Source organism: Sulfobacillus sp. hq2 (assembly GCF_002903155.1).
Taxonomy (GTDB): Bacteria; Bacillota; Sulfobacillia; order Sulfobacillales; family Sulfobacillaceae; genus Sulfobacillus; species Sulfobacillus thermotolerans.
Window position 1 is genome coordinate 57,672 of the sequence record NZ_NWUL01000045.1, and the last position, 57,671, is coordinate 115,342.

The following is a 57,671-nucleotide window of genomic DNA, read 5'->3' on the forward strand; positions in this document are numbered from 1 at the left end:
CTTGGCGGTAAGTCATAAGGGTCCCCCCGCCGGCATGGCAACTCACGCAAGAAACACCCTGCACCGGATCCATAAATGCTGTCTCCCCGTAGCGAATATCTTGTCCTAAAGGGCCGGTGGGAAGAGACAATTGGGGCGGGTCACGCAAGGCCTCAGCGGTCATACGACTCACCGGAAACGCCAGCATTAATCCGTTTTCATCGGGTTGATACAGGGTCTGCCCGACGATAATAGGATAGTCGGCGGCAAAAGCCCCTCCCATATACCGTGACGCCTGTTCCTGGCCCGTTTTAGCATTTAAGGCATAAAACATCCCCGCCCTATCGCCGACATATAACGTGTGGCGTAGCAACGCCGCGGAAGCAGAGACCGGGCCATACGCTTGAAACGCCCACAATTTTTGACCGGATTGGGCGTTTAGCGCATATTCACAGTGGGAAATCGGCGATCCGACAAAAACCCTGCCATGATACAATACCGGAGCTGAGACCTCAATATCTTTCGGCAATTTCCCCGTACCCAACGGCGTTTGCCATGCCAATGCCCCGGAATGTCGAAAGGCAAACATCGTAGAGACCGGATGTTGCCACGAACCAGTTGTTCCCTCGACATAAATCAACGAGGGCGACACGGCAATCGAGCTATCATCCGATCCCCCAAACACCTTTGGTACCGGCCGTTTCCAGATCACCTTGTGTGTTTGCACATTAATCGCATACAACGCATAAGGATGGGCCCCCGAGACATAAAGGGTATGCCCGAATACTGCAGGCGACGACATGCTGACATACGACCCCAAAGTCAAACGCCACCCAAGCGCCCCCGTTTTCGCATCAAGAGCCGATAACACCCCACTACCGCCCACCGTATAAATGACGCCATGGTCGTAGACGAAGCTAGGCATGTCCTCACCGCGTGTTGGGTCTTTCCACCTTACACGTCCCGTCCGAGCATCTAGGGCATATATGGCGTTAGGGCCCGTTCCACGGCGGATATTGCGGCTTTGCAGCCGATTCACTCGGCGTTGCTGCGACGCGCTAAATGCTTGATTGCCCGTGCCGACAAACACTAAACCGTCTGCGACCACTGGCGTCGTCATCGACATGTTGTCTAAGCGCCTGGCCCATAGCTTCTGTCCCGTTTGGGCGTTAAGGGCGTAGAGCGCATTTTGGCCCGGCATTCCGTCACCCGACACATAGATAACACCTTGAGAAAAAGAGGCCTGTTGTAAGGGGGTGCTGGCTGAGTATGTCCATGCGACGTTCCAATGTTTGAGCGCAGCCGTTTCAATCACCGCATTGTTCGACGCATTCATCGCATACTTGGTAAAGCGGCTAGGCCCTCCATCTAAAACGCTCTTCCCTCGCGCGACACGGGAGTGCTGTGCGAAAAGCAAGGCCGCACTAATCGTCAGGACTGGAATCCCCCAGAGAAGCCGCGCCCGTGATACCATATTCGTCTCGTTCCTCCCTCGTCAGACAGTGTGTGCAGGTGTAATATGCGCGCATAAGGCGCTCACCAACCGCCGACCCAGGGAACTGTCATCTAAACTTCTTTAGGTTTTCTTCCGGTTAGACGCGCGAACAAGGTCCGTTTGGCAGAGGTTTTCTTGGACTCTTGACGGGAGCGTCCTTGTGTTTCTCGCACTAATTCAGAAGCCATACTGTAAATGGCCCGCGATAGGGCCGAATCGGGAAACTGTAGTAGCAAGGGATGCCCTTCGTTCGCCGCCCGCACCGGGAAAGCTCCGTCACTGGGCAATTGATATGCGATGGGAGACTGCAGCACTTGCGCGATATCCGCCGTCTCCACCCCCGTCCGCGACCCGCTGCGGTTCAGAACAATCCGCACCTTGTCTTTGGGATAATGAAAGCCGTCATAAAAGACTTGTAGCGCCTGGCCCACTGTCCGCAAGGTCACAACATCGGGCGTACACGCCGTTAAAATCGTGTCCGCAAAGTCAAACGCCGCCACATTAACGTCCGTATAACCAGGCGCCGTGTCGACCACCACATAGGCATGGGTTTCTCTCAGGAGTTGCAAAATTTGTACGATATGCTCCGCGCGCACGTCGTCGGCTTCTTCTGGATTTTCAGGAGCCGCCAGCATGTAGACGTTGTTCGCCACGCGTTTCAAAGCGCGTTTGAGCATCTCCGCGTCAACGGGCGCCCCACTTTTCACCAAATCGTAAAGGGTAACAAGCGGCGCATCGCCCACCATCGGCGCCACGTCACCAAACTGAATATCCAAATCCATAATCGCCACGGGTTGATGACTGGCCTTCGCCAGTCCAATAGCCAAGTTCACCGCGATGGTCGTCTTCCCGACCCCGCCCTTTGAGGAAAACACCACCAAGACCCGTCCATCTTCTCGAGTTTCCCCTTGAATGGGAACAGCAACGCGAGATAGGATGGGTCCCAAATCCTCTGCCCACCGATCCAGACTGATGAAATCCTTGGCACGAATAGTCAGTGCGCGCCGTGCAGCCTGGGCATCAGCTGGAGCCGCTAACACCACAACCGGATAGGGGACCTCCGCGACCTTCTCAAATAACCCAATATTTTGGGCAAGAAGCGCGTCATCAATTAAAAGAACACCAGGCACTTCGGCTGCGCATTCTTCCAAGGCCTGCCGCAGGTCAGACGAACTGCCATTGAGAATAGCCTCCGGTATATTTTTCACGGCAACCGTCAATGCGTTGCGCAATTCGTCCCGACTCGCCACATAGACCGTGAACATCGACATCCCCCTGGCTCGACAATAATCTTAGACTTTCTCTTGGAACCTACACAAAACGCCTCGCTACGTTCTTTTCCAAGGAAATTATTTACAGTCTTGGCGTTTATCCGTACACTTGAAGATAATCATATTACATCGCGTGCCATTACAGTAGAGAAATTGCAGACAAGGAGTCTGAACATTTATGCGCATTGCGCCGTGGCTAGGATCACGCTGGCAGGACCGTCAAGGTCAGGCTCTCGTTGAGTTTGCACTCGTTATTCCCTTGCTTTTACTCTTTTTGCTCGCCATCATCCAAATGGGTTTGCTCTTTAATGGCTTTATTACCATTCAACAAGCTGCGCGCATTGGCGTTCGCGACGCGTCGCTCGGGGAAAGCACCCAAAGCGTTGGTTGTGCGATTCATAACCAAATCGCTACGGACGGCTTATTCCCCTCTTCCGCCGTCGTCTATTGGAGCATTTCATCGTCCCCAACGACCTCCACGCCAAGTGCAGCCCCCAGTGGCTCACCGCCTTCGTCTACTAGCGCGTCCGCCACATCGTCCTCCAGCTCGTCACCAAGCCCGTCAGCCACCTCGTCGCCAAGCCCGGCTCCTAGTGCATCCGGTTCACTAAGTACTGTAAGCGTGAAGGTGTCGACCGACTATCCCCTCATTGTCCCCATCCCCGGGTTTAGCAACAAAATTCCCATGGGCCAAAGCTACACGATGGTTCAGGAAGATCCGAGTCAAGGGGACCAATCTACGACTAGTCAATATACCTGTCCTTAAGAATTACTCAATCGCTAGCCTATCATTTTCTTGGATATCAAACTTCCCCACGGGCAACTCGAGAACAAAGTGGGCCCGCCATACAATGGGTCCAATCGTCCACGGCTTAAGCGTCACATGGCGCAAGACCGTCATGTTTTTGGACAAATAAAGAACGGTGAGCGGATAACGCATAAAAAACATATGCACGGAATTAGTTTGTGGAAACAGCATCCCGTCGCCACATTTTAGCAGTTGAGTGCCCATCAGTCCTTTAAACTTTTGCCAAAAGGACTGCGCGACCACAATATTGTCCCCTACGACTTCGCCACTGCGCAAATTGCGCACACATACCCGCTTCAATGTGTTACCCATGGAAGACACGAATGAGGGACAACATCGCGGGTCCTAAGATGACGAGGAAAATCGCGGGAAAAATAAAAAGCACCATCGGGAAAATGATTTTGACGGGAATTAACGCCGCTTTTTCCCGCGCTTGCGCCGCCCGCGCTTCTTTAATATCCCGAGCTTGTACTTTCAGTGCTCCAGAAATACCCGAACCCGTGCGGTCTGATTGCGCCACTAAGCCGGCAAACCGCTTTAATTCACGGGACTTGGTGCGTTCGGCTAAGGCCGTCAATGCCTCCGAACGCGTCATGCCCAGCTGCATATCCGACATCACGCGCGTAAATTCGTCCTTAGCCGGTCCTGGGTCTAAATTGGTCACTAGCTTCCTTAAAGCCCCATCGAAAGCTAGCCCTGCCTCCACACTCACGCTAAGCAGGTCAAACACTTCTGGCAAAGAGCGCTCTAACATTTTGAGACGATTTTGCGCCTGCGTATTCACGCGCACACCCATAAAAATATACCCGATAGCGCCCATGCCCAATGGAATCGCAACACGCTGCCACTCCGGTAAGCTTTTCTCCACCATTGCCAACATCACACCTAATGCCAACAAGAGCACGGAGATGGCTAAGCGGTATAACACAAAGGCTTCTGGCCCTAACTTGCTGCCCGCCTGTTTTAGACGGCGCGCTAATTCCGCTCGCACCTTCGTAGGTGTCAAGACATGTGACAAACGCACGACAACTTTTTGCACAAAGGGTGTGATTACGCGCTGCATAAAGGGCAGCTCCAATTCATCCGCCAGTTCATCCCGACGCAAGTGATACGGTGACAATCGCTCACCCAACGCCCGCTGGCGATTGTACACTTTTAAATCTTTCACCCATAAAGCCATGAAGATCACCGCCAACGCCAGTAGCGCAGCAATTGTCAGATCCATCCAGCGCAACATCACGACGCCTCCTACATTTCCGGCGAGCGCACCAACCGATTAATAAGAAATCCCCCGATGGTTACGGACACAGCAGCCATGCCCAACATCATCCATCCAATAGTGGAATGAAACAGCGGGTCAATGTAACCGGGATTGATAAACCAAATGGCAAATCCCAAAAAGAAGGGCAACGCGGTCAAAATCCAGCCACTAAAGCGCCCTTGGGCCGTTAACGCGCGCACTTCTTGAGCCAGTCGCTGACGCGCGACGATCGTTGCCACAATATTATCGAGTATATCTGCCAAAGATCCCCCGATTTCTCTTTGGATATTAATAACCATGACCGCCAACGCCAAATCTTTAGAGGGAATCCGGTTCGTTAACTCTTCCAAGGTCTGTTCCAAACTGAATCCAAACGATTCCCGGCGCAATACGCGCGTAATTTCGGCACCAAGGGGATCAGGAGTCTCTTTGGCCACCAATGCCATGGCCTGCAAGAGGGACGTCCCCGCACGCAATGCCCCGGCAATGCCGCGTAGAAAGTCAGGCAAGCTCAATTCCGCTAAACGTAGATACCGTGCCTTCATATAACGAAAATAGATGAGAACCCCGCCGCCCCCAACAATGCCTAAAACCAATCCGCCGACAATGCCGCGAATGACAAAGCCGATAAGCCCGGGAATGACAAAGCCCAAAGCAATGAACAAGATGTATTCGCTCATGCGGAGCTTGAGTGCAGCAGCGTTCTGTCCTTGACTCCATGTTTTGCGCAAAGTGTCTAGCACACCCATTGATACCCTAGGTGCCTTACGCCCTTTGGGAACCACTGCGCCCATTGCAACAAGACGCCTTTGTGTCAATTGATAGGTGCGAGTCGCCCGAATCCCCACCACCACTAATAACAGCGCTAACGCCCATGTCAGGGCTAAAACAATGCTTAAATCTCGCATCTTGTCCTCACAATCCCAAACCGAAAATGCTTGGAGACAACTCGACTCCTTGGGCTCGAATCCGATCGAAGTTTTTGGGACGTATTCCGTTGCCGTGAAACACGCCGATGACCTTCCCTTCCTCATCCACCCCGGATTGATCAAATTGAAAGAGGTCTTGCGTGGTAATAATGCCGCTCTCCATGCCCACCACTTCCGTAATGCGAATAATCCGGCGCGATCCATCTAACAAGCGCGCTTGCTGGACGATAATGTCAATAGCGGACGCTATCTGCGAGCGAATAGCTGGCAACGGCAAGTCCGCCCCCGCCATTAACACCATCGTTTCAATACGCGACAAACAGTCCCTAGGACTATTTGCGTGCACGGTCGTTAAACTGCCCTCGTGCCCGGTGTTCATGGCTTGGAGCATATCGAGCGCCTCCCCCCCTCGCACCTCTCCGACAATGATGCGGTCGGGGCGCATACGCAAAGCGTTGCGAACCAAATCGCGAATGGCCACCCCACCCTTGCCTTCAATGTTGGGAGGCCTAGCCTCTAAAGTGACTTTATGGTCTTGCTGCAACTGAAGTTCCGCTGCGTCTTCAATGGTGACAATGCGTTCAGTGCCCGGAATAAAAGCAGAAAATGCGTTGAGCGTCGTTGTTTTCCCAGACCCCGTACCCCCTGAGACCACAATGTTGAGCTTCCCGCGCACCGCTGCCTCAATAAAGGTGGCCATTTCAGCAGATAATGTGCCCATCTGCACCAACTGTGAGAGAATAAACGGATCTTTGGAGAATTTGCGAATGGTGATCGAATCGCCTGCCACGGCTAAGGGACGCAAAATCGCATTCAAACGTGAGCCGTCTGGCAGTCTGGCATCTACCATCGGACTCGACTCGTCGACCCGCCGGCCTGAAAACGATAGCATTTTTTCTAAGGTGGCACGCAGGTGCGCTTCATCGCGAAACACGATGTTGGTCTTGACCAAACTCCCCTGACGCTCAATATAGATATTGTTGGCCCCATTAATCATGATTTCGGAAATCTCCGGATCATCGAGCAACACTTGAATGGGACCATACCCTAAAATTTCATCCACCAAAATACGGACTAATGCATCTTTTTCTAACGGCGCAATTTCCTTATCAGCTTCAACGATATTCCAAATCAAATTCCTGAGTTCATCACGCGACAAATTTTCCGGCGATGTCACTTGCGTCAATAACGCGTCTTGAATACGGCTTTTCAGTGCCATGAAATTGGCGCCCAAGTAGTCAAAGTCATTGGACTTGGACGTCTGCGACGTCTTAATGGACTTAAAGGCCTGAGAAGCCCCAGGAGACATGCCGTTAATCCGCGTGCGTAAAGACATCCGAACCCCTCTCTTCTACACCTGTTCTTTGCGTGCCGTTTTGCGACTTTGTCCTTCAAACTCCTCAATTAAGGCCTTCGCCACATTTTCGATGGCTTGGGCTAACACATTGCCGGGATCTACCACGACCAAGGGTTTTCCGGAATTTGCAGAACGTACCGGGGTAACCCCGCCACTCGGCATCCAATATGTGACGGGTAGGCCCAGGAATTCTTGAATCTGCTCCTTCGAGACCCCGGAATCCGCCCGATTTAATGCCAGCCGAATCTTCCCGTCAGCAGGATAAAGAGTCCCCAAAACTTTAAGTGAGCGCTGTACTGTTCGTAGCGTAATCATTTCCGGCGTGGCTAGGAGCAAAATAACATCGGCCATATCCATCGCACTAAGATTTTGCTCTGTTAATCCCGAAGACAAGTCGCACACCGTGTAGACATGTGACGCTTTTAAGTGCGTCACGATATCTCTGACGTGGTGAGACTCCACGGCATCAGCGTACTGTGGATTAATAGGCGCCAACAGCAGGTCAAGCGGCAGCCGATCCACCCCAATCAGCGAACGCGCCAATTTATCAGGCTCAATCGTCTTCGGTGACCCTTCGACCAATTCTTGGATTGTCACATCCGGATGATCGTGAACCATCGGTCCCACATCACCAAACTGCAAATCCAAGTCCACCAATGCTGTTGATTTGCCCGAGAGTTTGGCAAGGTTCCACGCTAAATTTACCGCCAAAGTGGTTTTACCCACACCACCTTTGGCCGAATACACGCCAATAATCCGGTGCACGATTTCTTGATTGGTGTCTTGCGGATGCAGGCGTTGCAATAAAGCGGGTAGCAACGTCGGCAAAGCGTCTGTGGTCATAACGTCAGCCGCATGCATGGCCAATGCTCGACGGGCCGACTCTGCGCTCGCCTTCTCAATAACCAATATCACCGGACAATCCGCCCGGGACAGGCGGTCGGTCAGGCCCCAGCTGTCAATCAGCAGCGTCTCATCCACAATAATCGCATCAAGACGCTCCTGGGAACAATAATCAATCGCTTCCCGCACGCTATCCGTCGTCCCGACCACTTGGGCTTGGGATACCGTCGCAACGGTACGTTCGATGGCGTCCATAACCGGAGAAATGGCCGCAATAAGAACCTTTGTCATGACACCCGCCCCTCTGACTTAAGGAATTGCGCTTTCTAAATTGGTCATGCCATATGGGGCAGGAGCTTTAGCCTTAGTATGCGGCGATTCCAGAGCGGCCGTAAACCCTCCATCATATTGTTCAGCATACAACAAGGACTCAATTTTGGCCGGTGACATCGCTACAATAAGATTGGGGCTAGAACCTACCGTTGGAGCCGCTGGTGCAGCCATCGACCCATTGACGGCAAGAACCTTCACATCGTTCATAAAGTCTGCCAGGACCTTTTGGCCATTTTTAGTCACCGTAATAAATAGCGCCACATTGTCACCTGGTACAATCAATCCGTCAATGGCCGCAGTGGACGACAAGGGCACATCAACCGCCATATCCTGCGGACTAATCCGAGCCGCAATGACATTAGCCGTTTTTGGAAAGAATACCTCGCTGGAAACGATGGGCATGCCGACAGACACATTTTGCGTTGTCCAAGCCCCACTTAATCCGTTAAGCGATGAATAGGCGCCGACAGGGACAGAAGCCGCAGGAAACGTCTTCACCGTGACCAAAGCCGGCGCAACAGGCGTATACGCCGAAATCGGCTGAGCGGCGACTAAGACCTGCACCGTGGGACTTTTCACTTTCGCATTCGCCTGCTGAATGGCAAGCTGCACGTACCTGGCTGACACATACGCTGCCACGCCTATGACCACCACGCCAGCCAATAGCCACCGGTTGACCCGGAAAAACGTGCCCATGCGTTTGGCAATGGCCATGTGCTACAACCCCTTCTAGTCGAGTAAGAAAGACAGCAGCAGGCACAGCTAAAGCTATGCCTGCAATTTGACTCCACGTCTAGCCTGCTGTGTTGTTCACTGCATTTGCAACATTATTCAACGTGTTGTGTACTGCTCCGCCTAAGAACGTCAAGGCCACGATCACGACAATGGCAATCAACGCTAAAATTAAGGCATACTCCACTAATGCTTGGCCCTCTTTGTCTTTTAAACGGGCCATAAACGCCACGAGAAATTGCTGAATGGTCGCCAAAGTAATCCTCCTACTTTCCGAAGTAGATGCCGAACCCAGTAGCAAGATACATTATTTTCCTGCTCACATGGTTATTCGACACAAGAAATCCTATTCCTTCTTTTTTTTCATCAACTCTCCGGTATATTTTTACTTTTTCTGAAGGAGATGGAACAAAACATCACGAATAGGAATTAAGATTGGAGGAACACATGAAACGCGACAGGTACAATTTCAGATTTTCCTCGTATTTCGATCAAACTCCCGCGTGGGCAAGACTTTTTCTGTTGCACGAAGCAGGGATATTTCTAAGCGTCTTTCTTCCCTATCCCCATCTGAATCCTCTCCTCCTAAAAATCACCGAGGCCTATTCAGATCACGCTGCCTTGTGGTTTCAGTACGATTCCCTATTCTATTTGCACATTGCCCACTATGGCTATGGATCACATCCCTCAGCTTTCTACCCGTTGTTACCCATCCTCATTTGGCTAGCGCATAGTCGATGGATCGCATTACTCATCATGCAAGGCGTTTTTGCCGCTGATTTATACTATCTCAACCGATTTTTAAACACTTTCAACTTGTCTTCTAGCCAAATCACTTTAGCCTTGGCACTGTTTGCATTTAATCCAGCGGCAGTTTTTTACAGTACCCTATACACTGAGCCTTTGATGCTCCTGCTGAGTCTATTGAGTACCCTCCAAGCACAAGAACATAAATACATCACAGCCGCGGTGACGGCAGGTCTTGCTGCCTTAAGCCACCCTACGGGCGCTTTATTAGGCATCATGCCACTCGTGTTATTAATACAAAGCTTCAAGTATCACAACCGGCAACAACTATGGGGAGCGGTCATATGGGGCAGTGGAATTGTCATAGCCCTTGCGTTATTTGTTGGATACTCACTCATCTTTTGGCATACGCCCTTTGGCCCGTGGCTAGGAGAAAGCGGTTGGCACTCGCGCTGGGTCTGGCCTTGGGTGCAATATCAGCAAGCCATCGTTATCCATTCGGCAGATCATGTCTACGAAATTATCTTGAGCGCCCTAAGCCTCCCATACCTATTGGGAGCTATACTCTTAGCATCAAAATGGTCCAAGAGTTCCCTGCCGGCACTCATTTATGCGTGGGCGGGAACTCTTGTCTCTCTAAGTTTCTATGCATTAAATACACCATTTCACAGCACGCTGCGTTTACTAAGCTCATATTTTCCCCTCTACGCGGGAATATCGTTGGCAAATAACAAAGTTCTTACCCGCATCGTTATAATTTTATGGGGCGCGGCCAGTTTGTATGGGGCGATACGGTTTACCCATCAGTGGTGGTGGCAGTGAATGCAGAATGCGCTCTACATCCCCCATACATGTATCTTTCCCTACGGTACGTTGTTATTTGATACTAACTGCGCTACGTAATTGGCGTCTAAATATGAAGATCCTATGCTAAAATTACTCGTGTCATTTAAGGCTAATTGGCTTATGACCTTAAATTCAAACCCCGCATTAGTACCCTGCGTGTTCGGTACATTGAGAATTTTAGCCGTAATAAAACCCACAATAGGAATAACAGCATTCTCTCCCTTATTGCTAGTGGGCGTTGGATTTGCCACAGGGAAATACACCGTGGCTCCATCAACAATTCCGTACTTAGAGAGGTCATTCCAATAAGAAGAACCCGTCGAACCAGCGACAATATAATTTTGAAACGCTAATTGTTGATATGAATTAAACATCTCAATCCATCCCATTCCTCCTGCCCCATAGATCTGATGAAAATTAATGGGAGTTCCGGTCGTAACCCACGAAGGAACTCCCCCATTGGCTGAACCCCGAAATGCATCATAAATTTTGCTTACCATTAAATATGAATCCCATCCGTCACTTCCATAGGGATTAGCAAGCGGTAAATTGGCACTCGCAGGCATTGCTAAAGGTACCATGCCTGCCGTATTGGCTTCGGCTTGGGGATCCACCACTGCTGTTGCCAAAGGCTTAACGTTAGCCATTGAGATTCCCAGTGCTGAAGCAAAATTTAACACTGTTGAGCCGCTAGCCTGGACCGTCACATAAATAGGTAGTTGTGACGCCGTAATGGTCGATGGCAATACGGTTATTGGGGTTTTACTAGTACCCAAGTAATAGTGGACCACCGGATTACTATCCAATCCATTGTTTGGTATAGCCGTCTTAATATTGGATTGATAAATCATGTCTGCTACCGCTGTGGGATTTGACGGATACTGGATACTATCTGAGTTGGCCGATGCGTTATATCCGCTTTGCAACTCACGGGCCAAAGTTTGCGCCGCCGCTAGAGCCGCCGCGCTCGTAGCTGTTTGGGCTTGATTACGCAAAGCCGAGACCTTGGCAACATCGATGGAGATGGCGGCCGCGCCAATGATTAGTCCCATAAAGAGGACGGTTATCGGTAGCACTTGTCCAGATTCATTGCGCCATCCCTGTCTCATCAAGCCCATGACCATTTCTCACTCCTTTGTCCAATTACTTCCACTATACGCATATCACCATACTCCTGTAAATATTTTCAAATCCCTTCTCGGCCGATCTGCCAAAAAAGTTTTCTTTGTCGTCATAGGTCGGGCGTTGTAGAATAACCGATAAGAGCACTTCTCAGAAAGGATAACGCCCGTGCGCATAATCCGAACCTTGTTTCTCGCTTTAGCCTCTGTATTAATTGTGTCTTCTTTCGCATGGGCTTCCTCTCGAACCGAATTGGTCGTCACCCCGACACCGGTGCAAGCACCCTCAGAAACAACATTTATTGTCGTCTCGCACTCGCTCGTCCCCACTGTCATCGACCTCAAAATTACGGGACAAAAAACCGTGCACGTCGCTTTAAAGAAGGCGGCTGCACACGAATACGCCGGCTCGTACCTACTACGAACAACCGGTGAGATGACCGCGACGGCCCTGACCCGTTCTGGGCAAGTACTCATTACTCGCCAATATCACGTCACGAAGGCCCCATCGCACCTCTTCAGCAAAATCGTGGTAGCCATTGTCTTCTTTGGCGTTTCCATCTATTACTGGCGTAAATCACAGCGTTATGCCCGACCGAACAAATGAAAAAAGGAGGACGGTGTCCTCCTTAAATCGTATCGGGGCTGGCATGCGCTTCAATCGTACTAGGAGATTCGGCCACATCTCTCATCCAGGCCCAAGCCAAATAGGCTGTTACTAAGGCTTTGCCGTTGTTGCGCCCCACTAGCCTGACGAGCCAAATCAATCGAGACTTCAGCTTGCGAGGCAACAGGGGGTAACGGATTAAGGACCGTGATGCTAAAGCGGCCCCTAACCACACCGCTCGAGTCACCCCACTGGTATCACCAGGAACGGCCTCCGGAACTAACCGCATCCACCGCGCCTCCAGCATCGCCCAGATGCGCCGTCTCGCCTTCCTACGCCCCTCTTTATTCTTCGACCATCCCAGCCGAAGACTCCACCACATCAGCCGTAATAAACTTGCATGAGATTCTTGGCCTTTCATGGTTCTTCCCCCATCTCCGTTATGTCTAGGCTAGGAAAGATGATGATACCCGCCACGGGATGGTGAATCATTTTTGGGATTACCTATTAGACATATTCGTAGTGTGACCAAAAGATGCTGGGGTATGCGCCCAATCCAAGAAAGTTTTTCCGCCTGATCGTGAAAAAAACAAAACGCGGTATAATACTGAGTGATATGCTCGGATATAGGGCATAGCTCCAATTCAAATTAAGGAGGCGACTCCTATGGCAGAAGCGCCCAGCAAAGAGCAAGTGTTGGAAGTTCTCAAGGAAGTCAGCGATCCGGAAATCGGTGTCAACATTGTCGATCTAGGACTGGTGTACAATGTGGACATCCAAGACGACGGAACGGTGACTGTGGACATGACTCTGACTGCACCCGGATGTCCCTTACATGACACCATTACGCGGACTGCAGAAATGGCCATTGAAACACTCGATGGGGTCAAAGAAGCCCGTGTCAACATTGTCTGGAGTCCCCCGTGGACCCCTGATATGCTGACAGATGAAGGCCGCCGTTTGCTTGGCTTCTAATTTGTCTGCGAGGTGGATATATGCTGGATCAAGCTCGTGTTTTAGAAGCTCTGGAAGAGGTCCAAGATCCAGAGTTGCGCCAGAGCATTGTCACGTTGAATATGGTCCGCACCATTGATATTAAGCCGAACGGTGTCGTGTCTTTAGACATTGCACTGACCGTCGACGGGTGCCCGCTGCATGAAAAAATTACTGCAGATGTCAAGCATTCTCTAGGACGTCTGCCGGAGGTGAAAGATATCTCTGTGACCCTATCCGTGATGAACGAACAAGAACGCCGCGTGGCCTTTCAAAAAGCATTTGAAGCCGCTCAACAAGCGCGTCAAGGAGAACCGGCACGTTCGGAAGGGGGGACGCGTATCAACGTCACCCCGCCCCCACCCAAATCTTCGGGCAAAGCTCCTCTCATTGGACCGTTGCCCGGCCAAGGTGCGGCATCGGGCATGATGTCCGATGCGGATAGCACCATCATTATTGGCGTGGCAAGTGGCAAAGGCGGCGTCGGAAAATCGACCGTGACCGCCAACTTGGCCGTGGCCCTGGCCCGCATGGGATCGCGGGTTGGCGTGATTGACATGGACATTTATGGCTTTAGCCAAGGCCGCATGTTTGGAGCAAAAGAAAAAGCCAAGGTGAACGAACAAGAAAAAATCATTCCGTGGTCCATGCACGGCGTGCATGTTGTTTCGATGGGAATGTTTGTGGAAGAGGGACAGGCCATCGTATGGCGTGGACCCATGTTAGGTAAAATGATGCAACAATTTTTCTCGGACGTCGCATGGCCTACTTTGGACTACTTGCTCATTGATCTTCCTCCAGGCACGGGGGATGTCGCGTTAGATATGGCGCAAAAAGTGCGCAAGGCCAAGCTTGTACTCGTTACAACGCCTCAACAAGTCGCAACCCAGGTTGCCCACCGGGCCGGCGACGTCGCACAAAAGGCGCATCAAGAAATTATCGGTGTGATTGAAAATATGTCATATGTTGTCTGCCCCCACGGAGAGCGCATGAATGTCTTTGGCGAAGGCGGCGGTCAGTCGCTAGCTGACCTGTTTCATGTCCCATTGCTGGGACAAATTCCCTTAGAGTCGACGGTGCGTGAGGGTGGAGACAAAGGGCGTCCCTTAGCGGCTAGTGAACCCACTTCGCCTGCAGGCGCGGTCTTTTTAAGCATCGCTGAACGGATTAAGCAAACGCTAAGTAATGAAGCCGCAGGTTAACCCTGCGGCTTCTTTTTTCACTTGACAACGGCGCCTTTTAAGGTGTGGACGTGCCCTCACGCCCATAGTTATCCTCCAAACGCACCACGTCATCAAGTTCTGGGGTGGACACTTCCATCACGTCCACATCTGTTACGGCTGTCAAGCGGTGTTTGGTCAACGGCACAATTTCTACGGCGTCGCCTGGATAAAGACGGCGCACTTCTTCGCCAATCAAAACATCGGCTTCTCCGGCGACCACGTACATACTCTCATGCTTCACCCGGTGATATTGTAAGCTTAAAGACTGGCCTTGATTGACATGAATAAGTTTGCCCACGTAGCGGTCCGTCACCGCCCACCATAACTCAAAACCCCAGGGTTTTTCAACGCGTTTCATCGATTTCCACCTTCCACGGTCCGGATACAGACCGTGTTAATAAGTCAGGGTTCAAGGGCCCGAACTGGTTTAGCGGATACACTATACAACATGGGTTTCTCAAACACATCCACCACGGAAAAGCCTGCTTGGCGCAAATGCCGCACCATTTTGGCTAGTGGTATATAATGAGGATCCGGCCAAAACTCCGTGATGACCAATAGTCCATCAGGCGTGAGAACCCGGCGTGCTTCTTCTAATGCTGTGACGCGCTGACTGGGTGCAACTTCCCCTAACATGGCGACCATGATAACTCGGTCCATGCTCTGGTCCGCCCATGGCATTTCAGTAGCACTCGCCGTCGCAAGACCCGTTCGTGATAAGACGCCTTCTGTGCTTAGACGATGCTCGGTGCGGCGCACGGCTTCACTTTGAATGTCGACCCCGTAAGCCTGCCCACCTTCTCCTACGCGGTGCGCAATTTCTGAGAGCACAACGCCTACGCCAATGCCCACTTCTAGAACCCGCAAACCACTCAAATCCCCCGCCAAGCGCAACGCATCACGAGGTCCAAAATAGGCAACCCGGACAGGATTGGTGAGGAAAAACTGTTCGAGTTTCATCGTCATGGGCCCCGGTCGCAATTTGCCATTAATGCGCACGGCAGCAAATCCAAGACCTAATGCCCCTAATATGCCTAGTCCCCACTTTCGCTTCACACGCATGCCTCCCCTGGCCAGTCCGCCATCGCTTCTCCCCACCGCTATTGTACAATTTTCCGCCAAAGGATGGGGATATTTCCCGCAGTGAATTGGTCTTTGTGTCCCTATTATACCCGCTGAATGCAAGGCCAGGAGTACGTTTCGCAGCCAGGAGAGAGCGCATTGAGGACATAAAACAACCGCTCTTACCCTAAAAAAGAGCAAAAGCGGTTGTACAAGACTTATTTTTCGTTGCTGTATAAGGGATTACGAGTCCGGCGCCAATTGACAGAAGTCCGGATCACATCCCAGTTAACACGCGACTGATATTTTTCGATGACGCCAAACATGGACTCGATCAAGGTGTCCGAAAGCAAATGCGGCACAAGACCCAGGTCCAACAAGTTGGTGTTGATGGCACGGTAATAATGGGTCAATTCCTCCGTACGGGGATCTTCAGACAACTCGACATGCGCTTCACCCGGATACGTCTTGGCTACGAGTTCGGCCAATTCCTTAATGGAAAACTCCTCGGTAAATTGGTTGAACACGCGGAACTCACCGGCTTGAGCAGGGTTCTCCGATGCAATTTCAATACACCGCACGGTATCGCGAATGTCCAAAATCCCTCGGCGCTGTTCTCCTAGACCATAGACCGTCAAGGGATGGCCTAGAACTGCTTCGATACAAAACCGGTTCAAGACGGTGCCAAAAATTCCGTCATAGTCAAACCGGGTTGCCAAGTCGGGGTGTAACACGGTTTCATCGGTTTGGACCCCGTACACAATGCCCTGGTTTAAGTCGGTAGCGCGAAGGCCAAAATTCTTGCACGCAAACAAAATGTTGTGGCTGTCATGCACCTTGGACAAATGATAGAACGATCCGGGTTGCTTAGGATAAGGCAGAATATCCTTACGCCCATTGTGTTCTATTTCCAAATATCCTTCTTCAATATCAATATTGGGTGTGCCATACTCCCCCATACTTCCCAATTTCACTAAGTGAATATTCGGGTTGAGTTCCGCAATGGCGTAAATCACATTAAGGGTCCCGACCACGTTATTGGTCTGGGTATAGACGGCATGCTCTTGGTCGATCATGGAATAAGGGGCCGAGCGCTGCTCTGCATAATGCACAATCGTGTCAGGCTTAAATTCCCCAACCATGCGGTGCACGAACCGGGCATCCGTCAAATCCCCAACATACAAATCCATGTGGAGGCCTGTGACATCTTTCCATGTTTTAATGCGCTGTTGTAATGAGGCAATCGGTACTAAACTCTCTGCGCCCAATTCGAAATCATATTGACGCCTGACAAAATTATCGGCCACTGCGACATCGTGGCCTTTTTTCGACAGATACATGGCGGTTGGCCAACCAAGATATCCATCTCCACCTAATACAAGTATTCTCACGAAGCAACCTCCCACATCGATGTACAAAACACACGAATTTCTGCCGTGAACATTATAATATGACAAGCTCTATTAGCCAAATGAAGATTTCCTGAATTTTATCCTTTTCCTCTAGACAAATCATACAATCGGTCTTTTTCCGGGAGCCACCGGACAGTTCCCGAAGGGGGGAGCATGCGATCGGGGTCTTTTGAGTGTAGAGGAAAAAGAATATCGGGTTGAATAACATCGAGGAGCGCCCGTATATCGTCTGGACTGGCATGTCCCCCCGTCCCAATCGCCCAAAAACTGGTGTGAACGGCCGCTAGCCAATCTTGTAGCAGAGTCCAATGCGGGTCAAACGTTCCTAAAGGTTCTCCATTGGCATGAATAAACGTGGCCGACGGTCCCATAGGTAAATCAAGCATCATAGGCCAATCTTGAGCCGTCAATTGGATTATGTAGCGTTCAGGATGTTTTTGTATGGGGTCCAAGTGGTCCGCGTCCCATGATTGGGCCGCCAGCCCCATGGCTTGAAAAAACTGGGTCATGCGTTCAGGCCATAAAAAAGTCCGCCCCATCTCCCGTGCCACTTGGATAAAAGCCGCCACCCGCTCAATATTGCGCGGGTAAACCGTCGCCAACACAAGTCCTGGCGTCTGGGCCAAAATTTTAGCAAAGGCCTGATCCACGTCTTCTTCGGTACGGGTCGCGTCCTGAAATCCAAAAGACAGTGTCGTGCCCTCCATAATGAGGGCACGAGCCCCGCGCACTTTATGCGCAAATTTCCACGTCTGTTCCGGATGGCGTCCATGAAGACGCAGGTCTCCACTAAAGGCTACCACGCCGTCCTCGGTCTCTACCGCATACCCCGATGCGCCGATGATATCGTGATCGACGGCATACCGGGTAACTTGAAAAGGTCCAAATGCTATGGGCTGTTCGGCTGCCATAGGCCGCAAAACGGGCCACTCCCCACCAGAATCTTCCCCGCTAATTTCTAGGGCGTGCATCAATTGCACGGTTTCCGGCGACGCCCAGATCGGAATAGCTGGGTCAATCGCCCCTGCTAGTCCAATGTGATCCAGATGCGCATGCGTAATAAATACCGCGGTATGGCCATCAGAGCCCCCTGGTAAGTTGTTGATGCTCCTTAATAACTCGGGTCGATAGAGATGAGGAATGTGCGGGGCCATCTGCGTTTTCAGGCGATCCGACAATTCATGCCCAGGCCTGGGCCTCACTGCTCCTCGAAATAGCCCCAAGCCCGGGCTGAAATCCAATCCAAAGTCTAAGAGAATCCGCCAGCCTTCTTGTTCGATAAGAATTTTACTCGAACCGATCACGCCGACGCCTCCATAAAACCGAATGGTTGCCACCGCTTCAATCCCCCTCGTAGTACTGACTTAGCCATTGCCTGGCTTTTGGTAAAATTTCTTCTAGGGTCGCTGCTTGAAACGTCGCAGGGCCAGGAAAAATGCGCCGCGGACTAATGTGTCCGGTCGTCCATCCCTCTTGAACGCCCGGAGCAATGTCATTGATATAATGATCGCCAATACTCAAAACCCGGGAAGGATCATACCTAGGTCCCATCACCTCGCGGACCGTTGCAACCAGCCCCGCAGGTTTGTTAGCTTCAGACCTTATCACGTCAAATGCGTGATCCAAATGCATCTGCTCCAATAGAGGCACCGCCGCTTCATAAGGGCTGTTGCTCGCCATAACTAAAGTTGCCCGGCCCCGCGCGTCTTGTAAAAATTCCGCCAGACCTTGCGGCACTTCTAGGGGGCATTCGCCACTTAACATATAACGCCGCGTGTCCATGAAAGCCTGTTGCCACTGTTCAGGCGTCAGGCGTTGCCCAAATGGTTCCATCAAACGCACCACCGCTTCCCAATTATCGGCGGCGGGTACCATATCGCTACCCGCTATGTGCGCTTGCACCCGGCGCAGGTAGTCGTTCGCCGTCTTGGGATCCAACCAGTCGGCCACCCGACGGGCATAATACAAATAGGGCTCGTCCCCTCGGTATAATGTACCGTCGAAATCAAAAATCATTAAAGGCTTGGCCACCATCATTCACTCCTTTGTTGAACGCGCGTCCGTGTCACACGAGCCATGAGACGCAGTATAATAGTATATCAATGGGAGACGAGGACGAACTAGTGCACCAACATTCATCACATCACGCCACGCACGCTGTCCGGCAATTAACATGGGCGCTCATTCTGACTCTAATCATCTTTATTGTTGAGTTTATTGGAGGACTCGAAAGCCATAGTGTTTCGGTGTTGTCCAATGCACTTCACTTACTAAGTGATAGCGGGGCAATGGCTCTCGCCTATTATGCCGCGAAGGTCCAGGCCCATCCACCTACCGCTCGGCTCAGCTATGGTTATCGCCGCAGTGGCATTTTGGCTGCACTCATTAACGGGCTAGCACTGGTCATCTTATCCACTCTCCTTATCGCCGCCGGCATTTACCGCCTCATTCGCCCCCAGACTGTACAGGCTCCGGTGATGGTCTGGCTGGGGCTTTTGGCATTGGTGTTCAATGCCGCCATCACTCTTTTGCTCATACGCCATGAGGAACACGACCTCAATGTGCGGTCAATGTTTTGGCATGCCGTAAGTGACGCTGCCGGGTCCTTCAGCGTTATGGTGTCCGGTCTGTTGATCCTGTGGACCCATTGGTCGGGTTTTGATCCCCTCTCCGGCATTATCATCGGGCTCGTTCTCTTTCGCGCCAGCGTCGCCATTACCCGTAAAAGCATTGCCATTCTCATGGAAGCCACCCCCCTTGGCATTGATCCGGCTGCGATTGAAGCCTCTTTGCGATTAATTCCCGGGGTCGATGATGTGCACCATATCCATGTCTGGGCATTGGAGTCGGGATATAATGTGCTTTCCGCCCACGTCCTCACAGGCAATATGTCTCTGCGCGAAGGGCAGCAATTACTCGCCACCCTCAAAACACGACTCACGACAGACTTTGCCATTCACCACGTCACCATCCAATTGGAAACCGACCATCATCCCCATCCGGATGACGACTGCATTCACCCTTCGTCCTAACTCAAAGAGCGTGCACGTTTTGCGCCATTCTCGCATACCATACACGAAAAGGGAAAAGAGGGTGAGGAACCGTGTCCACACCCAACCAAGAGGACTATTTGGAGGCGATATGGCGCCTGACACAAGAAAAGGGCTATGCCCGAGTGTCAGATATTGCAGAGCGCTTGCATATCTCCCAAGCCTCTGTGAGCAAAATGATTCGGAAGCTCAAAGAGGATGGGTGGCTTGACGTCGAACGCTACCGAGGTCTTGCCTTGACCGAGAAGGGGATGGCAGAGGGACGCCAATTGCTCGCCCGCCACCAAATCCTGGAACGATTTCTCCTCCATCTTGATATCCGAGAAAACGATGTAGTGGAACACGATGTGGAAGGGATCGAACATTATTTCAGCACCGAAACGCTCGAGCGCCTCACGGCACTTGTCGCGTTTATCGACAACAACCCCGAATGGTGGAACAAATTTCTCCAAAAAACCCCTCCTGCCCCCAAAGCCTGAGACTTTTGCTAATATAATACGCAACGACCCTTGCAGGAGGCAGACTGAATGATTTCCCAACCCCGCCGGAGAAAACCGGCTCCCGCTCCTTGGGCGGCCCTGGCGATTGTTTTTGCCCTGGTTGCGTCCGCCTGGCTCAACCGTGCGCTATCCTCACCCCACGCCCAGGTGGCCGTAGCTCGCCAACAGCGTTCTCATCGCAACATCCCTATTGTCTACAGTGTCGAACCGGTCAACACCCCGACCCCAACCTTGCCCTTCGCCATTGGCGAAACCTCAGGTGTGCTTTGGGACCTCAATACCCATCAATTGTTGTGGCAGCTCAATGCCCATACACCCGGGCCCATGGCTTCCACCACAAAACTCATGACGATTTACCTGGCATTAAAGGAATTGCCGCTCAATAAGACGCTAACAGTCACCCCCAATGCTGCCGCCACAAGCGGGTCTGATATTTATATGGCACCGGGCGAACATTACCGCGTCAAGCAACTCTTATATGGTCTCATGCTAGCGTCAGCCAATGACGCCGCGGTGGAGCTAGCGGAAGCGATGGGTGGAAGCACCGCGCATTTTGTGAAAGAAATGAATCAAGAAGCGGTAAAGCTCGGCATGCACGGCACGCATTATGCCGACCCCGACGGCCTTTCCCCCCAATCGGTAGGGACCGCTTGGGACCTCTCCATCATCGCTGAACAGGACTTGCGCAATCCTTTGTTCCGAAAAATCGTGGATACTAAAGAAGTCTCGCTCCCCCACAATCCCATTGTGCGCAATCTCAATGGTCTTCTTTTTATGGATCCAGAAGTGACCGGGGTGAAAACAGGCTGGACAACCGCCGCAGGCTTTAACCTCATTTTTACTGCCACCAAGATGATCGACGGCCACCGCGTGACCTTACTAGGGGTCATCTTGCACGCACAAGATGGATTCCCGCCCGAGGACGCCGATGCGATGAAAATTATTCAGTGGGGATTTCACCAAGTGCAGCTACAAATGACTCCACCACGGCATCCGGTATGATTGATCGGCCTGAATCGGCACCCACGCTGAGGGAGCCCACCCTTGCGCCACCACCCGGCCATATCCCACCGTTTGTCCTTTCGACCAATGGTCGCCCAGGTTCTTCCACCGAAATTGAAGATGCGCTTGTTCTCCCGTATCATAAGCCCCTAACGCCTGGGTCAGTGAAAAACTCTCGATCCTCTTCCCAAAGCTCGTAGTTACCAGCGCGGTTGCCACTGGGACCTTAGCAGGAAAAAGCGGAGTCCACGGCACATGAAATGCTGTATTCATCAACTGAGCCGTGTCCGCAAACATCGGATTGAACGAGGGTTCCCCTAACACAACGCCATAGATCGTCAACGGTTGGCCATGCAGCCGTTTAGTTGCTGCAAACACTAAACAGCTACCCGCCCAAGGTGTCCAGCCCGTTTTCACCCCAATAGTTCCCGGATACTGCCAGAGCATTTGATTTAAATTAGTCAGCTCACCAAACGGTGTACGCTGGGTCTTTGTTTTGACCAACTGCCGAAACGTTGCGTTTTTCATCGCCACCGTGGTGAGCTTGATTAAATCACGCGCCGTGGAATACCCCTCATGGCTCACCCCATCTGGATCCGTATAATGCGTCCGGTTCATCTGTAACAGCTTAGCTTCGCGGTTCATGGCCGCGACAAACTGCGTAGGATGGTTGTCCGTTTGTGCGCGTGCTAATGTCCATGCCGCGTCATCTGCCGATGGTAACATCAACGCCCACAGCAAATCATGCACCGTGACGACCATGCCCGTACGCAAGGGCACCTCGCTATCGTCTTTCAATAATCCCAAACGGTCATTAACCGTTTCCTGACGGTTAATGGTCACTCGCTTGTTGAGCGGCATGGCCGGATTCGTTAACGTAAGATATGCCGTCATAATCTTGGTCGTCGACGCAATGGGACGCTCAATGTTTTGCCCCTTAGCAAACAGCACAGGACCTTGCGCGGCCTTCATCTCACAACTTCCTGCTTGCGTCGACCATTTCTCGGGGTCTTTAGGAAGCCTGACATCCTCCCGAGCCCGTGGCGCGATGGATATCGGATGGACCTTCACCAGTTGGGGCAGCGTAAAGGCAAGAGCACCAACACCTAGAATCCCTGCGCTCCATGCCCAAAATCGAAAACGCGGCCGATACCTGCGCGGCCGCTGTTTGAGCCGAACCCTTGGCATTAGCCCCTTGCCCCTCCAGACAACGACTCAAGCCAGGCGCTTAAGTCCGCCATTTCCTCCGCACTGACTTCATGCGCCATCGGATACGCATGAAATTGCACGTGCGCCTTCGCTGCTTCTAATCGCTTATGTCCCACTTCACCCAGCGCATAGGGTAAGACGCCGTCATGCTCTCCATGTCCCCAAAAGACCTGCGCGGGGCCTTCGTGCAAGATCAAATGGTCGGGGACATAACCGCTCAAAACCACTACCCCTGCCAACAGCCCTTTTAACCGGCCAGAAAATCCCGCGGCCATGGCCATCACAGAGCCTTGCGAAAATCCTCCCAGCACAATGCGCGACCGGTCAACCCCAGGAAAACGCTCAGGAACCTGGCGCACCCATTGCTCGACAGCCTCCAAACTGGCAGCAAAATCTGCGGGTTCCGGCTCGCGCACGTTGGCCAAAGAATACCACTGATACCCAGGACCATAGGCATAAGGCGCTCTTAAACTGGCGAGTCCCCAAGATTTGGGCAATAAGGGCGCTAAGCCCATTAAGTCTTCTTCATCTGATCCCATTCCATGCAATAACACGAGAAGAGGATACGGTTCCTCATGGGGTACAACGTATTTGGCAATTAAGTCCTGCACAGATGAGACACGTCCTTTCTTTCAACCGCCATTTAGTGGCCAATAATAATCTGAATCAAGCTCTTTGTCGTCGGCCCGGGTGGAAAAATCACGAACAACAATAAGAACACCGCCAACCCGGTAATTGCAGCGATAAACCAGAACGTTGCTGTCCATGGCGCAATTTTACGATGTTTATTAAACCGCTCGCTTAACGCATACCGCAAAGTGATAACGCCCATTACGGCAGCAGCGGTGGCTAGGAGTATATGAATCAGAAGGAAAATCTGGTAGCTAGCGTTATACTTGGCAGGCCCGCCATAAAAGGTATCGCCGACTAAAAACGTACTCAATAGATAGCTGACAAAAAAAACGGCCCCTAATGTCGCGCCCGAAAGCATAAACTTGCGGTGCACTTCCACCTGCTTATGACGAATAAAATACCAGCCAATGGCCACTAACGTGGCACTCGCAATCATGACAATTTCGTTGAATAATCCCCACAGGCCTGATAGTCCCATCCGACGGCCTCCTCACCTATTCGAGCGACTTTGCCCGCCCTTTGCTGTCCTCTATTATGACACGGTATCCGTTCTCTGCGAAAGGCTTGTCCTGCAAACTCCCAAGTCCCCAATATTCCCTAATGGAACGGTATCAAGGATAGGAGGACTTGATACCGTCAGGTCCACGAACCCCTTTGTGACAATGTTCGGCCCTTGGGTCGGCGCGGCTGCACCGACAGGCTATACCTCGGCTAACGTCTCTTGCGTCATGCGTGCATGGCTATATGGGGTCCGTTCGGTATGGCGAACTCACCTCACGCTCTCCCCTCATCCCCGGTTCAGCTTAAAGCACACGCCCATACCAAGCGCACACTGAGCAAACCGCATGGCCAAGGCATGCGGCTTGCTCGGACTTTCTGGTATTCAATTAGTGGCAAACAAGAGCGCCCCTGGTCGCGCACGGTAGTATATTCGACTTCTTACATAGATTTTTGGAATAACGAAGGCGACACCGCTTGCAGTCCCATATCCCGGGCTTCCAATAACATTTCGGCGGCCCCGATAAAGAGGTATCCACCCGGCTTCAACGAATCCACTAACGTGGATAAAACCTGTTGCTTCGCCTCTTGGGAAAAATAAATTAACACGTGCCGACACAACACCAAATCAAATTGCTGAGGATAGGCATGGGCCTCTAGGAGGTCTTGCACGGCAAAATGAATGTCTTGCCGCGCACTTTCCTCTAGCGTCCACCGCCCGTTAGGATAAATTTTCACAAATGGTCGATACGGCTCTAATTGAGCGGTCCACGTTTCTTTGGGAAATGTTAGCGTCTGAGCCTCCTCGAGCACCGGACGGTCGGTATCGGTGGCCCAGATCTCACAACGGCGACCAGCCTTGCGTTGCATCAACCAGACAGTTGCGGGTTCTGCTCCCCAAGAACAGCCTGCAGACCATACGCGCGCTTGATGGCCCCACGCGGCTTGAGCCACGACTGCATCCAAACGGTCCCAGTACGACCTATCGCGAAAAAACTCACTGACATGCACCGTCACAAAATTCTTCATTCTCCGAGCCAAATCGGGTTGTGAGGCTAATGCAGCGGCTAATTGCGGCAACGAACTATATCCCTCACGCAGTAAAAAGCCTTGCAGGCGGCGTTCCACTTGTGGACGCTTGTAACTGTGCAAGTCCCATACTAAATCGGGGTGAGTCGCCACGGTCTTGAGAAATTCATGCCATTCCTGATCTAAAAATGCCGTGGTCATTATGCATCACCTCATTTATCCACCGTCCGATGTCATCTAGCGTCCCCATCATAGTGGCTGCGCCTCGGTTCAACACCGCTTGCGGCATTCCCCAAACCACCGCGGTTTGTGGATCTTGTACCAAAACTGTTCCGCCCACTTGGCGACACGAGACGGCTGATTGCGCCCCGTCTTCTCCCATACCGGTCAAAATGGCCATACATAATCCCGCCCCAAAGGTATGAACCCCATCAGCCCCACTGACATCGATCGCCGGCATGACGCCATGGACCCGAGCCCCTGGTTCGCTCCATACCCCCGAAGAATCCATCCGCAAGTGATAACCTCCGCGCGCTAACACCACAAGCCCCGAATGCCACGGCAGTTTCTCGGGCCCAAGAGGGGATTCATAGACGGGATGCCCCAATATTTTGCCCAAGCGTTGGGCTAAGGAGGGGGTAAACGTCGAGGGCATATGCTGGACAATGATGATGGGCACTCGAATGGGCGCTTCAATATGTGTCAACACCCGAGCTAAGGCAGCAGGCCCGCCCGTGGATGCCCCAATGAGTATGGCTTGAACGCCATTTAATGTTCGTTCTCTTAAAGAGGGGTGTGCCACCGGTGGATAAGGCGCCCGACACGCCTCATACTTCGCAAGAATTTGATCCATCACCTCGTCGAGCGGCGCGTCGGGTGCCGGTTTGCCGACAAAATCACTGGCGCCGGCTTCCAAAGCAGGCCAGGTTTTGTCGGCTCCTCCATGGGTTTGGCTCGACACCATGATAATCGGGCCTTGCCAAATAGCGCGAATGGCTTTCACCGTTTCAATGCCGTCCATCCCTGGCATAATGACATCTAGTGTCACTAAATCTGGGGCATCTTGGGCAATCGCTTCTATGGCAGCGGATCCATCCCCCACAGCCCGTGTCTCCCATCCCAAGCGCCGAAAGCGATCTTTAAGAACAAAGCGCGCATAGGCCGAATCATCAACAATTAAAACTCCGGGCATAATGACTCCTTCAAGCTCTATGACTTTTGTATAGACAGCACCTTGTTCAACGCACTTAGCACGCGGTCCGGTTCGTACGGCTTCACAATAAAATCCTTCGCCCCGTGTTGAATGGCCTGAATCACCATCGCCTGTTGGCCAAGCGCGGAAACCATAATCACCCGAGCATCCGGATCCAAACGACGAATTTCCTGCAACGCATCAATGCCGCTCATCTCCGGCATCGTGATATCCATCAATACGCAGTCCGGCTTCAGCGCTTGGTACTGCGCCACAGCCTCTTTGCCGTCACTGGCCTCCTCAACCGCAAACCCCTGTTCGGCTAATAGCTTTTTGAGACGCATCCGCATAAACGCGGCGTCATCAACTACCAATATCGTCATCTTATTCGTCTCCCTTCTTGACCGGGGCGATGAGGATTTCGCCAGTCAGCGTCTCACCCGTCACACGAAAGAGCGCTTCCGTCACTAAAACCTTTTGATGCACAGCGAACATCGGAAAGACACTGCTCCCTTGGCCTTGACTCACTTCGGGCACTGTCGGTTCAAACACTTGACCAAATACATTAGCAAACACATTGAGAAAAGCTGTTCCCACGACATTACCGATTTCGGCTAACGCTGACAATGAGACCTCGTCTAAAGGCAGACCAACCTCTTCCCCCATCATCGTTGAAACCAAGCGACGGCTGTTCTCGGGGGTAAACAACAAAATGATGCGAGCAGAAATTAATCCCGTCGCCTTCAAATTGACAGCATAGAGTTCTGAGGCAGGACGCGCGTCATATTTGTCGAGCAACTCTTTCCATTCAACCTCGTTCACCGCCTTGTCTTCCATCGTAAACGATAATCCCGTCATCCGACTGAGCGCGCGACTTGCTTCTTCCAGACCCGGTCCGCAAATTTTACCCCAAATGCTCATGACTTGTTCGACATTGGCTTCCATAGTGATTGTCCGTCCCCCTTCTCTGTTAAGACCAGAGCCTTTTCTGATAGACACCGGAGATCACACGTGTCTGCTGATCAGGTTGGCGCAGATCAATTTTCTGTCCCTGTTGATCGCCATTGAGCATCAAAATCAATGGGCGATTGGGCCACTCCGCCGGGACGTGATACACCACTGCCACTTCCCGTCCTAACGAGACGACCTGACCCGTCGCATAGGGTGCGACAACGCGGCCGAGTTTGCGTACAGCCTCTAGAGAAAAATCCGTGCCACCGCCGCCCATGACCCACTCCAGGGCCTCGTGCGCGGGCAACGCCTGCCCATCCGTCTGAAACACCAGCATCAGAAATGCGGAAGCCAATCCCAATAACGCTCCGCCGCGGTAAATTTCTTCCCCTTTTAATGGCGGTGTGCCGGAGCCGTCATAGCGGCACTGGTAGTGAAGAAGCGTTGTAACAACGGGTGCCGGCACCCGTAGCTGCCGTAGCGTCTGAACCAAGTCCGCCAGTTCTGCAGGCGCAAGATCCCGGACCTGCCCATTGTCTAAGCCCGGATGATGATACCCATACAAGAGTGCAGCCAGTCCATAAGCTTCCGACCACTCCGGCGCCAGTTGATCGGCTAAGCGCATGACCAGCCCAACTAAATTGGCGTAAAAGCTTAAGTACACACTACCGGCTTGATACACCGATAACATTTCAAAAGCGCGAGCATGCGCAAGAAGTTGTTCATCGCGCATCGTGCGGACCAACGCTTGTCCCTCATGCAGCCGTGCACTATCCAAGCCTCCTGGCTTCTTAGCCCATGCGGCCATCTTGTCAATCAATGCGGACGACACAATCGGTGTGGTATCAATCTCCTCAAATCCCGGCCACTCAATGGGCAACGCGGGAATTCCCCAGCGCTCCACGGCCTTAATCATATCGGCATTGAGCGCTACCCCTTGTCGCAATAGCACGCGACCGTCGGCATTGCGCAACGTATCCGCGATCACATCCCCAGGCTCTAACTGATTAATGGGCAATAAGCGCATATCCGTATCTCCTTTACTGAGTCACATTCCAGCGGACCCCCGTCGCCTATAACTGATATCGGGAGACCATTGCGTCGAGCCGGGCTGCCACCTGGGCTAACTCCCGCGACTTGGCCGACAACCCGGAAGCCGACTCCGCGACGCCTTGACTGGTACTGGCCACTTCTTCGGTTGCAGCCGCCGTCTCCTCGGAAATCGCCGCGAGGCCTTGAATAGTATCCGTCACATCAGCCGACGCTACGGCCATTTCGTGCGCGGTAGCAGCATTGCCTTGAGCGATGCGCGAAATCTTTTTAATCCCTTCATCCACCCCAGCACTTTGCACCGTAAAGCCATTGACGGTCTCGGCTAACGTGCCAATCTCATTAGCCACTTCTGATACGGCTTGTTCCATCATCTCTAAGGCGCTCCGCGTCTGTTCACCCAAGGATTGCCCGTGTTGGACTTCTTGTTGCCCCTTTTCCATGGACTGGACCGAGTGCTGGACGGTTTCTTGAATCGTTCGAATGAGCTCACTCACATTCTCGGCCTCTTTCGCCGATTGCTCTGCCAATTTGCGTACCTCATCGGCGACCACCGCAAAGCCCCGACCATGTTCTCCAGCACGCGCCGCTTCAATATTGGCATTGAGCGCCAGCATATTGGTTTGGGAAGCAATTTCAGAAATCGTACTCGCAATGGCTCCGATCCGTTCCGAATGTTGCCCGAGGAGGCCAATCGATTCAGCCGTGGCCTTGGTCACATCGGCAATACGCCCCATGGCCGACAAGGTGGCTTCGACCTGTTGTCGTCCTTCAACCGCGCTGCGCCGTGACGCTTGAGCCAAGGACTCCATACGCTTCGCGGCCGACTCTACAGACCCTTGGGCCGATTTCATTTGGTCTAATGCCTGCTCCCCATTTTGTACTTGGAGTTCTTGATCTTGGGTGCCCGAGGCGACCTGCTCCACAGCCGCTTTCAGTTGCTGCATGGACGCCGCGATTTGCTGCAAGCCTTGAGATGATTCGCCAGTTGCTTGAGCTGTTTGGGCAATCGCGAGAGAAATTTGCTGCGTCGCATCGGTCGTCTGGGTTGCCAAGTTGCTGAGTTCGGCCACACTCCCGTGAACTTGATGCCCCATTTCCTGCATGGCTTGAATCATCTCGCGAAGGCCTTTATGCATGGCGACAAGCGCCTTGCCCAACACATCCTTCTCACCTTTGGCCACAGGCGCTTGGGTCAAATCTCCTCGTCCCACTGCATCGGCCGTTGCTCCTGCTTCAGTGAGGTATTCAGTCATTGCTCGAAATGACTGCGCCAATGCGCCTAATTCATCACGACTTTTATAAGTGGCTGTTTCCTCTACATTCCCAACGGATAAATTCCGGGCAATATGTTCCAAATGCCGTGTCGGTTTGACCATATAACGCTGGACCGCTCCCAAGGCCAGCAACAAAAGAATCAACATCGCTCCCAAAGCTGTCCAAGCAAAAGCAATATCACTTTCTTGTTCATGAATAATACGGGTTAAGGTTGTCGCCGATTGTGCCTGACTAATAGCATTTAACTGCTGAAGTAAAGGCATAATCGCGTTGGAGGGCTGAGCATTGCCCACGGTTTGCATGGTAATGGCTTGTGACACCCTATGCGCTAAGACATCCTGGTGCACAATGGTCGCATCGTGGCGGTAAGCTTGAATTTGTGTGTGCAATTCTCCCAAAATCTTTGCGGCCTGCTTTTGGCTGGTGTTGGCATTGGCCCGATTGAAATCCGTGGAAAATTGATGCGAAAACCCTAACGCTTGGGCATAGGTTACTTGGGCCAAATTCCCCTGGTGGGGCAAATCCGCCACGAGCACATACATGTTCATTTGGTCATCGAATCCATAAAATGCCGTTTCCATGTTATGGACGGCATTGTTGAAGATACTGTCCCGTTGAAAAACCGTCTGAATTTCATGCAGGGTCTTTTCTGAGCGTGAAATGGACAGATAACTTTGGGTAACAGTGACCGCCATGAGCACTCCAGCTAAAATGCTAGCTTTCCCGGTTAACTTCATAACGCCCGAGTCCTTTCTTGTTAAGCGCTTGCCGATTCCCTTCGACAATTTCTTACACCAAGCGATTTTCGACAAGAAGCCATAAAACCCTTTTTTCAGTCAGGAGAAATTTAGGCTACGCGCCAATTTTTGTCGTTTTCAGGTGCCAGTCGCTCCATACAGAACAAAGCGCCCAAGAATGGCCCGGAAGTGACGTTCATTTAAGAACGCCGCGCTGCCTTTAGGGATTATGACCATGTGCCGCGTACTGTCTGTACCCCGTGCGGCTCTTAACTCTAGCACCACTGCTCAAGCCAGGCGCAAAGCGTCTTCGCTGATAATGCCGACTGCACAGGCAGATCGTATAAGATCGAGCACGAATCAGAGCCTTAGAGCGCCAATACGATAAAGCGACACCGTCGATGAGTGTTGCCATGGTAGCAAGAGGAATCGTTAACACATCGCGACCGGTCAAGTGAGCGTCGTCTGCACAATAAGAAAAGCCCTGTGTTATAGCGCAGGGCAAATAATCAGACAATCCTCAGCCCAGTATGCCTTACTGCTACACGGATGCATCCCAGTAGCAGCAACATCGCCACACCGCAAGGCGACTAGCCTACCATATCCATGGAAACATATGGTACGTATGCTGGCGATAGTGCGAATAAGACGAACCCATGTGACTCACAAGAGCCTGTTCCTCGATGAGAATCCGCCGACGATAGATCGCGAAGAGGCCCACCGCGATAATGATGGTCCCCACCCACGTATCTAACCCTAAACCTAAGCCCACGGCAATCAACCATCCGCCGGTGTAAGCTGGGTGGCGAATCTTTCGATACCATCCGGAGTGAATGACGGTTTGCCCGGGCGCAATTTGCACCGTGGAGGAAAAGTAGCGCCCCAATTGCGTAATCGCAAGGTACCGCATTGTGATGCCAAGGGCCATCACTGCATTTCCCACAAAGGGCACCCACGTCGGCATCAGCCCAATCCCGTTCATGGCTAAGAAAAATGCGATGAGAATTAACACATACATTCCACCGAAAATGAACCATACAGATCCTTGGTCCGCCTTTGTGGTAGCGGGAAATTGTTTTCGTAGGGACCGAGCCCGCAAATTCACAATAATTTCCATGATAATCCAGACCAACCACAAGGTCCAAAAAAGGATGGAGTGAAGATTCATAAATCCCTCCGTTCGCCCAGGGTATGTTTCCTCGTCACTATCGGTGGCCCTTCGCCTCATGCGACGTCCTCTCTACCATTTTGGTCTCAGTAAGATGTCCAACGCAATCAGTTGGCCCAATAATGTTATCGCCCATATGGCATCGACCTTCCACGACAGGCCTGCACTAGGAAGACAAATCGAATCGAGGTGCTCGAATGGGTCTTTCTTCTGTGGTAAAGAGGACATGGCGAAGACCGACCGGAAAGCGGAGGAGAAACGCATCGAGTCTAAAGATTTAGGGGCCAACAACATAGTCCCTCAGAATGTTGCAGCCGCTCGAAAGTGACCTCTCAATACCTATCGCGTAAGCTGAATGTATCGGTTGTACCTCAAGAACACATCAATACAGCCCGGGAATCCCGGGCTGTGAGATTTATTTGGCTTTAAAGGTATGACAAGCCGTACTCGCCATATTCTGGGCCGGCGTATCACCCATTGACGCTGCTAAGTGTCCGTGGTTTTCCGATCCGAATGCCATGCGCGCCCCATCATCAGCCGCTGTATCAGCCGTGATCAGGATGCTGTCGGCCGAACACGTGTCATTTTTTGCCCAAAAATAGCAGTTGTTGACCGTACAACGTACATCAACGGATGCCATCGACTCGCCCCCTTCTTGGAGAACCAGTTCACTGTGATGTCTGGTCTCAATGCTTAAGGTCCCCCGGGGCATAACACGGTATGCAAGCATTAAAGGTTTGGGTTGGACGTTTGCTGCAAATCTAAAAACCGTTCTTGAAGGTCGGGGTAGGCACTTAACAAATCGGCACTTTGTTCGGCTAATTGTTGCCCCTGCTCAGAATCCGCCGTGCAAGCCATTTGCACCGCTTGTTCCAGAACATGGATAAGCCCCATCATGCGTTCATGATTTTCGGCTCGCTCCATGGTCCATGCATGGCTTCGCAACAAAAGTACGGGGCGATGGTCGTTCAACCCGGTGAAATATTCACCCGCTACATCTTGAAATCGATCCGCCACTTCATCCGCAATTTGGTCGCATTTCAAGGCGATTAATGCCACATCACCTGACGAACCGGATTCCACATATTGCCGTATGTCATCTAGGGCCTCTGGTGTCACGGCATCGAGATCCCACCACTTGGCGCTTTGTCTTCGCAACTGCCGTTCCCCCTTACTGGCGTTCTTTCATGCCCAGTCAACCCATGTCCATATTTATATAGATGAGAAGACGTCACATCGCCGAGCAATTGTTGCTCAGTTTGTACACGATCATTGATACTATAGCAAACTTCTAGGGAATTGTCGGGATAATGAAAATCATCATCATTTGGCCATACTAATTAGAGTCGGTGATTCCCCGCCCGAGCTGATATGATAGAGGAAGAATCCGTGCTTCAGGGCCAAACGTAACGGAAAGGATGGAGGAAACGTGTCCATAGGATATTGGCTGCTCTTAATTGTCATTATTGTTCCTGCCTCTTGGCTCGTCGCCGGTCTTATTCTTTGGGTGTTGTTTGGCGGCCGTTCTGACCCTCCCCAGTTATTTTAAGCCAGGCCCTTCTTCACGTGCGACCTACTCTTCTCGTACCTCCATTGATCCATAGGTCATGCCGTTTGTGTATAAATCTATCTCCTTTGGTAAGAACGCCGAAGTGAATTTCTCCACACCTCAGAATAACGGCATGTCACAAAACAATAATTTGCTATGATGGCTCTATACGCCTTTGGAGAGGACGTGCCGGTATGTTTCAATATCCCTCATCATCCCGTCCGTTTGTGTGGGCTCACCGCGGGTCGCACACACGATTTCCCGAGAATTCGCTCGCGGCTTTTCGTCAAGCCATTTTGGAGCAAGCTGATGGTATCGAATGCGATTTACATCTGAGCCGCGATCACGAAGTCGTCATCATTCATGATGGCACACTCACTCGCACGACGAATGCCCAGGGGCGTGTCAATGAGCGGCGATGGGAAGAATTACAAGACGTGGAACTCAAAGGCCCAGGCCATGAGCACCTTTGCCGCCTTGAAGACCTATTGGGTCTTAAATCCCCCATCGCCCTTAATCTCGAACTAAAAGACCGGTCACTGACCTTGGTCGATGCGGTGTTGGACAAAATTCACCGATTCGGAGCGTCGCACCGGGTATTACTTTCGTCGTTTCACCACGCTTCACTCCGGTATGCCTTTGAAAAGGATCCTGAAGTCGCACGCGCTGCCCTCTATTGCGGCCAACTGCTTGATCCCGTGGCCGTTGCTCGCACGATTCCTTGCAATATATTGCATATGGACTGGGAATCCACCCATAGCGAAGACCTCGGTACGCTCAAAACGTGCCACATCCAAACAGGCGTATACGGTCTTTGCGACTCTCAAGATTATGAACACGCCAAGCGTGATGGCGTAAACGCCGTGTTTTTGGATAACCCTTTATGGGCCCTCCCGGAAGCATTCCCTTAAAGAGGTTGTTTCTTGGGCCGCAACCGCGTAATAAATACGGCGCCAAATAGTGCGAGCCCTTCCGCACTCCAAATCCATAGCCCCGGTACCGGAACGCCGAGCAGTGACAACGACACCATAAAGAGAACAATGCTGCCTCCTGCGGCCAGAAAATTTCGGGCCAATGGCGTGTCTAGTCCGCCCCATTTCCACTGCAAAAGACTACCGGCCAAGGTGAGCAGAAAGCCAACCCCTACGGAAAGAGTCACCATCGCAAATAACAACGGATTAAACTGAAAGTGTAGCGGTAAAAGCCGGTGGCTTTCTAACCCGTAGATAATCATCACGGAGATCAAAATCGCCACCATTTGTGGAGGCTTATACAGACCGCGCACTTTATGCGGCAAACTTGTCGGCCACATATTGGCGGCTGTCCCCAACAAGATTAAGGCAGTAAAGATACCTTGGTAGGGCAATTCAATGGCCTGAAGAGGCCCCATCAGCAATGTGGCCAGCCATGCCGTGGGTAAGATAATGAGGTAGACGCGAGCAATCATAAACGTCATGCCGCGCCAATGGGTAGCAGTGTGTGGCAACAAAGACGCGGTCGTGACCACTCCGGCTCCGCTAAAGGCCAATAGACCCACAAGCACCGCCACGTTCCAATGGTCCAAGCGACCTGAAACCACCATAGACAAAAAGTAGCCGTCGACCAACGGCAAAATCAACAACCGCAAAAGGTCACGCGGGGTTTTGTTCGATGGTAAAGCCATATCCATCCCTCATTCAAATCTACTCCCTTCGGTGTTTGTGATGTCAATTCTGGCTTATTGTACGCGCTCTGATTCGAAACGGCAAGACATTTCGCTCAACATCGTGCACCCGCCGAATAATCACATTCCCGACAAAACAAGAGCGCTCATAAACCTGCGCTCTTATGGTCAAACCATAAATCTCACCTCGCCCCACCGCTAAGACGATGAGTTAGGCTTGTAGTCTTGCCCCACCGTAATGATCATATCAAGATGGGGAACATCGTGATAAGGACTATTGTCGATCGTTGTCGATCCAGCAGGCCCCATATGACTGGCTAATTGATTGGCAAATCCTTCGTCGCCTGTGAAGTTCACAATCGTGTTGTGCACATGATTGTGACGATTGGCCCAAATGACTTCATTGACCGTATATCCTTGCTGTGTCAGCCATGATGCCATCTGCTGCGCTTGCGTGAGGGTGTCTGTTCCACTGCGCACGACAAAGTGAATACTCGCTTTCTCGGCTTTCGTCCAGGGCTGGCCCATAAGCAGCTGTTGACCTAACAACCGCTCCCATTTCGTATTATCGATCCAATAATCGAGCATGACATGCATATATGGATCCATGCGTGTAGTGGGCGTCCCAGGAATCGTTGCGAATTGCACGTCCGACAACGACACATGCCGTGCCACCAATGCCAATGCCAACAACTGATTGTCATGCAAATTCGTATACACGATATCCTTGCGCAGCTCCAACGCAATTTGGGGCAATTTCGGCAAGTTCGCGGGTTGCAAAAGCTTGTGCATAATGGCTTTAATCACTTCTTGTTGTTGAAATGAGCGTGCAATGCTCCCCATCGGCTCATGGCGAAAACGCGCAAATTCTAGGACTTGCTGCCCATCCAAATGTTGCAAGCCCTTATTTAAATTGATATCCAAGTAATTGCCGGTCCCACCGTAGTGCATGGGTTTTGGCACGTACAAGGTTAATCCGCCAATTTGGTTGATAATGTCTGCAAAGTTCCACATGGTCGTTTCCATGTAAAAATCTACAGGAATATGCATCATCTTTTCGACTTCTTGTACCGCCAGCTTAGGGCCTCCAAAATAGTTAGCCTCATTAAGCTTGGTATAACCAACATGGGGAATGTCGACCAACGAGTCGCGTGGAATGGATAACACGCTAACCTTTCCCGTCTTTGTGTCCACACTCACTAACAACATGGCATCAGTGCGGTCACGCACCTTAGGATTGGTCACGTCCTTGCCGTTAATAATGCTAAGGGCATTACCTAAAAGCAAAATGGTCACACGCTGTTGACCCAAGGCATAGCTTTTATTGAGTGAACTTACCCGCGGCGTGGTTAACGCATGGGCTGGATCTAATTTCCACCATGCGCCAGCAGCCAAAGCTCCTAAGAGCCCTAAAGTTCCTAACGGAAGCCACCAACGCCATTTGCTGCGCTTTTTTTTGCTTTTCGTTTGCTGCCTTTTCGGCAACGGTTCGTTGAAATTATGCACGACAACCTCCCGCGTGTGCCTAAGTCTCCGCCAAACGTGGACGCCTGCCGATAGCCAGACATTAAACTGCAAATCATTGTATCATAGGTGCCATACCGTTCGCCGTCATCTATTCATATAACGCTAAAATTGACGTAAGGTGACACGGTTTGGCCCTGTAAACGCGAAATATCCCTCTCTTATGCCTATGCACGGTTGGTCCCCATCATACGTGCGACACTGGCACCACTTGCACCCAACACGCCCGCTCTCGCGGTCCATCAAATTCGCAGAAGTAAATTCCCTGCCACTGGCCAAGCATGACGTGTCCTTCTTGAATGATAAGAGAAACCTGCGAACCCACGAGGCTTACGAGAATATGACTATCCGAATTGCCTTCCCCATGACGAAAATCTGGAAAGTTGTGTGGAACGCGCTGACCCAAGAATGCCAGAAAATCTTTTCCCACATCCGGATCCCAATTTTCGTTCACCATAATGCCGCCCGTGGTATGCGGGGAAAACACCACCACGATGCCGTCTTGCACGCCGCTAGCGGTCACGGCCGCTTGGACCTGGCGGGTAATATCTATCAATTCCTGGCGCTGATGAGTGGTAAGCTGAACGACTGTCAAAAAGTCCCCTCCTACGTTCGTAATTCTCGGCAAGTCCTAACTCTACTCGCCCCCGTACCCTAATCCACCTGACAGGCACCTTGAACCCTGTCGCCCGATATGGTATCAATGTAGCATAATGCAACGCGATTCCTAGGCATATCATACCTACCGAACATCAAGAAACTCCCGCCTAACTGAAAGAGTTCCTTGTCTATGGTCTTACACGCAAGCGCTGCACTGGACGCCTGTGTCTTGCCTAGCGATGGCGTAAGCATGATGAATGCCTGGGAATGAGAGCAGGCACCCCCTGAGGAGGAATGGCATGTCCCTGTCTTCGCCCAAGCTTTCTCGCGGCGCTCTATGGCTTCTTATCACATTCTCTGGCGCTCAGACCGCCAACGCCGTCGCGACAGTGTTTGTCAATTTGTTTATGCTTGTCGTCGCTCACGATTTGACAGGCTTAATTACCTTTAATATTGGATATTTTGTGGCATTAAGCGTCGTGTTTTATGCGGCATCAAAAGTATTTCATGGCCAACCCCCTTTAGTCCCTTACCGCTGGGGCCTCTTTTTAACGATGGCTTTTTATGGTCTTCTGCTTCTTTTGTCCCACCATGCTGGCCACATGATCCTGACGTTAGGCATCATTTACGGCATCGCCCAAGGATCGTACTGGTTTGGGTTTAACCTCATGACCTTCGATACCATTGATAAAGATTCCCGCATGCATTTTTTCGGCATGAGCGGTGCAATTAATAGCATTGCTGGAGTGGCCGCTCCCTTGTTTTCGGGGTTCATCATCAGCACCTTCTCAGGTCTAGGCGGTTATCTCATTGTGTTTGCCGCCGCATTGGCGCTTTACGCAGCAGCCCTTATCGTCAGCTCAGGCGTCCCTATGGGTCCGCCCATGCATCTGCAACCCGTAACGGATAGCTGGCGTGTGGTCGCAGAACGTCCCGATTGGGCCTTAATTATTAAGACGGTTGTAATACGTGGAACCCGCGAAGGCATCACCAGCATCTCTGGACTCTTTCTCATATTTTTTGCCACCCACAATGCAGCCTTGGTAGGAATTTATACCGCTGCAACTGCTTTGGCACGCATGGCGGCTTCCTTGCTCGTGACCCGCCATGTGCGAGATAGTCGACAAATGCAAGCCATGTCCTTGGGAGTCGCGGGCATTATCGGCGCGGGTTTACTGCTGTTAGCGGGATCCTCGTGGCCTTGGATTTTTGCTTATGGTGTGCTCTTTGCACTGACTTTGCCCTTTTACATGATCCCCTCCGAAACCATTCCAATGGGCGTCATGGATAACGATCCCCAAATTACCCAAAGACGTGTGAGTTACACCCTAAGCCGAGAAGTCGCTCTGAATGTGGGCAGACTGCTCACCGTGGCCATTTTGTCCATCGGTGTACACTGGATTGCAGCACCGGTGATGGTGATCATCCTGATCTTAGCGACCTCGGTCATTCAAATCTGGAATGTGTGGGCCATGGGCCGCATTATCACTCCAGAAATCGGATAAACGGCCATAACCAAAGTCCCCAAGGGCCGATAAGCCCTGGGGACTTTGGTTATTAAGCAAAACATCGTCACACGTCCACGTCATCCGTCCGCCGTAATCATCTCGTCATTTCTTGAAACGCTGCGCCATTTCTTCATTAACCTGATTGCGATCAAAAGCCCACGGGTCAAAAGTCCCACCAGCCCAATCCAACAAGTGATTGGCTTCCGGATCCTCGCTGTCATAGATGGTTTGCAAGAACTGCTCATAGCCATATGGGCCCCCGACGTCTTCAGGAGGACATGCCCCTTCGCCACCCGTACAACGCACAGTCATCTGCCGATGCTCTAAAGGCCTGACCCCTTTGACATGAATCAAATGGACCCAGTTGTCTCCAAAGTCATAGAGATAGGACATGACATCCGATGAAGCCAAGTTCAACGAGGAAAGCTTCTTCCAGCGTGCGTCAAAATGCGTGTCATCCACAACAAAATCTTCATCGGGTAAGGAGATGGTCAAAGGTCCATACTTGAATTCGAATAAATGATAGCTCTGCCAGCCCATAGCGATCTGGATCGCTTCATGAAATTTCTTAAATGTAATGGTGCTTGGCACCATCAGCCGACGCCATACCGGCCACGGCATGTCTAGCAAAGACACCTGAATATCGTATAGAAATGACCGCATTGCCATGACCCATACAGCTCCTCTGTAATCACCTCAAAAACTCTGGCACACAAAATCCCTAACTCCTATCATAGCTTCTCCCCATGGCGGCGACAAGCATGGGATTTATCTGATCAGGGCTTGAGATCACTCCAAAGCGCACGCATCAGGCGGCGATACAACGCATATCTTCTCTATGCGCAGAGACTCAGGATATGAGGCCGCTTCCCTCGACCTCGCCTATTTCTTTTAGCTAAAATCCCGTAAATATTTCCCTATACTTACCGAATACAGTATATCTTAGAAAGAGAAGATGCCCCCGGCACAGGGGAAAGGAGCTTTTAGAATGTCCTTATCCGTTTTATTTGTTAGACACGGTGAAAGTGAAGCAAATCTCAATGATATGCTGGTATCCGAGCATGCCGATCCCCCCTTAACGGACCGAGGACGCCAAGAAGCTCGCATGGTTGCCCACCAATGGATGATTCAACCCCCCACAGCCATATACGCAAGCCCGCTAAAGCGAAGCATCGACACCGCAAAAATTTGGGCCGAAGAAACCCACGCATCGCCTGTGCAAATTGATCCCCGCCTGCATGAAATTCGATTAGGCGAATTCGACGGACGCCGTATCCAGGATTTGTTAGAAAACGACCGCATCCGCTATCAACTGTGGAAAAGCGACCCCGAATCCCCGCCTCGTCATGGAGAAAAGCTTAGCGCCGTTGGGACACGAATGATGTCTTTTCTTAGTGACATGAGCACTCGGTATGAATCGGGCTTTGTCGTGGCGATCACGCACGCCGATTGCTTGAAAGCTGTAACCCTCCACATATTGCAAGCGCCATGGCAGTCCGCTCGGTTTTTGCACTTTTCCAATGTTGCGGGCGTGCATGTCACCAAAACAGGATCCCGCTTCGAATTGCTGGGCCTGCCCTGTTCACCCCCCGCGCACGATGGCTCTCTCTAATGCGTGTCTCGCGGCTCGGCGTGAGCTCCATCCCTCAACTCATCACCAACACTGACGTCATCAAGATCGTAGCGTCATTCACGCTTTCAATATCCCGATACGGCCATGATTCACCCCGCATCGGGATAATGCAATGCCGCCTGCTGCCCGTCACTAGCAACGACAACATAGGCCATATTAATGAACAACCCGGTTTCTACTACCCCCGGCAATGCCTTGAGGTATCCATGTACACTGGCGGGATCGGAAATTTCTCCAAAATCACAATCCAGAATATAATTGTGGTTGTCGGTTACAAACGGTTGATCCTCGTGCATACGCAATGTACTGCGACAACCCGCAGCCTCAACCCGTTTTTTGGTCAATTGCCAGGCAAATGGCACGACCTCTACAGGCAATGGAAACTTTCCGAGATAGCGGACCAGCTTCGTGTCGTCCACAATGACAATAAAGCGGGACGCTGCCGATGCCACAAGCTTTTCCCGCAATAAAGCCCCGCCACCACCTTTCGTTAAAGCAAAATCTCGAGACACCTCATCAGCCCCATCAATGGCCACATCCAGTTGCGCCACGCGAGAAAAATCGACAATGGGAATCTGGGCCGCTTGGGCGAGCGCTTCAGTTCTTTCAGAAGTTCCTACCGCTTGAATTTTCAAGCCCTCGCGAACCCTCTCTCCCAGCCGTTGAATCGCCCAATACGCCGTCGAACCCGTACCGAGACCGACCATCATACCATCTTCGACAAACTCCACGGCCCGTTCGGCGGCCATTTTTTTAGCCATAGCTATTCTATCCAGCACAACCCCTCCCCATTGTCCGTTATATCGGAATATATTGAAGATATTATCATAACCCTATTCGTGTAACACCCTTTGAAGCCCAAAACACATCAAATTCAGGCAAAACGTTTATTCCAAGGCCTAAGCGGTGGGCCATAAAGGACGGGCGCACCGCTTAGCGCTATTCTCCAAAATCATTCAAACACACCTTGATTGCACCGGATCGCTTATTCCATAGTGCTTGAAAAGCCTCACGGTATTCACGCACGGGATAGATATGCGTCACAAAGTCCTCTACCGGATGCTCCGTTTTATCCAATAGCGCTAACGCTTCGCTAAACAGATCACGCTCTTGGCTCCCATAGCCAAAAGTGCCAAAGACACTCACATCGCGAGACCATAACGGCGTTAAATCAAGATGAACCTCCCCTGTTCCCCCAATTAATAGCATTTGCCCGCCAGGTGCTGTGATTCCTAGCGCGTCTTGCACCGAGGAACGACTGCCAGCCGCATCAATCACCAAGTCAAATCCCGAAGGCCGCCACACCGGCGCGTTCCACATGCGTGGCGCCGGAGAACCGGCAATAGCTGTGATCGCCTCATCCTCCAAACTCTGTACCACCTTAGCCCCTAGACGCTGAGCCCACTGCACTTGTTGCGGATAACGAGCCACACTGAAGACCTCTAACGCATACGGTCCTTCCGCTAGCGCTAATAGCGTGAGAAGACCCACGGTTCCCGCTCCAATCACCAACACAGAACGCACTCGCGTCCAATCCACGTGAGACAACCCGTGTAACACAATCGTAAGCGGTTCCGTCAATACCGCCCGCGATGGCGGCATCAGCGGCGGAATCGCAAGAATTTGAGATTTGGGCACCCACATCACTTCACCAAATCCTCCGGGATAATCTTGGTGAAAGCCCATCAACAGGCCCAAATCATGGCGTCCACGGTAGTGACACCAATTCGGCTGGTGATTAGCGCATGCAGGACATGGCTCGGGGGATCCTAGAGCCAAGCAGGAGAGAGAGGGGTTGACAGTCACCAACGTATCTTTCACCCAGTCCCCATCATCCACAGCCACTCGCGCCACTACTTCATGACCTAACACGGCCGGAAAATGCGTCAGAGGCGCCAAGTACGGAGAACTGCTTCCTAACAGAAGCGAAACATCTGAGCCACATATCCCAGATAAGACGGGGTTAACCTTTATCCATTGACTGTTGCGTGCAACAGCAGGCTCGGTCACAGGTTCCCAGTGTAAAGACGAAACCGCACCCATTTTGGCCGTGCGGGGAAGAAATTTCTGCCGCGCCACGCGCGGTAGTGATAAATGATAGCGTAACCCTTGATAGCTCATAGGTTCACCCGACCTCGGCTCATCGTCTGACCCTCTCCCATCACAATCTTGCAAACGTCAAAAATATCATTCATCCGTGTTACGGCGTAAGTCTTCAACAAAATGAAATGCCGGCCGCTTCTCCGAAAGAGCCGCCATAATGTGAACCCATGCCTCCTCGGCCCCTTCTCCCGCCGTCTGGAAAATCTGATCGAGAAATTGGCGCTGCCCACCGCTTAATTCTTGTTCAAGAGCTTGTCCCGCATCGGTCAACGTCAATAGCCGACTGCGCTTGTCATGAATCGCGGGCGTATAGCGAATCAGCCCGAGCTCAACGAGTTGCTTTAAGGGGCGATGCAACGCTTGCTTGCTCACTTCCAATACGGTGAGCAGTTGCTGGATCGTGAGGCCAGGAAAGTGGCCCACAAAAAACAAGATCCGGTGATGCACCCGCTGGAGATGATAATTCGAAAGAATCTGATCAGGTTTATCCGTAAAAGTCCGGTAGGCCAAATAAAAGAGCACTAAGATTTGATTTAATTCGGCCTTGCGATGCTCATCCAACGGGTTATCCTCCAATCTGCCATTCAATGGCTGCGTTGCTTGCGATCTGGGAATCACATCCTGACCCGTTCATGATAGCACAGCGCCACTCGCGTCTAGAAAAATCCTGCCGAGAATTTAGGTCAATTATATTGACTTAATAAATGACGATCTCTAAGATAAAGGTCAATGACATTGACTTTTTAGAAGGAGCGACTTACCATGACAACACCTTACACCGTTGGCCGTTATCTCCTTGACCGCTTAGCCGAACTCGGCATTGATCGCCTCTTTGGAGTGCCCGGCGATTACAATCTGAACTTTCTTAGCCAAGTCATGGAAGACCCCGTGATTGAGTGGGTGGGGAACCGCAATGAACTCAATGCCGCCTATGCCGCCGATGGTTACGCCCGCATCAAAGGTATCGGAGCCCTTATCACCACATTTGGTGTGGGGGAACTCAGCGCCATCAATGGCGTCGCCGGATCGTATGCAGAACGAGTGCCGGTAGTGGCCATTACCGGAACACCTGCTACATCGGTGATGGCCGAAGGCCTTTTAGTTCATCATTCGTTAGGCGATGGTGAGTTTCAACATTTCCTGCACGCGTATCAAGAGGTCACCGCGGCGCAAACCGTGTTACAACCGGACACCGCGATGGATGAAATTGATCGCGTCTTGCGAATTTGTTGGTATGAGAAACGCCCGGTATACATTGCCCTCCCGTCGGACGTCAGTGGCAAACCCGCAACACCGCCTCAAGCGCCGTTACTTCATTCCTCTGGGCCGTTGGCACCTCGTGATAATGCTGGCCCCCTGGTGCTCGAACAGATTCTTCACCGTCTCGCATCAGCAAAGCGTCCCTTCGTCCTAGCCGATTTTGAAGTTGACCGGTATCATGCACAAAATCTTGTTCGGACGTTCATCGAACGCACTGGGCTGCCTATTGCCACATTAAGCATGGGCAAGGGCATTATTGATGAAACGCATCCTCAATTTGTTGGGGTGTATCATGGAGCACTGAGCAGCAATGAACTTCAAGAACAGATCACCGGTTCGGACTGTTTGTTACTCATTGGCGTGCAACTAATCGACACCATCACCGGAAGCTTTACCGATAACATCGACTTAAGCACCGTGATTGACATTCACCCTCACCACACCCTCATTGAGGGGATGCGCTACGAAGGAATCGATATGTTGTGGCTGCTAGATGCCCTGACCCGGCACGCGTCCCAACACCCTATGGCGCATAAACCCAATCCAACCACGGTCCCCCCTATATTGCCCGCCGACATGGAAGGCCCCATTACTCAAGAGCACTTTTGGTCCCGATTTCAACAGTTTTTAGCCCCCCATGATGTGCTCATTGCAGACCAAGGCACGGCTTACTTTGGTGCGACTTCTCTCGTCCTGCCCCCTGGTACCCGCTTCATTGGTCAACCTCTTTGGGGATCGATCGGGTTTACCTTACCCGCTCTACTTGGGACGCAACTTGCTGATCCTAAGCGTCGCAATATCCTACTCATTGGAGACGGGTCCTTTCAACTGACGTTACAAGAGCTTTCCACGATTATCCGTTGGCGTCTGCACCCGATCATCATCCTGATCAACAACGATGGCTACACGGTTGAACGCGCCATACACGGCCCCGAAGAAGCCTATAACGACATTCCCATGTGGAGTTATCACGACATCCCTCGTGTCTTTGGCGACAGTACAGCTCTCACACGCCAAGTTGCCACGGTGCGCGACCTCGATGAGGCCTTGGCTGCTGTGGACCTAGCGCGTGACCGTCTCGTCTTTTTAGAAGTCATGATGAACCGCATGGACGCGCCCGATATCTTGCGCCGTTTAGGTCGTGCTATGGCCGCGCAAAACCGCTATTAACCCCCGTCCCAAAAAGCCCCCGCAGCGTCGGCGCGGGGGCTTTATTTCCGGATGTTAACACTGAGCCGCCTCCATTGCGTCTTTAATAATGTCTTCATAACAGACCTTTAACCGCATCATCGCACAACAATAACCTGCCCTCTTTACACTGTGGCTAGACGGTGTAAAACCGTGACAACCCACTTTATCTTTGGCAGGAGGTTTTTATGAGCGGTTCCAAAAGTATGTTTGCCCCGTTGGATCAGGCCAAGTTCAGTTGGTTTCATGGCAAGTCCATTTTTACGACTGGTATGGGGGTTTTTACCGATGGTTACGATCTATCCTCCATTGGTATCGTCCTGACCTTAGCTCTCGCTTCCTTTGGTGTCAAAAGTCTCACAGGTCTTGAGTCCTCCATGCTCGCTGGGTCGGCCCTTGTCGGAGCCGCCATTGGCGCTATCGTATTCGGGTTTTTGGCCAATAAAGGCCGCAAGGCGTTTTATGGGTTAGATGTTTTGATTATGGCCATAGCCGCCTTAGCCCAAGCGTTCGTCACCAATATTCCCGAACTCATTATTGTGCGGCTGATTTTAGGCATCGGCGTAGGAGCAGACTACGTGTTATCCCCTCTCATCATGGGCGAGCACGCTAATGCGGCCGATCGGGGGAAGAGCATTGCGTTAGGGTTCGGCATTACCTGGGGCCTTGGCGCCACATTTGCGGCCGTTCTCTATCTGGCCCTCCAAGCCTTGCATGTTCCGCCCAACCTCATCTGGCGCATTGTCTTGGCCGCCGGCTCGGTTCCCGCAGCCTCTGTGATTTATTTGCGCCGGAAAATGCCTGAAACTGCCCGCTTTTTGGCTCGCATCGCAGGGGATAGTGATGGCGTCGAAAAGGTAGTGGCACAAGTCGCCGGTACTCACGAAGCATGGCAACCGCAAGGACCTGTACGTGATACACATACCTTATCGTACTATTTCGCCCATCAATGGAAACGCTTTGTCGCGGCAGCGACTCTCTGGTTTTTGTTTGATATTGTAGCTTATTCGGGAATCTTGTTTGGGCCCTCCCTGATTGCCAAAGGCATCGGTCTTTCGCCTGGGACCTTTCAATTAGTGATGGAGTTTGCCTTTGTCGTGCCGGGCGGGATTCTCGCGTTGTTGCTCATCGACCGCTGGGGACGCAAACCCCTACAGGTCTTGGGATTTATTGGCATGGCACTCTCGCTCATGGCCTTTAGTCTCTACCGTACGGAAGCCGCCGCCATCCCTCTCATCGGTCTGATGCTCTATGGCTTGGAAAATTTCATTCAACAAGCCGGGCCCGGTTCGGTTTCAGCCTCAGGCATTTTAGGCGTGGAACTGGCGCCGACGAAAGTCCGCAGTTTGGTCCAAGGGCTTACGGTGGCATCTGGACGACTCGGCGCGTCTTTAACCGCCTTTGTGTTCCCAGCCATTTTCAAAGCACTCGGTGAATCGTTTGCCATTGGATTCTTAGCCTCTATTGCCGCACTGGCCGCAATCATTACCATGGTGGCCATTCCCGAAACCAAGAAGCAGTCACTAGAGGTCAATGCCCAAGAGCACATGACGGATTCTCTTGACCTCGAACCGATTGCCTAATGCCTTCTAGTCTCCTGTTGAAGGCCACAAACCTTGTATCAAGAAAAAACCGCCTGATTGCTAAGGTCTTCTTGGACGAAGACTCTTGCATCAGGCGGTTTTTAGGATGGCCAAAGCCTTGGTCCTGAAGAAATGCCGGCGCGATATTCTACCCAAGACCCGCACGGCTTCTCCGCCACCCTCTTTAGATAGAGCGCGCCAAGCGGTCAAGAATTTCAAATTGCGTCGGATGTGGAAACGTCATATGGCCTAATTCTGCGGGGGTTAGCCCTAGGCGCACAGCCATATGAGCAGCGGCTGACAAGGCCGCGGCATCAACCCCAACGCCATGAATGCCGACAATTCTCCCCGTGGAACGACTCACCACGAACTTCATGAAGCCATCCAGTTCGCCGGCAATCTGGGCCCAAGCCTCTGTGCCCATTGCCCGCGTATACTCCTCGACGGCCATCCCACGCTGGGCAGCTTGCGTGCGGGTCAAGCCCACCGCCAACCCTTCGGGACGAGAAAATACGGTTGTAGGCATTTCATGCGGGTTAAAGCTGTCGTGCATATCCTCTCCTAACATAATATCTTGAGCAACGATTTCACTCATCCGCACGGCTGAATGAAATAACATCGACAACCCGTTAACGTCCCCCGAAGCATAGAGGTGTGGGACATTAGTCCGCATGCGCTCGTCTACCGTAATCCCATGCCGATCATAATAGACACCCGTTTTTTCAAGGTGTAGCGACGAGGGGATGCTTGGCACACGTCCTACGGCGGCCATCACGCGACTCGTTCGGAACTGGATAGGCTGCGCATCTTGGACCTTGTGGCCTGAAACCACATATTGTCCGTTGTTTTCGGCAATGGCTTCGACCATTACCCCCGTTACAATCTTTACCCGCTGACCGACGTGTCCCCTAATCGCCTGCACCAAATCCTCGTCCATGCCTTGCAAAATTGTCGGCGCCATTTCGATAATGGTGACGTTTACCCCTAAGTCCGCCAACATTGACGCGCTTTCCACGCCGATATATCCTCCACCCAAGATCACCATATCCGACGGCAACGTGGGTTGAGTATCGTTCCACGCAAATAAGTCATGATGGTTCCACGTCAAGTCAAATCCCGGAATCGATAATCGTTGGGCCTCGGACCCGGTAGCAATAATAATATCTGTAGCAGAGGCCACAAATTGATCGTGGTGGTCCCAATCGTCGACTTGCACTTGATAAGAGTCCGTAAACGAGGCTTGCCCGCGAATGACCGTGAGGTTAGGCGTCTTCGCAATCTCTTGGGTATGCTGCTGGTATCGTCTGGTTTGTACGCCGTCTTTGTAGGCACGAATCTTGGCCCAATCCGCCTGCACCCTTTGAGCGTCTAAGCCGAAGAATCCGGCGCGGGCCACTTGATTCCATAGAACTGTCGCCTCACGCACTGATTTCGAGGGCACGCAACCCTCATAGAGGCAATTACCACCCAAATTTCCCTTTTCATCGACCATCAATACCTGTCGGCCACTTTGGGCTAATCTTAACGCAGCGGGATACCCTCCTCCGCCGGCTCCAATGACAATCAGATCATAGTGCGATTGCATCACGTTACCCCCAGTTCTTCCTCGCGAATGCGAGCGTTGCCTTATAATAACGCGACAAAATGGTGTGAATACAGGACAATATGGTCCTTCCTCGCAAGACCATGGTTCCTGTTATGGTGCGCATCTGGTCCTATTCCCATCAGTCTTTTGGACAATGCATCCGGAATATTGACCCTAAAATCACCTTGGTGCAATGTTCCAGAATAAAACCGCTGACGACACGCACAATGACAAGGATTGGATAAGCGGGGTAAACGTCCCGTGACATCTACGAAAATCCTTAGGAGGTGCATCCGTTGAGTCAGAATGTCTGGGAAATTATCATCGATGGCCAAACCATCACCGGCCACCGGGGCGACACCATTCTCGATGTGATGCTGAAAAACAATCAAGATATCCCTCACATATGCTATCATCCGAGTCTTGGGCCCATTCAAACCTGTGATACCTGCATTGTCGAAACAGAAGGTGGACTCGTGCGTGCTTGTGCGACCAAAATCGCCCCCAACATGACGGTCAATACCCACAGTGCGCCCGCGCAGGAAGCGCAAGCCGAAGCCATGAACCGCATTTTGCACAATCATCAACTCTACTGCACGGTGTGTGACAACAACAACGGGAATTGTGTGGTCCACAACACGACTAAACAGGTCGGTTTAGTCCATCAGAAGTACCCTTTTGAGCGAAAACCCTATGAAAAGATTGACGCCACTAACCCCTTTTACCGCTACGATGTCGACCAATGCATTCTCTGTGGACGCTGTGTAGAAGCTTGTCAAGACCTCGAAGTCAATGAGACGCTCTCGATTGATTGGAGTCTGGAGCGTCCTCGGGTGATCTGGGATGACGGTGTGCCCATTGGGGAATCCTCGTGTGTCTCGTGCGGTCACTGCGTGACCGTTTGCCCCTGTAACGCCTTAATGGAAAAAACTATGCTGGGCGAAGCCGGCTATCTCACCAATATTCCGCAAGAAACACTCGAGCCCATGATTGAGTGGGTGGAAGATGTGGAACCAAGTTTACCTCCGGTTTTTACTTTATCCGATATTGAATCGGCCATGCGAAAGAGTCGCATTAAACGAACCAAGACCGTCTGCACTTATTGCGGGGTTGGCTGCTCTTTTGACATTTGGACCAAGGGCCGCCAAGTCCTGAAGGTTGAGCCAAGCCCAGAAGCTCCGACTAATGGCATTTCCACCTGTATTAAAGGGAAGTTTGGCTGGGACTTTGTGAATAGTCCGCAGCGCCTCACACAGCCCCTCATTAGACGGGGGGATGCATTCTACGAAGCAACGTGGGAAGAAGCGTATCGCCTGATTGCCGAGCGCATGCTGCAAATCAAAAAGCAGCACGGGCCCGATAGTTTTATGTTTATTGCGTCGTCCAAAGCCACGAATGAAGAGGCCTACCTCTTACAAAAACTCGCCCGCCACGCAATCGGTACGAATAACGTCGATAATGACTCCACCTACTGCCAAGATCCCGCCACGTACGGACTTCGGCAAACCGTCGGGTTCGGCGGCGATAGTGGATCTGTGTCCGATATTGCCCAAGCCGATATGGTGATGATTGTGGGTTCGAATACCGCCGAATCGCATCCGGTTGTGGCCACACGAGTCAAGCGCGCCCATAAGCTTCATGGCCAAAAGTTGGTCGTGGTCGACATTCGCCGCCATGAAATGGCGGAGCGCGCCGACATTTTTGTTCAACCCAACCCCGGTACCGATGGCGTATGGATTCTTGGTATTTCTAAGTATCTCATCGACCAAGATTGGATTGATCACGACTTTTTAGCCCAGTGGGTCACCGGATTCGAGGACTACAAAGAATTTCTTGCTCCGTATTCTCTCGAGCACACCCGTACCATCACAGGGGTGCCTGAACAGACCACGATGCAAGTTGCGTCCATGATTCATGAAGCCCATTCTCTGTCCATTTTGTGGGCGATGGGCGTAACTCAGCATCGTGACGGCTCCGAAACTTCTTTGGCCATCGCTAATTTGCTTCTCTTGACGGGAAACTTTGCCCGCCCCGGCACCGGCGCTTACCCGCTGCGGGGCCATAACAACGTACAAGGCGCTTCCGATTTTGGTGCCAAGCCGCATTACTTGCCCGGTTACCAAGACCCAGCCGACCCGGAAGTACGAGAACGATTCAAAGCCGCGTGGGGCAAAGAATTACCCAAAACCCGCGGTATCAACAACCAAGAATTAGCAGGTGCCATATTACAAGGCCGCATCAAAATGGTCTATATCGTAGGGGAAGATACCGGGCTAGTGGATGCTAATGCCGAAGAAGCCCGACAGGCTTTTGAACAACTGGAGTTTATGGTGGTGCAAGAAATCTTTTTGACAAAAACTGCCCAATATGCGGATGTGATTTTACCCGCATCTCCGTCCCTAGAAAAAGACGGCACGTTCGTCAATACCGAACGACGCATTCAACGGATCTATCAAGCCATGGAGCCTTTAGCCAACTCCCGACCCGATTGGATTATTTTACAAGACATGGCGTCCCACTTGGGTGCCCAGTGGCCGACGTATACCCATCCTGAAGAGATCATGGCTGAAGCAGCACGGCTGACCCCCCTATTTGCCGGCGTCACGTACGAACGCCTAGAGGGCTACCGGAGTTTGCAGTGGCCGGTCTTGGAAGATGGCACCGACTCGCCGCTTTTGTATACCCAGTCCTTTCATCAACCTGATGGCAAAGCCCATTTGGTCGCCTTAACCATGTCCGGCATGAGCCAAGTAGACGCCAAGTATGACCTCCATATCAACAACGGTCAATTGTTGGAGCACTTTCACGAAGGCAACATGACCTATCAGTCTGCTGGGATCCGCCACGTCGTTCCTGGGATGTTTGTCGAAGTGTCGCCTGAGCTAGCCCATGAGCGGAATCTACAAGATGGCACGATGGTACGTCTGGTATCCCCTACGGGATCCTTAACCGCCCCGGTGCTCATTACTAACCGTGTCAGCGGCAAAGCATTGTATGTGCCGATGAACTCGCTAGGTGAGGGGGCAGTCAATAACATCACCGGAACCGGTATCGATACGCGGACCAGTACGCCCGCGTATAAAGAAACGCGCGCTTATATGGAAGTCGTTGACCCGCAAGGATTAGGCCGGAGCCCATTGCCGCGGCGTAATTGGCGATTTAAGCATCGCCATCCTCAGCGCGGGGTTAACGTCGCAGCCAAATGGGCACGCCGAGACTATATCCCCCTAGTGACCGCCCAAAAACATCTTGGAACGGAGGAAACGCTCAATGGCACAGCCCACAATTAATGTCATCACAACGAAAGCGCCTGACAACCACGCACCCGTGTCATACGATCTCGAGCGTTTTGTCCATGCGCTCAAGTCTGCCGGGGTCTTAGACTTTGTCACGGGTCTCTTGGAGCAGCGCGATTCCATACTGCATCTGGTGATTAACGAAATTAATCAACCCGGCGTCAAAATGGCGGTAAACAATATGGAACAGTTGGCCGCTTTTATCGGCACGATTCCCCAAGAAACATGGCACGTTGTCCTCATGGCCGCTGCGAATGGAATAAAGAGTATGAACGACCCAAAAGCTAGCACGCAGAATGAAGGCATGGGAATTTTTCAACTGTTGGGCGCATTGAAAAATCCGGAAACCGCCCGTGCCGTGCGAGTCATTTTAGGATTTCTGGAAGGCTTTGGTCGCGCATGGAGCTCGTCATCGAAAACAACACCGTAATCCCCTGGCGCCTATGCTACACTATCCGCAGGAACATTCTAGCAATAAGGGGGCACAGGTATGAGCTTTTTCAAATCCCTGAAGAACATGGCTGAAGGCCAGCAAGCCACTAATATGCCTGATCATCTTTGCAATAGTTGCAATGTCGCCATGCAGTATCACGGTCCGCATGCGCTGCGTACGGGCGGCATGAACCGAGGATGGGGTGTCGCCGCTGATTTGCTCCTGGGCGCACGTGATGAAACCCTATTTGATCAAATGACAGAGAAAAATGTCATTGTGCACGTCTTTGTCTGCCCGGAATGCGGCCGCATCGAAATGGTCAATGATCCGCGGCGCGGATTTTAATCGGAACGCACAAGGAGCGGGGATTCTCCCGCTCCCCTTAGTACCAAAAGCCCCCACACGGATCCGCCAGGCGGGAGCCATCATTTTTCCCCTTCACAGAAAAAGATCGTCTATCCTGCGAAGTTTAGGATATAATACTATCACATGGTCATAAATTCGATGGCAGGAGGAAAAGTCATGACCCCTCAACAAGTTGAACGCCGTAAGAGGCAGTTGATTGCAGAATACTCAGCCATTCATGCTATCCACCCCGGATCGCTTACGACCCCTGATCCCACACTGGTATATCATCGCCAATTAGTCGCTTTTCACGTGGGTCTGTTTCACGGCTTAGTGTCATTGGCTAAGACAGACGATGATTTTCGTCAAGTCGAAGAAGAGCTCAACACCATCAAAGGTCTCTTGCCCTATTACGATACTCGCCCTGCTGTCAGCGTGTAACAAACTACGTCTTAGGGCGCTATGCGCCCGTCCGTTAACGCCTCAGAATCGAATGGGAAGACAATTAGGGGATCGGGATTCAAAAGAGCCAAATCTTTGCCCTCGTAAGGGGTCGCGTGTAAGAAATGCTGGATGACTGCTAAACGCGACCGCCTTTTATCGTCGGCTTTCACAACAAACCACGGCGCATCAGGATGGCTCGTCCGCGCAAACATGTGGTTACGGGCTTCGCTATACGCATCCCAATGCTTAAGGGCCTGCTCATCCATCGGACTTAATTTCCAGCGTTTTAAGGGATCTTTTTTTCGTTCCTCCAACCGTGCCTTTTGTTCCTCTTTATTAATATCTAAGTAATACTTGAAGATTTTCATGCCGGACTGATGGAGCATTTGCTCAAAAAACGGTACCGTCGTCATAAACTCTTCATATTGCGTAGCCGTGCAAAATCCCATCACCTTTTCTACCCCGGCGCGGTTATACCAACTGCGATTAAACAGGGCAAGCTCTCCACCAGCCGGCAAGTGGGACACATACCGCTGAAAGTACCATTCCGTACTCTCTTTATCTGTTGGCTTATCCAGTGCGACCACATGCGTTTGCCTAGGATTCATATGCTTGGCAAAGCGCCGAATGGTCCCGTCCTTGCCTGCCGCGTCCCGCCCTTCAAAGATGACTAAAATCTTGCGCTGATGAGCCACCACGTCCACTTGTAGCTTAAGAAGCTCGATTTGCAACGCTTTCAACGTCTGCGCATACGTATCGGGTTCCATGTGCTCCTTATCTTTATTCGAACCTTTGGCTTTATTATGATGTTTTCCCACACTGTCGCCCCCTTCTTATTGCCACACTAACACGAATCTCTCCCGAAATCCATGCAGCCTCGCGGTCTAGGGGGTATGTGATATATTAGATAGGGGGGTTTGATGAACTTACTAGCGGCAGGTCTCGTGAGTGCGTCGTCGTTTTTGCATTTGGGTTGGAATACTGCCGTCCGATCAACCGAGGGCAGCTTGCGGTTTGTGTGGATCCTGGTCCTCTCTGGAGGCCTGTTTGCTGCTTTAATCACAATAGCTTTAGGGATTCCTTGGCATTTACAAACCGTTTGGCCGTGGGTTCTCGCCACGATTACCATCCATAGCCTATATTTTTCCTCTCTCGCCCAAAGCTATCGGCAAGGCGCGTTGCAAGACGTCTATCCCGCTGCGCGGGGCACGGGCATCGTCTTGAGTATTCCCCTAGCATGGGGGCTGTTTAGACAAGTACCCGGGCTTTGGCCTCTTGTGGGTGTCTTGCTCATTGCGGTGGCAGTCATCGTGCCCGCATTTAAAACCCGCTCCACGCTCCGCACACTAGGCTGGGTTTTGAGTGTGGCGCTTTTTATTGCACTTTACTCTGCAGTTGATAGCCATAGTGTCCATCTCATTTCGCCTTGGCCTTACATCGCTTGCCAATATCTCGGAACCGCCCTCCTATTAACTCCCTGGGCTCTAAAGACAGCCCCTTTAGCCTCACCCAAAACAGCCATACTGTCTGGAATTGTGAGCGTCGTCTCCTATCTTCTCATTTTATATGCCTATCAGTTGGCCCTCGTTGGCCCCGTTCTGGCGTTGCGGCAAATATCGATTGCCTTCGCCCCCGTGATGGGTTGGGCCATTTTAAAAGAACCGTGGCAGCCCCATCGTCTGGCAAGTACCTTCCTTATTTTGATAGGCGTCGCGTTGATTGTCCTTCACTAAATCAACATAGCCTTTTGGGACTGGTGAAGGCGCTACACATGTGCGATGATAAAGAGCAAGTGAGAAGAAGTCCCGGCATTTCACAAAAATTAATGAGAATACCAGGATTCCTACAAAATTTAAGGTAGGAGGGGTACATATGAAGGCCGTCGTCGTCACCGCCTTCGGTGGTCCAGAAGTACTCCGGGTCGTCGATGTCGCCCGACCCGACATGAACTCGCATCAAGTGCTCATCAAGGTTCACGCAACCAGTGTCAACTTTGCCGATATTAAAGCCCGCTATGGCCAATATCATAACGCGGGGACCCCCCCGTTCATACCAGGCTTAGATGCTGCAGGCACTATCGAAGCCGTAGGGTCGGAGGTGACCCGATTTCGACCGGGTCAACGGGTCATCGCCTTCCCTGCAAATGGTTCCTATGCGGAATATATCGTCGTCGACGAAACCCTAACATTTGCGCTTCCCCCTGAAGTTGACTGGGATACAGCTGCAGCCTGTCCTTTAGTAAGCTTTACCTCATATGCTTTGCTCCATGACGTTGCACGTCTAAAGGCTGGTGAAGTGGTGTTTGTCCACGCGGCCGCAGGCGGCATCGGCACGGTGGCAACGCAATTGGCCAAAATTCTAGGAGCGGGCATGGTCATTGGCGCCGTCAGCCGCCAAGAAAAAATTGCAGCAAGTTACGCGGCTGGCGCTGACCACGTGATTTGCTACCCCACCGAGCCTTTTGCCGAACGTGTGAATACTCTTACAGACGGCCATGGCGCCGATGTTATCCTCGACTCCGTCGCCGGCCCTATCACGCAACAAAGCCTGTCCTGTTTAGCGCCCTATGGCCGTCTTGTGGTTTTTGGCAATGCTAGCGGGGAGCCCGGCATTGTGCAGACCACCGATTTACACGCGAGCTGCCGTTCGGTGCTAGGCTATAGCCTAGGCACCACGCGTAAAAACCATCCCCATCTATTACAGGTCATAGCCTCGCAAGTTCTGCCCTTGATTGCCAAAGGCCGCCTCAACGTCCCGATTGGCATGACAGTGCCCCTTGCCGATGCCGCTATAGCTCAGCAGTGGGTCGAGAACCGACAAAGCACCGGCAAGGCCATCTTAAAAGTCGTTTCCTAACCCGTTCGAGGCGCGCAGGGCTTGTGCGCCCCTCGAACCATACATTTTGTGGTCACAGTACCTTCCTGACATTTCCCATCAACATGAGCAGGAGTTTTCATGTCCAAAGCGAACTCTTCTAAGTACATATGGCAACATGCCGTGAAAAGAGGAGCGCTTGCCGTGAATATCCGTGCCATTCCTTTTATCCTATCCACTGCTATGATATTACCGTTGATAAATGTCAAAGTTATGGCCGCGACTCCGTTGGCGTATGCGGTACCGATAAAATCATTGCCGCATACGGGATTGCCATCCACGCCTTTTTACCAAAGTGAGTTGCCCACCTTGGAGCACTCCGCATCCCAAGGAACCGTGCGCAACGTGACAATCCTGGTGGATACCCCAAGGCGCGCTGCATTATTGCAAAATTACGCCCGCGCTGTCAGCACCCCCACCTCGCCTTTGTATCACCACTTTCTCACCCCTCAAAAACTGGCGCAAGAATTCGGGCCGTCACCTAAAGCCTTTGCGCAAGTGATGCAAGCCGTCAGCGACGCCGGTTGGCAGATTATCCACCGGACCGCATTAACCCTAAGTGCCGAAATACCCGCCCATCGTTCAACGTTAAAAATTCCCGTCGCTCGGGATTTGTACGCCATTGATGGACTTTCTCCAGTCCACATCATCACCCCGCACGCGACCCTCGCCAAGGCGTGGACGCACTCTCCCGGCCATCTCGTGACCGTGCGTTCCGAGACGTCCACTAGCAATCTCACATCTTATGATTTCTCACAACCGCCTACTCAAGTCGAGTCCGTGACGGCGAGCAATGGGGACAGCATAACTGTGATGAGTTTCAATCCAGCCATCCGTTCCGACATTCCGGCGGGGTTGCCCTTCAACCTGATTGTCTCGGCTCAAAGTCCCACAGGCCAGCCTCTGGCTATTCAATCAATCGCCAATATCGCCGATACCTTGAATAACATTGGCTCGTACGGGAACGGCCAAGCATTTCCTGGCAGTAATAACACGCTTTGGCAGCTCGAGTTAGCTGGCTTTAGTGCCACGAATCAAGTGGACACGCTGAGTGCTACCGTGACCTTGGCCGACGGCACCATCCAAAATATCTCGTTCCCACTGCCGACGTTTAGCGGCCCAGCCACTGCACTCTTCCCACTCTCCGGCTCTCAGGTTAGCCAACTCTTAGGTGCCCAAACGCTTTACCAAAAGGCACTGCAGACCCCTCCAGCACCGGTCGCCATTTTAACCGTGGGAGATGCTCCGAGTCTTTCTGACCTATCGACCTTGATGGCTCAAGAATCTTTGCCCGTGCCTTCCGTCTCATTTCCCAATACCGGTTCAGGGTCATCGACCACCACGTCTGGGTCAAGCCCCTCAGCCGTCGAACCGAATTTGGACCTACAAGCCGTGGCGTCGGTAGCTCCTGGTGCTCCCATTGCCGACTACGTCTATAGCGCCAACGATCCCGCTGACCCTTTGACATCATTTTTGGCATTATTGGCCCAAAATGGCGCACCGAAAATCGCGACCATTAGTTATGGCTTTTACGGAGAAAATGCCGCGACACTGAGCACGTTAATGAATGCCTGCACGGCGGAAGGCATTACCCTGGTATTCGCCAGTGGGGACGAAGGCGCTTACGCGAGCTCCTCGGGCATGAGCCTTGGTACCCCAGATGCCGACAATCAACCCGACGCTCTCACGGTGGGAGGGCTCAATCTCGCGGCCGCCGCGACAACAAACAATACGGGTACCATGACAAACCTGTCTGGCCCGGTTGTCCTTAAAGCATGGGGGGGCGACTATCTGAATGGATTGCCGTTGCCGATCCTGCAAGCCTATCTCGCTGAAAACAATGCCTCAACGGGCGGATTCGGTAGCACGCCCATTCCTAGCTGGCAAACCCCAGTGTTGCCCGCTAATGCATCAGGTCTTGGAATTCCCGATATTGCTTCCATGGCTGGGTTTCCATCGTTTCAGGGAGTGATTGACGGCTCGGTGGTGGGACTCGGGGGAACCAGTTTAGCCGCCCCATTAACAGCCGGTTGGCTTGACGATCTTGAAACGGCTGATGGCATACAACATATCGGCCTCGGTAATATCAACCCGCTGCTGTTTAACGCAGCCCAGGATCATCCGCAGGATTTTATGCAAGCCTTATGGGGCAGTAACGGATATTACAGCGTCACTAGTTCCGCCCCCGGTTCATGGAATCCCGTAACGGGTTTGGGTGCCCCCAACTGGGATCAGTTAGCACAAGTCTGGGATCCGCAGTCGACGTCTGCCAGTCAATTGCAATGGACGCATGTCCCCTCGCAAGCAGTGGCCGGCATTCAACAAATGTGGACCTTAAAGGTCCTTAATGGCCAAGGCAATCTCGTATCCACGTTTGCGAATACGGTAACTCTGACCAGTTCCGATACTCACGCGCATTTCCCCGCCCAGATTACCTTTACGAATGGCCAAGCCCAAGTTCCTGTCACGTTCGAGTCGCCGGGCACGCAAAGCCTCACGGCCTTTGGTCCCCACGGCGCCAATATCCAACCCGCGACCGTCTCCCTTTCTGTGGTGCCCGCTCCTACGATATCGACGTCTTCAAATCCGGTCGTCGCCCAACCCATCACGGTCACCGTGGGATTTTCATCGTCATCTGCGGCTCTATCCTACCAGTTTTGGATTCGCAATCCTCAAACCGGCTTGTGGAGCGCGCCACAGGGCGGATTTTCCTCCCGCAACACCTTGCATTTTACCCCTGTTGTGCCTGGTCGCTACGATCTCATTG

Annotated in this window: 57 protein-coding genes (2 of these 57 cut by a window edge); 20 read left to right on the forward strand and 37 right to left on the reverse strand. The window is 51.9% G+C overall.

What is annotated here, in order from left to right:
• Positions 1-1,453: the 5' portion of a PQQ-binding-like beta-propeller repeat protein gene (locus CO251_RS12865; RefSeq protein ID WP_103376220.1), read on the reverse strand. The gene continues 239 nt to the left of window position 1, outside the view; the window shows 1,453 of its 1,692 coding nt (coding positions 1-1,453); it begins with the start codon at positions 1,451-1,453; its stop codon lies off the left edge, out of view.
• A 92-nt stretch (positions 1,454-1,545) separates the two neighbouring features.
• Positions 1,546-2,739, reverse strand: a complete 1,194-nt coding sequence (locus CO251_RS12870; RefSeq protein WP_103376221.1) for a P-loop NTPase — start codon at positions 2,737-2,739, stop codon at positions 1,546-1,548.
• Between the two features lie 184 nt (positions 2,740-2,923).
• Between CO251_RS12870 and CO251_RS12875 the strand changes: the two genes are divergently transcribed.
• Complete coding sequence (locus tag CO251_RS12875; RefSeq protein WP_103376222.1) at positions 2,924-3,511, forward strand: TadE/TadG family type IV pilus assembly protein; 588 nt, start codon at positions 2,924-2,926, stop codon at positions 3,509-3,511.
• Between the two features lie 3 nt (positions 3,512-3,514).
• On the opposite strand, the gene CO251_RS12880 is transcribed toward CO251_RS12875, so the two are convergent.
• The 7 genes from CO251_RS12880 to CO251_RS12910 all read right to left on the reverse strand — a co-directional run bounded on the left by CO251_RS12880 (position 3,515) and on the right by CO251_RS12910 (position 9,264).
• A complete protein-coding gene (locus CO251_RS12880; RefSeq protein ID WP_158246343.1) occupies positions 3,515-3,838 on the reverse strand; it encodes a DUF192 domain-containing protein in 324 nt (107 codons plus the stop codon).
• 19 nt (positions 3,839-3,857) lie between these two features.
• Complete coding sequence (locus CO251_RS12885) at positions 3,858-4,790, reverse strand: type II secretion system F family protein (protein ID WP_103376224.1); 933 nt, start codon at positions 4,788-4,790, stop codon at positions 3,858-3,860.
• Positions 4,791-4,801: 11 nt separating this feature from the next.
• On the reverse strand, positions 4,802-5,722 hold the full coding sequence (locus tag CO251_RS12890) for a type II secretion system F family protein (protein WP_103376225.1): 921 nt from the start codon (positions 5,720-5,722) through the stop codon (positions 4,802-4,804).
• 7 nt (positions 5,723-5,729) lie between these two features.
• Complete coding sequence (locus CO251_RS12895) at positions 5,730-7,079, reverse strand: CpaF family protein (RefSeq protein WP_103376226.1); 1,350 nt, start codon at positions 7,077-7,079, stop codon at positions 5,730-5,732.
• A 15-nt stretch (positions 7,080-7,094) separates the two neighbouring features.
• Positions 7,095-8,234, reverse strand: a complete 1,140-nt coding sequence (locus CO251_RS12900; protein WP_103376227.1) for a P-loop NTPase — start codon at positions 8,232-8,234, stop codon at positions 7,095-7,097.
• An 18-nt stretch (positions 8,235-8,252) separates the two neighbouring features.
• Positions 8,253-8,990: a Flp pilus assembly protein CpaB gene (cpaB, locus tag CO251_RS12905; RefSeq protein WP_103376228.1), complete on the reverse strand. Its 738-nt coding sequence runs from the start codon at positions 8,988-8,990 to the stop codon at positions 8,253-8,255.
• Positions 8,991-9,069: 79 nt separating this feature from the next.
• Positions 9,070-9,264, reverse strand: coding sequence for a Flp family type IVb pilin (locus CO251_RS12910; protein WP_242968597.1), 195 nt, complete (start codon positions 9,262-9,264; stop codon positions 9,070-9,072).
• Between the two features lie 191 nt (positions 9,265-9,455).
• On the opposite strand from CO251_RS12910, the gene CO251_RS12915 reads away from it, so the two are divergent.
• On the forward strand, positions 9,456-10,577 hold the full coding sequence (locus CO251_RS12915; protein ID WP_103376229.1) for a hypothetical protein: 1,122 nt from the start codon (positions 9,456-9,458) through the stop codon (positions 10,575-10,577).
• 41 nt (positions 10,578-10,618) lie between these two features.
• Here the strand turns inward: CO251_RS12915 and CO251_RS12920 are convergent, their stop codons facing one another.
• Positions 10,619-11,719: a pilus assembly protein TadG-related protein gene (locus CO251_RS12920; RefSeq protein ID WP_158246344.1), complete on the reverse strand. Its 1,101-nt coding sequence runs from the start codon at positions 11,717-11,719 to the stop codon at positions 10,619-10,621.
• 172 nt (positions 11,720-11,891) lie between these two features.
• Here CO251_RS12920 and CO251_RS12925 point away from each other — a divergent pair, with 172 nt between their 5' ends.
• Entirely contained in the window at positions 11,892-12,329 is a 438-nt protein-coding gene (locus tag CO251_RS12925; protein WP_103376231.1) for a hypothetical protein, read from the forward strand.
• A 22-nt stretch (positions 12,330-12,351) separates the two neighbouring features.
• Here the strand turns inward: CO251_RS12925 and CO251_RS12930 are convergent, their stop codons facing one another.
• Positions 12,352-12,750, reverse strand: a complete 399-nt coding sequence (locus CO251_RS12930; RefSeq protein WP_103376232.1) for a hypothetical protein — start codon at positions 12,748-12,750, stop codon at positions 12,352-12,354.
• 245 nt (positions 12,751-12,995) lie between these two features.
• Between CO251_RS12930 and CO251_RS12935 the strand changes: the two genes are divergently transcribed.
• Positions 12,996-13,304 (forward strand): metal-sulfur cluster assembly factor, encoded by a 309-nt coding sequence (locus tag CO251_RS12935; protein ID WP_103376233.1) that lies wholly within the window; start codon positions 12,996-12,998, stop codon positions 13,302-13,304.
• Between the two features lie 20 nt (positions 13,305-13,324).
• Complete coding sequence (locus CO251_RS12940) at positions 13,325-14,524, forward strand: Mrp/NBP35 family ATP-binding protein (RefSeq protein WP_103376234.1); 1,200 nt, start codon at positions 13,325-13,327, stop codon at positions 14,522-14,524.
• A 37-nt stretch (positions 14,525-14,561) separates the two neighbouring features.
• Here CO251_RS12940 and CO251_RS12945 read toward each other — a convergent pair whose 3' ends face one another.
• From CO251_RS12945 to CO251_RS12965, 5 genes are all read right to left on the reverse strand, one after another.
• Positions 14,562-14,903, reverse strand: a complete 342-nt coding sequence (locus CO251_RS12945; protein ID WP_103376235.1) for a cupin domain-containing protein — start codon at positions 14,901-14,903, stop codon at positions 14,562-14,564.
• Between the two features lie 44 nt (positions 14,904-14,947).
• The gene (locus tag CO251_RS12950; protein WP_158246345.1) at positions 14,948-15,601 is read right to left on the reverse strand and encodes a class I SAM-dependent methyltransferase; all 654 of its coding nucleotides are present in this window, start codon (positions 15,599-15,601) and stop codon (positions 14,948-14,950) included.
• Between the two features lie 224 nt (positions 15,602-15,825).
• Positions 15,826-16,998, reverse strand: a complete 1,173-nt coding sequence (locus tag CO251_RS12955) for an NAD-dependent epimerase/dehydratase family protein (RefSeq protein ID WP_103376237.1) — start codon at positions 16,996-16,998, stop codon at positions 15,826-15,828.
• A 98-nt stretch (positions 16,999-17,096) separates the two neighbouring features.
• Positions 17,097-18,356 (reverse strand): MBL fold metallo-hydrolase, encoded by a 1,260-nt coding sequence (locus CO251_RS12960; RefSeq protein ID WP_103376238.1) that lies wholly within the window; start codon positions 18,354-18,356, stop codon positions 17,097-17,099.
• Positions 18,357-18,360: 4 nt separating this feature from the next.
• The gene (locus CO251_RS12965) at positions 18,361-19,056 is read right to left on the reverse strand and encodes an HAD family hydrolase (protein WP_103376344.1); all 696 of its coding nucleotides are present in this window, start codon (positions 19,054-19,056) and stop codon (positions 18,361-18,363) included.
• 86 nt (positions 19,057-19,142) lie between these two features.
• On the opposite strand from CO251_RS12965, the gene CO251_RS12970 reads away from it, so the two are divergent.
• From CO251_RS12970 to CO251_RS12980, 3 genes are all read left to right on the forward strand, one after another.
• Positions 19,143-20,051: a cation diffusion facilitator family transporter gene (locus CO251_RS12970; RefSeq protein ID WP_158246346.1), complete on the forward strand. Its 909-nt coding sequence runs from the start codon at positions 19,143-19,145 to the stop codon at positions 20,049-20,051.
• Between the two features lie 71 nt (positions 20,052-20,122).
• Positions 20,123-20,548: a transcriptional regulator MntR gene (gene mntR / locus CO251_RS12975; protein ID WP_103376240.1), complete on the forward strand. Its 426-nt coding sequence runs from the start codon at positions 20,123-20,125 to the stop codon at positions 20,546-20,548.
• A 48-nt stretch (positions 20,549-20,596) separates the two neighbouring features.
• On the forward strand, positions 20,597-21,571 hold the full coding sequence (locus CO251_RS12980) for a D-alanyl-D-alanine carboxypeptidase family protein (RefSeq protein WP_103376241.1): 975 nt from the start codon (positions 20,597-20,599) through the stop codon (positions 21,569-21,571).
• Here CO251_RS12980 and CO251_RS12985 read toward each other — a convergent pair.
• From CO251_RS12985 to CO251_RS13045, 12 genes are all read right to left on the reverse strand, one after another.
• Entirely contained in the window at positions 21,539-22,759 is a 1,221-nt protein-coding gene (locus CO251_RS12985; protein ID WP_103376242.1) for a D-alanyl-D-alanine carboxypeptidase family protein, read from the reverse strand. The two genes, CO251_RS12980 and CO251_RS12985, sit on opposite strands and share 33 nt — an antisense overlap.
• Complete coding sequence (locus tag CO251_RS12990) at positions 22,759-23,391, reverse strand: alpha/beta hydrolase (RefSeq protein WP_103376243.1); 633 nt, start codon at positions 23,389-23,391, stop codon at positions 22,759-22,761. The genes CO251_RS12985 and CO251_RS12990 overlap by 1 nt, the downstream gene beginning before the upstream one ends.
• A gap of 32 nt (positions 23,392-23,423) precedes the next feature.
• Positions 23,424-23,891 carry a DUF420 domain-containing protein gene (locus CO251_RS12995; protein WP_103376244.1) on the reverse strand — a complete coding sequence of 156 codons (468 nt, stop codon included), beginning with the start codon at positions 23,889-23,891 and terminating at the stop codon, positions 23,424-23,426.
• A gap of 461 nt (positions 23,892-24,352) precedes the next feature.
• Positions 24,353-25,141 (reverse strand): protein-glutamate O-methyltransferase CheR, encoded by a 789-nt coding sequence (locus tag CO251_RS13000; protein ID WP_103376245.1) that lies wholly within the window; start codon positions 25,139-25,141, stop codon positions 24,353-24,355.
• Complete coding sequence (locus CO251_RS13005; protein ID WP_103376246.1) at positions 25,107-26,132, reverse strand: chemotaxis protein CheB; 1,026 nt, start codon at positions 26,130-26,132, stop codon at positions 25,107-25,109. The genes CO251_RS13000 and CO251_RS13005 overlap by 35 nt, the downstream gene beginning before the upstream one ends.
• Positions 26,133-26,149: 17 nt before the next feature.
• Complete coding sequence (locus CO251_RS13010; protein ID WP_103376247.1) at positions 26,150-26,515, reverse strand: response regulator; 366 nt, start codon at positions 26,513-26,515, stop codon at positions 26,150-26,152.
• A gap of 1 nt (position 26,516) precedes the next feature.
• Positions 26,517-27,077 (reverse strand): chemotaxis protein CheC, encoded by a 561-nt coding sequence (locus tag CO251_RS13015; protein WP_103376248.1) that lies wholly within the window; start codon positions 27,075-27,077, stop codon positions 26,517-26,519.
• A gap of 25 nt (positions 27,078-27,102) precedes the next feature.
• Positions 27,103-28,110, reverse strand: coding sequence for a phosphohydrolase (locus CO251_RS13020; protein WP_103376249.1), 1,008 nt, complete (start codon positions 28,108-28,110; stop codon positions 27,103-27,105).
• A gap of 46 nt (positions 28,111-28,156) precedes the next feature.
• The gene (locus CO251_RS13025) at positions 28,157-30,148 is read right to left on the reverse strand and encodes a methyl-accepting chemotaxis protein (RefSeq protein WP_103376250.1); all 1,992 of its coding nucleotides are present in this window, start codon (positions 30,146-30,148) and stop codon (positions 28,157-28,159) included.
• A gap of 595 nt (positions 30,149-30,743) precedes the next feature.
• Positions 30,744-31,316, reverse strand: coding sequence for an isoprenylcysteine carboxylmethyltransferase family protein (locus CO251_RS13030; RefSeq protein ID WP_158246347.1), 573 nt, complete (start codon positions 31,314-31,316; stop codon positions 30,744-30,746).
• A 415-nt stretch (positions 31,317-31,731) separates the two neighbouring features.
• On the reverse strand, positions 31,732-31,956 hold the full coding sequence (locus CO251_RS13040) for a DUF1540 domain-containing protein (protein WP_158246348.1): 225 nt from the start codon (positions 31,954-31,956) through the stop codon (positions 31,732-31,734).
• Between the two features lie 89 nt (positions 31,957-32,045).
• Positions 32,046-32,474 carry a hypothetical protein gene (locus CO251_RS13045; RefSeq protein WP_103376254.1) on the reverse strand — a complete coding sequence of 143 codons (429 nt, stop codon included), beginning with the start codon at positions 32,472-32,474 and terminating at the stop codon, positions 32,046-32,048.
• A 585-nt stretch (positions 32,475-33,059) separates the two neighbouring features.
• Here CO251_RS13045 and CO251_RS13050 point away from each other — a divergent pair.
• A complete protein-coding gene (locus CO251_RS13050) occupies positions 33,060-33,776 on the forward strand; it encodes a glycerophosphodiester phosphodiesterase family protein (protein WP_103376255.1) in 717 nt (238 codons plus the stop codon).
• On the opposite strand, the gene CO251_RS13055 is transcribed toward CO251_RS13050, so the two are convergent.
• From CO251_RS13055 to CO251_RS13065, 3 genes are all read right to left on the reverse strand, one after another.
• Positions 33,773-34,528 carry a hypothetical protein gene (locus CO251_RS13055; protein ID WP_103376256.1) on the reverse strand — a complete coding sequence of 252 codons (756 nt, stop codon included), beginning with the start codon at positions 34,526-34,528 and terminating at the stop codon, positions 33,773-33,775. The two genes, CO251_RS13050 and CO251_RS13055, sit on opposite strands and share 4 nt — an antisense overlap.
• A gap of 198 nt (positions 34,529-34,726) precedes the next feature.
• A complete protein-coding gene (locus CO251_RS13060) occupies positions 34,727-36,034 on the reverse strand; it encodes an LCP family protein (RefSeq protein ID WP_103376257.1) in 1,308 nt (435 codons plus the stop codon).
• A gap of 205 nt (positions 36,035-36,239) precedes the next feature.
• Positions 36,240-36,647, reverse strand: a complete 408-nt coding sequence (locus CO251_RS13065; RefSeq protein ID WP_103376258.1) for a secondary thiamine-phosphate synthase enzyme YjbQ — start codon at positions 36,645-36,647, stop codon at positions 36,240-36,242.
• Between the two features lie 304 nt (positions 36,648-36,951).
• Between CO251_RS13065 and CO251_RS13075 the strand changes: the two genes are divergently transcribed.
• Complete coding sequence (locus CO251_RS13075) at positions 36,952-38,157, forward strand: MFS transporter (RefSeq protein WP_103376260.1); 1,206 nt, start codon at positions 36,952-36,954, stop codon at positions 38,155-38,157.
• A gap of 105 nt (positions 38,158-38,262) precedes the next feature.
• Here the strand turns inward: CO251_RS13075 and CO251_RS13080 are convergent, their stop codons facing one another.
• Positions 38,263-38,829, reverse strand: coding sequence for a plasmid pRiA4b ORF-3 family protein (locus CO251_RS13080; protein ID WP_103376261.1), 567 nt, complete (start codon positions 38,827-38,829; stop codon positions 38,263-38,265).
• A 319-nt stretch (positions 38,830-39,148) separates the two neighbouring features.
• Between CO251_RS13080 and CO251_RS13085 the strand changes: the two genes are divergently transcribed.
• A complete protein-coding gene (locus tag CO251_RS13085) occupies positions 39,149-39,772 on the forward strand; it encodes a histidine phosphatase family protein (protein WP_158246349.1) in 624 nt (207 codons plus the stop codon).
• A gap of 110 nt (positions 39,773-39,882) precedes the next feature.
• Here CO251_RS13085 and rpiA read toward each other — a convergent pair whose 3' ends face one another.
• The 3 genes from rpiA to CO251_RS13100 form a co-directional block, all read right to left on the reverse strand.
• Entirely contained in the window at positions 39,883-40,572 is a 690-nt protein-coding gene (rpiA, locus tag CO251_RS13090) for a ribose-5-phosphate isomerase RpiA (RefSeq protein WP_242968598.1), read from the reverse strand.
• 160 nt (positions 40,573-40,732) lie between these two features.
• Positions 40,733-41,914: a zinc-binding dehydrogenase gene (locus CO251_RS13095; RefSeq protein WP_103376264.1), complete on the reverse strand. Its 1,182-nt coding sequence runs from the start codon at positions 41,912-41,914 to the stop codon at positions 40,733-40,735.
• A gap of 66 nt (positions 41,915-41,980) precedes the next feature.
• Positions 41,981-42,457 carry a MarR family winged helix-turn-helix transcriptional regulator gene (locus CO251_RS13100; protein WP_103376265.1) on the reverse strand — a complete coding sequence of 159 codons (477 nt, stop codon included), beginning with the start codon at positions 42,455-42,457 and terminating at the stop codon, positions 41,981-41,983.
• A gap of 201 nt (positions 42,458-42,658) precedes the next feature.
• On the opposite strand from CO251_RS13100, the gene CO251_RS13105 reads away from it, so the two are divergent.
• Entirely contained in the window at positions 42,659-44,326 is a 1,668-nt protein-coding gene (locus CO251_RS13105; RefSeq protein ID WP_103376266.1) for an alpha-keto acid decarboxylase family protein, read from the forward strand.
• Between the two features lie 206 nt (positions 44,327-44,532).
• Positions 44,533-45,927 (forward strand): MFS transporter, encoded by a 1,395-nt coding sequence (locus CO251_RS13110; protein WP_103376267.1) that lies wholly within the window; start codon positions 44,533-44,535, stop codon positions 45,925-45,927.
• A 184-nt stretch (positions 45,928-46,111) separates the two neighbouring features.
• On the opposite strand, the gene CO251_RS13115 is transcribed toward CO251_RS13110, so the two are convergent.
• A complete protein-coding gene (locus CO251_RS13115) occupies positions 46,112-47,512 on the reverse strand; it encodes a dihydrolipoyl dehydrogenase (protein WP_103376268.1) in 1,401 nt (466 codons plus the stop codon).
• Between the two features lie 296 nt (positions 47,513-47,808).
• On the opposite strand from CO251_RS13115, the gene fdhF reads away from it, so the two are divergent.
• The 4 genes from fdhF to CO251_RS13135 all read left to right on the forward strand — a co-directional run bounded on the left by fdhF (position 47,809) and on the right by CO251_RS13135 (position 52,027).
• Positions 47,809-50,802 (forward strand): formate dehydrogenase subunit alpha, encoded by a 2,994-nt coding sequence (gene fdhF / locus CO251_RS13120; RefSeq protein ID WP_103376269.1) that lies wholly within the window; start codon positions 47,809-47,811, stop codon positions 50,800-50,802.
• The gene (locus CO251_RS13125) at positions 50,783-51,238 is read left to right on the forward strand and encodes a DUF1641 domain-containing protein (protein ID WP_103376270.1); all 456 of its coding nucleotides are present in this window, start codon (positions 50,783-50,785) and stop codon (positions 51,236-51,238) included. The genes fdhF and CO251_RS13125 overlap by 20 nt, the downstream gene beginning before the upstream one ends.
• 60 nt (positions 51,239-51,298) lie before the next feature.
• A complete protein-coding gene (locus CO251_RS13130; protein ID WP_103376271.1) occupies positions 51,299-51,586 on the forward strand; it encodes a hypothetical protein in 288 nt (95 codons plus the stop codon).
• Between the two features lie 177 nt (positions 51,587-51,763).
• Positions 51,764-52,027 carry a hypothetical protein gene (locus CO251_RS13135; protein WP_103376272.1) on the forward strand — a complete coding sequence of 88 codons (264 nt, stop codon included), beginning with the start codon at positions 51,764-51,766 and terminating at the stop codon, positions 52,025-52,027.
• Positions 52,028-52,038: 11 nt separating this feature from the next.
• Here CO251_RS13135 and ppk2 read toward each other — a convergent pair whose 3' ends face one another.
• A complete protein-coding gene (ppk2, locus tag CO251_RS13140) occupies positions 52,039-52,848 on the reverse strand; it encodes a polyphosphate kinase 2 (RefSeq protein WP_242968600.1) in 810 nt (269 codons plus the stop codon).
• 102 nt (positions 52,849-52,950) lie between these two features.
• Here ppk2 and CO251_RS13145 point away from each other — a divergent pair, with 102 nt between their 5' ends.
• The 3 genes from CO251_RS13145 to CO251_RS13155 form a co-directional block, all read left to right on the forward strand.
• Positions 52,951-53,763 (forward strand): DMT family transporter, encoded by an 813-nt coding sequence (locus tag CO251_RS13145; protein ID WP_103376273.1) that lies wholly within the window; start codon positions 52,951-52,953, stop codon positions 53,761-53,763.
• A 139-nt stretch (positions 53,764-53,902) separates the two neighbouring features.
• A complete protein-coding gene (locus tag CO251_RS13150; protein ID WP_103376274.1) occupies positions 53,903-54,886 on the forward strand; it encodes an NADPH:quinone oxidoreductase family protein in 984 nt (327 codons plus the stop codon).
• 99 nt (positions 54,887-54,985) lie between these two features.
• On the forward strand, positions 54,986-57,671 hold the 5' portion of the coding sequence (locus CO251_RS13155) for a protease pro-enzyme activation domain-containing protein (RefSeq protein ID WP_103376275.1). Its footprint extends 641 nt past the window's final position; the window shows 2,686 of its 3,327 coding nt (coding positions 1-2,686); it begins with the start codon at positions 54,986-54,988; the stop codon falls past the right edge of the window.

Excerpts from the sequence above, each read along its gene's own strand:
- CO251_RS12870 (WP_103376221.1), bottom strand. The coding sequence starts at position 2,739 with ATGTTCACGGTCTATGTGGCGAGTCGGGACGAATTGCGCAACGCATTG.
- CO251_RS12875 (WP_103376222.1), top strand. The coding sequence starts at position 2,924 with ATGCGCATTGCGCCGTGGCTAGGATCACGCTGGCAGGACCGTCAAGGT.
- CO251_RS12885 (WP_103376224.1), bottom strand. The coding sequence starts at position 4,790 with ATGTTGCGCTGGATGGATCTGACAATTGCTGCGCTACTGGCGTTGGCG.
- CO251_RS12890 (WP_103376225.1), bottom strand. The coding sequence starts at position 5,722 with ATGCGAGATTTAAGCATTGTTTTAGCCCTGACATGGGCGTTAGCGCTG.
- CO251_RS12895 (WP_103376226.1), bottom strand. The coding sequence starts at position 7,079 with ATGTCTTTACGCACGCGGATTAACGGCATGTCTCCTGGGGCTTCTCAG.
- CO251_RS12900 (WP_103376227.1), bottom strand. The coding sequence starts at position 8,234 with ATGACAAAGGTTCTTATTGCGGCCATTTCTCCGGTTATGGACGCCATC.
- cpaB (WP_103376228.1), bottom strand. The coding sequence starts at position 8,990 with ATGGCCATTGCCAAACGCATGGGCACGTTTTTCCGGGTCAACCGGTGG.
- CO251_RS12915 (WP_103376229.1), top strand. The coding sequence starts at position 9,456 with ATGAAACGCGACAGGTACAATTTCAGATTTTCCTCGTATTTCGATCAA.
- CO251_RS12920 (WP_158246344.1), bottom strand. The coding sequence starts at position 11,719 with ATGGGCTTGATGAGACAGGGATGGCGCAATGAATCTGGACAAGTGCTA.
- CO251_RS12930 (WP_103376232.1), bottom strand. The coding sequence starts at position 12,750 with ATGAAAGGCCAAGAATCTCATGCAAGTTTATTACGGCTGATGTGGTGG.
- CO251_RS12935 (WP_103376233.1), top strand. The coding sequence starts at position 12,996 with ATGGCAGAAGCGCCCAGCAAAGAGCAAGTGTTGGAAGTTCTCAAGGAA.
- CO251_RS12940 (WP_103376234.1), top strand. The coding sequence starts at position 13,325 with ATGCTGGATCAAGCTCGTGTTTTAGAAGCTCTGGAAGAGGTCCAAGAT.
- CO251_RS12945 (WP_103376235.1), bottom strand. The coding sequence starts at position 14,903 with ATGAAACGCGTTGAAAAACCCTGGGGTTTTGAGTTATGGTGGGCGGTG.
- CO251_RS12965 (WP_103376344.1), bottom strand. The coding sequence starts at position 19,056 with ATGATGGTGGCCAAGCCTTTAATGATTTTTGATTTCGACGGTACATTA.
- CO251_RS12980 (WP_103376241.1), top strand. The coding sequence starts at position 20,597 with ATGATTTCCCAACCCCGCCGGAGAAAACCGGCTCCCGCTCCTTGGGCG.
- CO251_RS12985 (WP_103376242.1), bottom strand. The coding sequence starts at position 22,759 with ATGCCAAGGGTTCGGCTCAAACAGCGGCCGCGCAGGTATCGGCCGCGT.
- CO251_RS12995 (WP_103376244.1), bottom strand. The coding sequence starts at position 23,891 with ATGGGACTATCAGGCCTGTGGGGATTATTCAACGAAATTGTCATGATT.
- CO251_RS13000 (WP_103376245.1), bottom strand. The coding sequence starts at position 25,141 with ATGACCACGGCATTTTTAGATCAGGAATGGCATGAATTTCTCAAGACC.
- CO251_RS13005 (WP_103376246.1), bottom strand. The coding sequence starts at position 26,132 with ATGCCCGGAGTTTTAATTGTTGATGATTCGGCCTATGCGCGCTTTGTT.
- CO251_RS13010 (WP_103376247.1), bottom strand. The coding sequence starts at position 26,515 with ATGACGATATTGGTAGTTGATGACGCCGCGTTTATGCGGATGCGTCTC.
- CO251_RS13015 (WP_103376248.1), bottom strand. The coding sequence starts at position 27,077 with ATGGAAGCCAATGTCGAACAAGTCATGAGCATTTGGGGTAAAATTTGC.
- CO251_RS13020 (WP_103376249.1), bottom strand. The coding sequence starts at position 28,110 with ATGCGCTTATTGCCCATTAATCAGTTAGAGCCTGGGGATGTGATCGCG.
- CO251_RS13025 (WP_103376250.1), bottom strand. The coding sequence starts at position 30,148 with ATGAAGTTAACCGGGAAAGCTAGCATTTTAGCTGGAGTGCTCATGGCG.
- CO251_RS13030 (WP_158246347.1), bottom strand. The coding sequence starts at position 31,316 with ATGAATCTTCACTCCATCCTTTTTTGGACCTTGTGGTTGGTCTGGATT.
- CO251_RS13040 (WP_158246348.1), bottom strand. The coding sequence starts at position 31,956 with ATGGCATCCGTTGATGTACGTTGTACGGTCAACAACTGCTATTTTTGG.
- CO251_RS13050 (WP_103376255.1), top strand. The coding sequence starts at position 33,060 with ATGTTTCAATATCCCTCATCATCCCGTCCGTTTGTGTGGGCTCACCGC.
- CO251_RS13055 (WP_103376256.1), bottom strand. The coding sequence starts at position 34,528 with ATGGCTTTACCATCGAACAAAACCCCGCGTGACCTTTTGCGGTTGTTG.
- CO251_RS13075 (WP_103376260.1), top strand. The coding sequence starts at position 36,952 with ATGTCCCTGTCTTCGCCCAAGCTTTCTCGCGGCGCTCTATGGCTTCTT.
- CO251_RS13080 (WP_103376261.1), bottom strand. The coding sequence starts at position 38,829 with ATGGCAATGCGGTCATTTCTATACGATATTCAGGTGTCTTTGCTAGAC.
- CO251_RS13085 (WP_158246349.1), top strand. The coding sequence starts at position 39,149 with ATGTCCTTATCCGTTTTATTTGTTAGACACGGTGAAAGTGAAGCAAAT.
- CO251_RS13095 (WP_103376264.1), bottom strand. The coding sequence starts at position 41,914 with ATGAGCTATCAAGGGTTACGCTATCATTTATCACTACCGCGCGTGGCG.
- CO251_RS13105 (WP_103376266.1), top strand. The coding sequence starts at position 42,659 with ATGACAACACCTTACACCGTTGGCCGTTATCTCCTTGACCGCTTAGCC.
- CO251_RS13110 (WP_103376267.1), top strand. The coding sequence starts at position 44,533 with ATGAGCGGTTCCAAAAGTATGTTTGCCCCGTTGGATCAGGCCAAGTTC.
- CO251_RS13115 (WP_103376268.1), bottom strand. The coding sequence starts at position 47,512 with ATGCAATCGCACTATGATCTGATTGTCATTGGAGCCGGCGGAGGAGGG.
- CO251_RS13125 (WP_103376270.1), top strand. The coding sequence starts at position 50,783 with ATGGCACAGCCCACAATTAATGTCATCACAACGAAAGCGCCTGACAAC.
- CO251_RS13130 (WP_103376271.1), top strand. The coding sequence starts at position 51,299 with ATGAGCTTTTTCAAATCCCTGAAGAACATGGCTGAAGGCCAGCAAGCC.
- CO251_RS13135 (WP_103376272.1), top strand. The coding sequence starts at position 51,764 with ATGACCCCTCAACAAGTTGAACGCCGTAAGAGGCAGTTGATTGCAGAA.
- CO251_RS13145 (WP_103376273.1), top strand. The coding sequence starts at position 52,951 with ATGAACTTACTAGCGGCAGGTCTCGTGAGTGCGTCGTCGTTTTTGCAT.
- CO251_RS13150 (WP_103376274.1), top strand. The coding sequence starts at position 53,903 with ATGAAGGCCGTCGTCGTCACCGCCTTCGGTGGTCCAGAAGTACTCCGG.